At 63.0% G+C, this 56,439-nt stretch carries 52 protein-coding genes, 1 tRNA gene and 4 pseudogenes (2 of these 57 running past the window's edge); 19 read left to right on the plus strand and 38 right to left on the minus strand.

Annotation, left to right across the window (positions count from 1 at the left end; translation table 11 throughout):
- Nucleotides 1-18, minus strand: the 5' portion of a protein-coding gene (gene msrA, locus RSD66_RS12880) for a peptide-methionine (S)-S-oxide reductase MsrA (protein ID WP_415288080.1). Its footprint begins 633 nt before the window's first position; only the first 18 of its 651 coding nucleotides appear in the window; it begins with the start codon at nt 16-18; its stop codon lies off the left edge, out of view.
- 146 nt (nt 19-164) lie between these two features.
- Between msrA and RSD66_RS12885 the strand changes: the two genes are divergently transcribed.
- A tRNA-Ser gene (locus RSD66_RS12885) sits at nt 165-254 on the plus strand.
- Here the strand turns inward: RSD66_RS12885 and RSD66_RS12890 are convergent.
- The 5 genes from RSD66_RS12890 to RSD66_RS12910 all read right to left on the minus strand — a co-directional run bounded on the left by RSD66_RS12890 (nt 222) and on the right by RSD66_RS12910 (nt 3,913).
- Nucleotides 222-1,871: a recombinase family protein gene (locus RSD66_RS12890; protein ID WP_415288081.1), complete on the minus strand. Its 1,650-nt coding sequence runs from the start codon at nt 1,869-1,871 to the stop codon at nt 222-224. The two genes, RSD66_RS12885 and RSD66_RS12890, sit on opposite strands and share 33 nt — an antisense overlap.
- Nucleotides 1,868-2,257 (minus strand): helix-turn-helix domain-containing protein, encoded by a 390-nt coding sequence (locus RSD66_RS12895; protein WP_303705970.1) that lies wholly within the window; start codon nt 2,255-2,257, stop codon nt 1,868-1,870. The genes RSD66_RS12890 and RSD66_RS12895 overlap by 4 nt, the downstream gene beginning before the upstream one ends.
- Nucleotides 2,254-2,607, minus strand: a complete 354-nt coding sequence (locus RSD66_RS12900) for a toxin-antitoxin system TumE family protein (protein WP_303705969.1) — start codon at nt 2,605-2,607, stop codon at nt 2,254-2,256. The genes RSD66_RS12895 and RSD66_RS12900 overlap by 4 nt, the downstream gene beginning before the upstream one ends.
- Complete coding sequence (locus tag RSD66_RS12905; protein WP_415288083.1) at nt 2,604-2,924, minus strand: hypothetical protein; 321 nt, start codon at nt 2,922-2,924, stop codon at nt 2,604-2,606. The genes RSD66_RS12900 and RSD66_RS12905 overlap by 4 nt, the downstream gene beginning before the upstream one ends.
- 197 nt (nt 2,925-3,121) lie before the next feature.
- Complete coding sequence (locus RSD66_RS12910) at nt 3,122-3,913, minus strand: phytanoyl-CoA dioxygenase family protein (protein WP_303705967.1); 792 nt, start codon at nt 3,911-3,913, stop codon at nt 3,122-3,124.
- Between the two features lie 68 nt (nt 3,914-3,981).
- On the opposite strand from RSD66_RS12910, the gene RSD66_RS12915 reads away from it, so the two are divergent.
- Complete coding sequence (locus RSD66_RS12915; protein ID WP_001389365.1) at nt 3,982-4,746, plus strand: IS6-like element IS6100 family transposase; 765 nt, start codon at nt 3,982-3,984, stop codon at nt 4,744-4,746.
- A gap of 61 nt (nt 4,747-4,807) precedes the next feature.
- Here the strand turns inward: RSD66_RS12915 and intI1 are convergent, their stop codons facing one another.
- Nucleotides 4,808-5,821: a class 1 integron integrase IntI1 gene (intI1, locus tag RSD66_RS12920; protein WP_415288090.1), complete on the minus strand. Its 1,014-nt coding sequence runs from the start codon at nt 5,819-5,821 to the stop codon at nt 4,808-4,810.
- 160 nt (nt 5,822-5,981) lie between these two features.
- Here intI1 and RSD66_RS12925 point away from each other — a divergent pair, with 160 nt between their 5' ends.
- The 6 genes and pseudogenes from RSD66_RS12925 (at nt 5,982) to RSD66_RS12950 (ending at nt 10,640) form a co-directional block, all read left to right on the plus strand.
- Nucleotides 5,982-6,536 (plus strand): aminoglycoside N-acetyltransferase AAC(6')-Ib4, encoded by a 555-nt coding sequence (locus tag RSD66_RS12925; RefSeq protein WP_003159191.1) that lies wholly within the window; start codon nt 5,982-5,984, stop codon nt 6,534-6,536.
- Nucleotides 6,537-6,605: 69 nt separating this feature from the next.
- Nucleotides 6,606-7,444, plus strand: a pseudogene (locus RSD66_RS12930) (AadA family aminoglycoside 3''-O-nucleotidyltransferase).
- 116 nt (nt 7,445-7,560) lie between these two features.
- A complete protein-coding gene (locus RSD66_RS12935; protein WP_000679427.1) occupies nt 7,561-7,908 on the plus strand; it encodes a quaternary ammonium compound efflux SMR transporter QacE delta 1 in 348 nt (115 codons plus the stop codon).
- Entirely contained in the window at nt 7,902-8,741 is an 840-nt protein-coding gene (gene sul1 / locus RSD66_RS12940) for a sulfonamide-resistant dihydropteroate synthase Sul1 (RefSeq protein WP_000259031.1), read from the plus strand. Before RSD66_RS12935 ends, sul1 begins: the two co-directional genes overlap by 7 nt.
- 127 nt (nt 8,742-8,868) lie before the next feature.
- Nucleotides 8,869-9,369, plus strand: coding sequence for a GNAT family N-acetyltransferase (locus RSD66_RS12945; protein ID WP_000376623.1), 501 nt, complete (start codon nt 8,869-8,871; stop codon nt 9,367-9,369).
- A gap of 506 nt (nt 9,370-9,875) precedes the next feature.
- Nucleotides 9,876-10,640, plus strand: a complete 765-nt coding sequence (locus RSD66_RS12950) for an IS6-like element IS6100 family transposase (protein ID WP_001389365.1) — start codon at nt 9,876-9,878, stop codon at nt 10,638-10,640.
- Nucleotides 10,641-10,975: 335 nt separating this feature from the next.
- On the opposite strand, the gene RSD66_RS12955 is transcribed toward RSD66_RS12950, so the two are convergent.
- The 11 genes from RSD66_RS12955 to trbB are packed head-to-tail and all read right to left on the minus strand — an operon-like array spanning nt 10,976 to nt 20,548.
- Complete coding sequence (locus RSD66_RS12955) at nt 10,976-11,212, minus strand: DUF2274 domain-containing protein (RefSeq protein ID WP_415288105.1); 237 nt, start codon at nt 11,210-11,212, stop codon at nt 10,976-10,978.
- 2 nt (nt 11,213-11,214) lie between these two features.
- Nucleotides 11,215-12,339, minus strand: a complete 1,125-nt coding sequence (locus RSD66_RS12960; protein WP_415288107.1) for a TrbI/VirB10 family protein — start codon at nt 12,337-12,339, stop codon at nt 11,215-11,217.
- On the minus strand, nt 12,336-13,337 hold the full coding sequence (gene trbG / locus RSD66_RS12965) for a P-type conjugative transfer protein TrbG (RefSeq protein WP_415288108.1): 1,002 nt from the start codon (nt 13,335-13,337) through the stop codon (nt 12,336-12,338). The genes RSD66_RS12960 and trbG overlap by 4 nt, the downstream gene beginning before the upstream one ends.
- Nucleotides 13,334-14,023, minus strand: coding sequence for a conjugal transfer protein TrbF (gene trbF / locus RSD66_RS12970; protein WP_415288110.1), 690 nt, complete (start codon nt 14,021-14,023; stop codon nt 13,334-13,336). Before trbF ends, trbG begins: the two co-directional genes overlap by 4 nt.
- Nucleotides 14,020-15,378 carry a P-type conjugative transfer protein TrbL gene (gene trbL, locus RSD66_RS12975; protein ID WP_415288112.1) on the minus strand — a complete coding sequence of 453 codons (1,359 nt, stop codon included), beginning with the start codon at nt 15,376-15,378 and terminating at the stop codon, nt 14,020-14,022. The genes trbF and trbL overlap by 4 nt, the downstream gene beginning before the upstream one ends.
- A 2-nt stretch (nt 15,379-15,380) precedes the next feature.
- Nucleotides 15,381-15,668, minus strand: coding sequence for a putative entry exclusion protein TrbK-alt (gene trbK-alt / locus RSD66_RS12980; RefSeq protein WP_415288113.1), 288 nt, complete (start codon nt 15,666-15,668; stop codon nt 15,381-15,383).
- A 13-nt stretch (nt 15,669-15,681) separates the two neighbouring features.
- Nucleotides 15,682-16,455, minus strand: a complete 774-nt coding sequence (gene trbJ / locus RSD66_RS12985) for a P-type conjugative transfer protein TrbJ (RefSeq protein ID WP_415288115.1) — start codon at nt 16,453-16,455, stop codon at nt 15,682-15,684.
- Complete coding sequence (gene trbE / locus RSD66_RS12990; RefSeq protein ID WP_415288116.1) at nt 16,452-18,944, minus strand: conjugal transfer protein TrbE; 2,493 nt, start codon at nt 18,942-18,944, stop codon at nt 16,452-16,454. The genes trbJ and trbE overlap by 4 nt, the downstream gene beginning before the upstream one ends.
- A 10-nt stretch (nt 18,945-18,954) precedes the next feature.
- Nucleotides 18,955-19,236, minus strand: coding sequence for a VirB3 family type IV secretion system protein (locus tag RSD66_RS12995; protein WP_174835068.1), 282 nt, complete (start codon nt 19,234-19,236; stop codon nt 18,955-18,957).
- Nucleotides 19,236-19,568, minus strand: coding sequence for a TrbC/VirB2 family protein (locus RSD66_RS13000; RefSeq protein ID WP_137709413.1), 333 nt, complete (start codon nt 19,566-19,568; stop codon nt 19,236-19,238). The genes RSD66_RS12995 and RSD66_RS13000 overlap by 1 nt, the downstream gene beginning before the upstream one ends.
- On the minus strand, nt 19,565-20,548 hold the full coding sequence (trbB, locus tag RSD66_RS13005; protein WP_415288118.1) for a P-type conjugative transfer ATPase TrbB: 984 nt from the start codon (nt 20,546-20,548) through the stop codon (nt 19,565-19,567). The genes RSD66_RS13000 and trbB overlap by 4 nt, the downstream gene beginning before the upstream one ends.
- Nucleotides 20,549-20,770: 222 nt before the next feature.
- Between trbB and trpS the strand changes: the two genes are divergently transcribed.
- Both trpS and RSD66_RS13015 read left to right on the plus strand, forming a co-directional pair.
- Nucleotides 20,771-21,862 (plus strand): tryptophan--tRNA ligase, encoded by a 1,092-nt coding sequence (gene trpS / locus RSD66_RS13010; RefSeq protein WP_415288120.1) that lies wholly within the window; start codon nt 20,771-20,773, stop codon nt 21,860-21,862.
- 27 nt (nt 21,863-21,889) lie between these two features.
- Nucleotides 21,890-22,647 (plus strand): IS5 family transposase gene (locus RSD66_RS13015; protein WP_415288121.1). Its coding sequence is split into 2 segments (ribosomal slippage): nt 21,890-22,211 and nt 22,211-22,647, totalling 759 coding nucleotides; the frame shifts between segments, so codons are not numbered across the junction.
- 188 nt (nt 22,648-22,835) lie between these two features.
- Here RSD66_RS13015 and RSD66_RS13020 read toward each other — a convergent pair.
- The 13 genes and pseudogenes from RSD66_RS13020 to RSD66_RS13080 all read right to left on the minus strand — a co-directional run bounded on the left by RSD66_RS13020 (nt 22,836) and on the right by RSD66_RS13080 (nt 33,835).
- Nucleotides 22,836-23,291 (minus strand): hypothetical protein, encoded by a 456-nt coding sequence (locus RSD66_RS13020; RefSeq protein WP_031285411.1) that lies wholly within the window; start codon nt 23,289-23,291, stop codon nt 22,836-22,838.
- Nucleotides 23,292-23,301: 10 nt separating this feature from the next.
- The gene (locus tag RSD66_RS13025; RefSeq protein WP_415288123.1) at nt 23,302-25,287 is read right to left on the minus strand and encodes a conjugal transfer protein TraG; all 1,986 of its coding nucleotides are present in this window, start codon (nt 25,285-25,287) and stop codon (nt 23,302-23,304) included.
- A gap of 131 nt (nt 25,288-25,418) precedes the next feature.
- Nucleotides 25,419-26,099 (minus strand): LysR family substrate-binding domain-containing protein, encoded by a 681-nt coding sequence (locus RSD66_RS13030; protein WP_109354582.1) that lies wholly within the window; start codon nt 26,097-26,099, stop codon nt 25,419-25,421.
- 3 nt (nt 26,100-26,102) lie between these two features.
- Nucleotides 26,103-26,402 (minus strand): annotated as a pseudogene (locus RSD66_RS13035) (LysR family transcriptional regulator); the annotation flags it as partial.
- 27 nt (nt 26,403-26,429) lie between these two features.
- Nucleotides 26,430-27,644 carry a chloramphenicol/florfenicol efflux MFS transporter FloR gene (gene floR, locus RSD66_RS13040; RefSeq protein WP_132585192.1) on the minus strand — a complete coding sequence of 405 codons (1,215 nt, stop codon included), beginning with the start codon at nt 27,642-27,644 and terminating at the stop codon, nt 26,430-26,432.
- 217 nt (nt 27,645-27,861) lie between these two features.
- Nucleotides 27,862-29,094: a DUF3363 domain-containing protein gene (locus RSD66_RS13045; protein WP_415289596.1), complete on the minus strand. Its 1,233-nt coding sequence runs from the start codon at nt 29,092-29,094 to the stop codon at nt 27,862-27,864.
- 168 nt (nt 29,095-29,262) lie between these two features.
- A pseudogene (locus RSD66_RS13050) lies at nt 29,263-29,769 on the minus strand (relaxase/mobilization nuclease domain-containing protein); the annotation flags it as partial.
- Between the two features lie 460 nt (nt 29,770-30,229).
- Complete coding sequence (locus RSD66_RS13055; RefSeq protein ID WP_415288124.1) at nt 30,230-31,003, minus strand: lytic transglycosylase domain-containing protein; 774 nt, start codon at nt 31,001-31,003, stop codon at nt 30,230-30,232.
- Nucleotides 31,000-31,392, minus strand: a complete 393-nt coding sequence (locus RSD66_RS13060) for a DUF736 domain-containing protein (protein ID WP_415288126.1) — start codon at nt 31,390-31,392, stop codon at nt 31,000-31,002. The genes RSD66_RS13055 and RSD66_RS13060 overlap by 4 nt, the downstream gene beginning before the upstream one ends.
- A complete protein-coding gene (locus tag RSD66_RS13065; protein ID WP_415288128.1) occupies nt 31,371-31,916 on the minus strand; it encodes a S26 family signal peptidase in 546 nt (181 codons plus the stop codon). Before RSD66_RS13065 ends, RSD66_RS13060 begins: the two co-directional genes overlap by 22 nt.
- A complete protein-coding gene (locus tag RSD66_RS13070; RefSeq protein ID WP_415288130.1) occupies nt 31,913-32,431 on the minus strand; it encodes a DUF2840 domain-containing protein in 519 nt (172 codons plus the stop codon). The genes RSD66_RS13065 and RSD66_RS13070 overlap by 4 nt, the downstream gene beginning before the upstream one ends.
- A 301-nt stretch (nt 32,432-32,732) precedes the next feature.
- Nucleotides 32,733-33,566: pseudogene (locus RSD66_RS13075) on the minus strand (replication initiator protein A); the annotation flags it as partial.
- Nucleotides 33,566-33,835, minus strand: a complete 270-nt coding sequence (locus RSD66_RS13080) for a helix-turn-helix transcriptional regulator (protein ID WP_189487969.1) — start codon at nt 33,833-33,835, stop codon at nt 33,566-33,568. The gene RSD66_RS13080 and the pseudogene RSD66_RS13075, both read right to left, overlap by 1 nt.
- 464 nt (nt 33,836-34,299) lie before the next feature.
- Here RSD66_RS13080 and RSD66_RS13085 point away from each other — a divergent pair, with 464 nt between their 5' ends.
- Nucleotides 34,300-34,587 (plus strand): DNA -binding domain-containing protein, encoded by a 288-nt coding sequence (locus tag RSD66_RS13085; RefSeq protein ID WP_415288132.1) that lies wholly within the window; start codon nt 34,300-34,302, stop codon nt 34,585-34,587.
- A gap of 17 nt (nt 34,588-34,604) precedes the next feature.
- Here RSD66_RS13085 and RSD66_RS13090 read toward each other — a convergent pair whose 3' ends face one another.
- From RSD66_RS13090 to RSD66_RS13100, 3 genes are all read right to left on the minus strand, one after another.
- A complete protein-coding gene (locus RSD66_RS13090; protein ID WP_415288133.1) occupies nt 34,605-35,234 on the minus strand; it encodes a DUF2285 domain-containing protein in 630 nt (209 codons plus the stop codon).
- Entirely contained in the window at nt 35,173-35,388 is a 216-nt protein-coding gene (locus RSD66_RS13095; protein WP_415288135.1) for a transcriptional regulator domain-containing protein, read from the minus strand. Before RSD66_RS13095 ends, RSD66_RS13090 begins: the two co-directional genes overlap by 62 nt.
- Nucleotides 35,389-35,582: 194 nt before the next feature.
- On the minus strand, nt 35,583-36,110 hold the full coding sequence (locus RSD66_RS13100; RefSeq protein ID WP_415288137.1) for an antirestriction protein ArdA: 528 nt from the start codon (nt 36,108-36,110) through the stop codon (nt 35,583-35,585).
- A 471-nt stretch (nt 36,111-36,581) separates the two neighbouring features.
- Here RSD66_RS13100 and RSD66_RS13105 point away from each other — a divergent pair, with 471 nt between their 5' ends.
- From RSD66_RS13105 to RSD66_RS13135, 7 genes are all read left to right on the plus strand, one after another.
- The gene (locus tag RSD66_RS13105; RefSeq protein WP_415288139.1) at nt 36,582-39,272 is read left to right on the plus strand and encodes a site-specific DNA-methyltransferase; all 2,691 of its coding nucleotides are present in this window, start codon (nt 36,582-36,584) and stop codon (nt 39,270-39,272) included.
- Entirely contained in the window at nt 39,272-42,421 is a 3,150-nt protein-coding gene (locus tag RSD66_RS13110) for a BPTD_3080 family restriction endonuclease (RefSeq protein WP_415288140.1), read from the plus strand. Before RSD66_RS13105 ends, RSD66_RS13110 begins: the two co-directional genes overlap by 1 nt.
- A gap of 22 nt (nt 42,422-42,443) precedes the next feature.
- The gene (locus RSD66_RS13115; protein WP_415288142.1) at nt 42,444-44,735 is read left to right on the plus strand and encodes an AAA family ATPase; all 2,292 of its coding nucleotides are present in this window, start codon (nt 42,444-42,446) and stop codon (nt 44,733-44,735) included.
- Between the two features lie 773 nt (nt 44,736-45,508).
- Nucleotides 45,509-47,677 (plus strand): TonB-dependent receptor, encoded by a 2,169-nt coding sequence (locus RSD66_RS13120; RefSeq protein WP_415288144.1) that lies wholly within the window; start codon nt 45,509-45,511, stop codon nt 47,675-47,677.
- Between the two features lie 65 nt (nt 47,678-47,742).
- Complete coding sequence (locus tag RSD66_RS13125; protein WP_415288146.1) at nt 47,743-48,891, plus strand: hypothetical protein; 1,149 nt, start codon at nt 47,743-47,745, stop codon at nt 48,889-48,891.
- 16 nt (nt 48,892-48,907) lie between these two features.
- Nucleotides 48,908-49,333: a nuclear transport factor 2 family protein gene (locus RSD66_RS13130; protein WP_415288147.1), complete on the plus strand. Its 426-nt coding sequence runs from the start codon at nt 48,908-48,910 to the stop codon at nt 49,331-49,333.
- Between the two features lie 43 nt (nt 49,334-49,376).
- The gene (locus RSD66_RS13135; RefSeq protein WP_415288149.1) at nt 49,377-50,735 is read left to right on the plus strand and encodes a spinster family MFS transporter; all 1,359 of its coding nucleotides are present in this window, start codon (nt 49,377-49,379) and stop codon (nt 50,733-50,735) included.
- An 81-nt stretch (nt 50,736-50,816) separates the two neighbouring features.
- On the opposite strand, the gene RSD66_RS13140 is transcribed toward RSD66_RS13135, so the two are convergent.
- Genes RSD66_RS13140 through RSD66_RS13155 form a run of 4 tightly spaced genes read right to left on the minus strand, consistent with a single transcriptional unit; the run spans nt 50,817 to nt 55,391 of the window.
- Entirely contained in the window at nt 50,817-51,542 is a 726-nt protein-coding gene (locus RSD66_RS13140) for a glutathione S-transferase C-terminal domain-containing protein (RefSeq protein WP_415288150.1), read from the minus strand.
- A 41-nt stretch (nt 51,543-51,583) separates the two neighbouring features.
- Entirely contained in the window at nt 51,584-53,116 is a 1,533-nt protein-coding gene (locus RSD66_RS13145) for an acyl-CoA synthetase (RefSeq protein ID WP_415288152.1), read from the minus strand.
- An 8-nt stretch (nt 53,117-53,124) separates the two neighbouring features.
- On the minus strand, nt 53,125-54,738 hold the full coding sequence (locus RSD66_RS13150) for a long-chain-fatty-acid--CoA ligase (RefSeq protein ID WP_415288154.1): 1,614 nt from the start codon (nt 54,736-54,738) through the stop codon (nt 53,125-53,127).
- Between the two features lie 35 nt (nt 54,739-54,773).
- On the minus strand, nt 54,774-55,391 hold the full coding sequence (locus RSD66_RS13155) for an FMN-dependent NADH-azoreductase (RefSeq protein ID WP_415288155.1): 618 nt from the start codon (nt 55,389-55,391) through the stop codon (nt 54,774-54,776).
- Between the two features lie 159 nt (nt 55,392-55,550).
- Between RSD66_RS13155 and RSD66_RS13160 the strand changes: the two genes are divergently transcribed.
- Nucleotides 55,551-56,439 carry the 5' portion of a CaiB/BaiF CoA transferase family protein gene (locus tag RSD66_RS13160; protein WP_415288157.1) on the plus strand. The gene runs 269 nt beyond the window's last position, so only the first 889 of its 1,158 coding nucleotides appear in the window; it begins with the start codon at nt 55,551-55,553; its stop codon lies beyond the right edge, outside the window.

Raw genomic sequence — 56,439 nt, forward strand, 5'->3', positions numbered from 1 at the left:
ATTCTTCTTCAACAACATGGCGAGAACTCCGCGAAAACATCGTCTGCGCCTATATGGAGGCTTCAAGAGCGCTTGCCCATGGGGAGATCATGCTCTAATCAGCCCCTCCCGTCGGTCCGCTCCCGGCGGTTCCGCCCCGGACGCATCCGGGCTTCAGGTGGAATGGACAGGTGGCCGAGTGGTTGAAGGCGCACGCCTGGAACGCGTGTATAGGGGCAACTCTATCGAGGGTTCGAATCCCTCTCTGTCCGCCACTTCGGTATAAAACCGGGAACGCCGATTCCCGCCGTTTTCCCTCCTTTGGTGGCTGCCAGCGTCCTCAACAGGACGTTTTTGTTTCCTTTGATGTAGATCGCATCGTCTGCGACCTCGACGTGCTGGGCGAAGGCTCGGACGTGTTCCCGCCGATATCCGCCCTTTCCAAGCCGGAGCCGGGTGCGTGCTTCGCTTGCTAATTCTCGCACGGCCGCTCCTGTGAGACGCTGGTGGGTGGAGCTTGCGAGCATAGCTTCGATCCGCGTGGCGTCGGCCCGCGCCTGATCCCGAAGCGCCGTGAGGCCCGCGATGCGCTCGCCAAGGGAGGATTCGGCCGGGTCGAGCGAACCGGCTTCAATGGCGTCGTAGAGGCGCTTGAGGCGGTTATCGGCTTCGGCCGCGCGATGGTTCAACTCGGCGATATGCTGGCTGCGCCGCTCTACACTCTCCTGACGTCGATCCAGAAGCGAGGCGAGAACGTCTTCGATCCGCTCGGGGTCGAGCAGCCTTTCCTCTATATGGCTGACCACGATACGGTCGAGCTTATCCATGGGGATTGCGCGGCCCTTGCAGCCCGTGTCGCCCTGCCGCGCTCGTGTCGAGCAGGCATAGTAGCGATAGCGACCGTTCTTGCCGGTGCGCAGCGTCATCGCGCCTCCGCAATTGCCGCAATGGCAAATGCCGGTCAGCAGGTTCGGGCCGCTGACGACGCGCGGCGGCGTGACCTTCGGATTGTTGACCTTCAAGCGATGCTGCACGGCCTCGAATATCTCAAGGTCGATCAGCGGCGGCACCGCGACGGTGACGATTTCATCCTCGGGCTTCACTACGCCCTTGTTGGAGCGACGATTGAAGCGATGCTCGCCGATATAGGTGCGCCGGGTCAGGACACGGTGAAGCTGGCCGATGCCCCAACGCCCGCCGTTGCGGGTGAACATGCGGTGCTTGTTCAGATAGTTGACGATGTTCTTTACGCCCATGGGGCCGGACATGCCGTCGCCCTCGGATGCGAGGCGGAAAATCAGCCGCACGGTGTCGGCATGGAGCGGGTCGATCTCCAGCTTCTTCTTCATCTTCGCGCCGCGCTGCTCGGCATCGACGACACGGTAGCCGATGGGCGGCAGCGAGCCGTTCCAGAAGCCCTGCCGGGCGTTCTCCTTCAAGGCCCGCATGACGTGCTTGCCGTTCTCCTTCGACTGGTATTCGTCGAACAGCGCCATGATCTGCCGCATCATGACGTGCATGGGGTCGTCGCCCATTTCCTGCGTGATGGAGACCAGCTTGACGCCGTTCTTGGCGAGCTTCCTGACGTTGAACTCCAGCTCGAAGTGATCGCGGAAGAACCGGCTGAACGAATGGACCACGACAACATCGAACGGTGCGGGCTTGCTGGTGCCTGCCTCGATCATCCGCTGGAACTCGGGGCGGCGGTCATTGGTGGCCGAAGCGCCGGCTTCCACATAGGTTTCGACAAGCTGGTAGCCGCGTGAGGCGCAATAGGCTTCGCCCTGCTTGCGCTGGTCGGGGATCGACACGTCATGCTCGGCCTGCCGTGCCGTCGAAACGCGCAGGTAGAGCGCGGCGCGTAGCGAGACATGGGGACTCTGCATATTCATAGCGCGCCTCCTTTCGCGGCCCGGCGTTCGATCAGCGGCAGCTCCAGCGCCACGCGGTCATGCAGCACCTTGGGAACGACCTTCTGGCCCTCGCCGGGGTCCATGCGGATAAGGCCGTAGTTCGCCATCGTCTTGAGGGTTCGGGACAGGCTGGGCTTCGACCGCCCGGTGATCCGCGACAATTCCTCCAGAGAGCCGGGAGACTGCTCGTCGATGACACGCAGCAACTCGCGGTTCCCGCTGGATAGGATTTGCGCAAAGGATTCTGTGGACGTGAACCACACCTTTGGGTCGCCGGGCGCAGGCTTTTCCTCGCCCTTGGCGATCCGCATGGCGCGGGCCTTCATCTCGTCATAGTCGGCAATCCCGACTTTCAATGTGGTCATGTTACGCCTCGCTCCTTCAACACTGCATCCACCGCCTGCCAGAAGTCGGCCAGCAGCGTGGCCGCATCCTCGTAGGCGTAAGGCTTCACGGTCTGGATGCGGTGCCGATGGTCCATCGGCTCGCCCCTCCTGCCCCGGCTGACCGGATGGGCGTTATCGAAGCCGACCAGCCGTTCGCCCGAAGGCCCGTGCAGCGTGAGCGAGTAATCGAGGCCGTGCGGCTTTTCCGGCGATGCCGGAACGCGGGTGACGATGAACTTCACCCAATGGCCGCCCTCGGGATCGACAACGAGCACCTGTCCGTCGAGGTCCAGAAGCGTGTCGAGGCTCGGGTCACGATCCTCGCTCATGGCTTACTGTTATCATCTGATGTTAATGGCGGCAAGCCCTGATTGTCAGGATCGTCGATTGGGCCGAACAGCCGGTCGAGCACGTCGCCGAAATACCGCTCGAAGATTTCTAGCTCGGCTTCGGTGATCGGCACCTTCTCGGGCCAGTCGTCAAAGACAGGTAACGAGTCCACATCGACGATGCGAAGCGGCGACCTGCGGCGCTCCCGGCCGTCTGGCGTGGGGTCGTCGGCATAGTCGAAAAGATCGTCGGGAAGTGCTTCGGGGACCGGGTGTCGCGGTCGCCCTTTGCGGGCGCGGTGGCGCTCTGCACACATGGAATCCTCCTTGGTTCGATGTGGAATCCGGGGCGCTCAAGGCCCCGGAATCAAGCGAACCATGGAGGGCAGTCGGCGGCCTGTAGCGTGCCGTATTTTCATCCATGCGCTGGCGGCACCCCTGCGCCTGTTGCAGAGACACTAAGGGATAACCAGCAACATCCGGGGCCGCGTTGCGGCCCCGGATGCCTCTTGGCTTAGAACGTCAGCCTACATGCCTGACGGATGGCGATCTGGACCGGCGATGGAGGTAGCGCCGGATCAAACTCGCCCTTCGGCAGCAGCGGCGGCTGTGCCATGAAACGCGGTTGCTCCCCTCGATGAGGTTGCGCCGCATGGACGATGAATGGATGGCATAGGTAGACGGTGCCCGCCGCACCTGTTGCCAACGCAACATCGCAACCTTCCGTAGAGGCGTAGCCATTCTCGGAAAGTTGCCTGAGTGTCGCGCCTGCATCGCCGTAGGGCAGCAACTCACGCGCAATCGACGCATGTGACCCTTTTCGTATTTTCGTAGGCGCGTCATTGGGACCAACATCCGAAAACAGAAACAGCATCAACAAGGCGCGTCCGCTACTCTTAACGTTGGCCCGCCACTCCATGAAATCTGGATTGTCGGTGCCAAAGCTCACGTCCACATGCCAGCCATCGTCACCGGGAGATTCTGGTGACGGAAAGCGGATGGGAAAGGTTCCAACCCCTTTGGGGGCAAGCCATCGGCCTTCCCCAACGAGTTGGTCGTAGGCTTTGTGCAGTTGCGGCGTGTTAGCAGCTTCGATGAAGGGGGGCGACGACTTGAACCCCACTCGAACAACGGGTTGAGTCCAGTTTTCAGGTTCGTCCGGTGACAGACCTATATCCGCCCACAACTCGTCCCTCCCTTGCTTTGCAAGGTTGGCGCTGAAGGCATTTTCGATTTTGACGAACCCATCGTCAATGAAGCTCTGGACCTGACCAGAAGTCAGGCCGACATGCTTAGATTTAGGCATTACAAACGGCTCTGTTGCAAAAATCGTGAAGCTTGAGCATGCTTGGCGGAGATTGGACGGACGGAACGATGACGGATTTCAAGTGGCGCCATTTCCAGGGTGATGTGATCCTGTGGGCGGTGCGCTGGTATTGTCGCTATCCGATCAGCTATCGCGACCTTGAGGAAATGCTGGCGGAACGCGGCATTTCGGTCGACCATACGACGATCTATCGCTGGGTCCAGTGCTACGCCCCGGAGATGGAGAAGCGGCTGCGCTGGTTCTGGCGGCGTGGCTTTGATCCGAGCTGGCGCCTGGATGAAACCTACGTCAAGGTGCGGGGCAAGTGGACCTACCTGTACCGGGCAGTCGACAAGCGGGGCGACACGATCGATTTCTACCTGTCGCCGACCCGCAGCGCCAAGGCAGCGAAGCGGTTCCTGGGCAAGGCCCTGCGAGGCCTGAAGCACTGGGAAAAGCCTGCCACGCTCAATACCGACAAAGCGCCGAGCTATGGTGCAGCGATCACCGAATTGAAGCGCGAAGGAAAGCTGGACCGGGAGACGGCCCACCGGCAGGTGAAGTATCTCAATAACGTGATCGAGGCCGATCACGGAAAGCTCAAGATACTGATCAAGCCGGTGCGCGGTTTCAAATCGATCCCCACGGCCTATGCCACGATCAAGGGATTCGAAGTCATGCGAGCCCTGCGCAAAGGACAGGCTCGCCCCTGGTGCCTGCAGCCCGGCATCAGGGGCGAGGTGCGCCTTGTGGAGAGAGCTTTTGGCATTGGGCCCTCGGCGCTGACGGAGGCCATGGGCATGCTCAACCACCATTTCGCAGCAGCCGCCTGATCGGCGCAGAGCGACAGCCTACCTCTGACTGCCGCCAATCTTTGCAACAGAGCCCGCTGCCCTACCTCTCACTAGTGAGGGGCGGCAGCGCATCAAGCGGTGAGCGCACTCCGGCACCGCCAACTTTCAGCACATGCGTGTAAATCATCGTCGTAGAGACGTCGGAATGGCCGAGCAGATCCTGCACGGTTCGAATGTCGTAACCGCTGCGGAGCAAGGCCGTCGCGAACGAGTGGCGGAGGGTGTGCGGTGTGGCGGGCTTCGTGATGCCTGCTTGTTCTACGGCACGTTTGAAGGCGCGCTGAAAGGTCTGGTCATACATGTGATGGCGACGCACGACACCGCTCCGTGGATCGGTCGAATGCGTGTGCTGCGCAAAAACCCAGAACCACGGCCAGGAATGCCCGGCGCGCGGATACTTCCGCTCAAGGGCGTCGGGAAGCGCAACGCCGCTGCGGCCCTCGGCCTGGTCCTTCAGCCACCATGCCCGTGCACGCGACAGCTGCTCGCGCAGGCTGGGTGCCAAGCTCTCGGGTAACATCAAGGCCCGATCCTTGGAGCCCTTGCCCTCCCGCACGATGATCGTGCCGTGATCGAAATCCAGATCCTTGACCCGCAGTTGCAAACGCTCACTGATCCGCATGCCCGTTCCATACAGAAGCTGGGCGAACAAACGATGCTCGCCTTCCAGAAAACCGAGGATGCGAACCACTTCATCCGGGGTCAGCACCACCGGCAAGCGCCGCGACGGCCGAGGTCTTCCGATCTCCTGAAGCCAGGGCAGATCCGTGCACAGCACCTTGCCGTAGAAGAACAGCAAGGCCGCCAATGCCTGACGATGCGTGGAGACCGAAACCTTGCGCTCGTTCGCCAGCCAGGACAGAAATGCCTCGACTTCGCTGCTGCCCAAGGTTGCCGGGTGACGCACACCGTGGAAACGGATGAAGGCACGAACCCAGTGGACATAAGCCTGTTCGGTTCGTAAGCTGTAATGCAAGTAGCGTATGCGCTCACGCAACTGGTCCAGAACCTTGACCGAACGCAGCGGTGGTAACGGCGCAGTGGCGGTTTTCATGGCTTGTTATGACTGTTTTTTTGTACAGTCTATGCCTCGGGCATCCAAGCAGCAAGCGCGTTACGCCGTGGGTCGATGTTTGATGTTATGGAGCAGCAACGATGTTACGCAGCAGGGCAGTCGCCCTAAAACAAAGTTAGGCATCACAAAGTACAGCATCGTGACCAACAGCAACGATTCCGTCACACTGCGCCTCATGACTGAGCATGACCTTGCGATGCTCTATGAGTGGCTAAATCGATCTCATATCGTCGAGTGGTGGGGCGGAGAAGAAGCACGCCCGACACTTGCTGACGTACAGGAACAGTACTTGCCAAGCGTTTTAGCGCAAGAGTCCGTCACTCCATACATTGCAATGCTGAATGGAGAGCCGATTGGGTATGCCCAGTCGTACGTTGCTCTTGGAAGCGGGGACGGATGGTGGGAAGAAGAAACCGATCCAGGAGTACGCGGAATAGACCAGTCACTGGCGAATGCATCACAACTGGGCAAAGGCTTGGGAACCAAGCTGGTTCGAGCTCTGGTTGAGTTGCTGTTCAATGATCCCGAGGTCACCAAGATCCAAACGGACCCGTCGCCGAGCAACTTGCGAGCGATCCGATGCTACGAGAAAGCGGGGTTTGAGAGGCAAGGTACCGTAACCACCCCAGATGGTCCAGCCGTGTACATGGTTCAAACACGCCAGGCATTCGAGCGAACACGCAGTGATGCCTAACCCTTCCATCGAGGGGGACGTCCAAGGGCTGGCGCCCTTGGCCGCCCCTCATGTCAAACGTTAGACATCATGAGGGAAGCGGTGACCATCGAAATTTCGAACCAACTATCAGAGGTGCTAAGCGTCATTGAGCGCCATCTGGAATCAACGTTGCTGGCCGTGCATTTGTACGGCTCCGCAGTGGATGGCGGCCTGAAGCCATACAGCGATATTGATTTGTTGGTTACTGTGGCCGTAAAGCTTGATGAAACGACGCGGCGAGCATTGCTCAATGATCTTATGGAGGCTTCGGCTTTCCCTGGCGAGAGCGAGACGCTCCGCGCTATAGAAGTCACCCTTGTCGTGCATGACGACATCATCCCGTGGCGTTATCCGGCTAAGCGCGAGCTGCAATTTGGAGAATGGCAGCGCAATGACATTCTTGCGGGTATCTTCGAGCCAGCCATGATCGACATTGATCTAGCTATCCTGCTTACAAAAGCAAGAGAACATAGCGTTGCCTTGGTAGGTCCGGCAGCGGAGGAATTCTTTGACCCGGTTCCTGAACAGGATCTATTCGAGGCGCTGAGGGAAACCTTGAAGCTATGGAACTCGCAGCCCGACTGGGCCGGCGATGAGCGAAATGTAGTGCTTACGTTGTCCCGCATTTGGTACAGCGCAATAACCGGCAAAATCGCGCCGAAGGATGTCGCTGCCGACTGGGCAATAAAACGCCTACCTGCCCAGTATCAGCCCGTCTTACTTGAAGCTAAGCAAGCTTATCTGGGACAAAAAGAAGATCACTTGGCCTCACGCGCAGATCACTTGGAAGAATTTATTCGCTTTGTGAAAGGCGAGATCATCAAGTCAGTTGGTAAATGATGTCTAACAATTCGTTCAAGCCGACCGCGCTACGCGCGGCGGCTTAACTCCGGCGTTAGATGCACTAAGCACATAATTGCTCACAGCCAAACTATCAGGTCAAGTCTGCTTTTATTATTTTTAAGCGTGCATAATAAGCCCTACACAAATTGGGAGATATATCATGAAAGGCTGGCTTTTTCTTGTTATCGCAATAGTTGGCGAAGTAATCGCAACATCCGCATTAAAATCTAGCGAGGGCTTTACTAAGCTTGCCCCTTCCGCCGTTGTCATAATCGGTTATGGCATCGCATTTTATTTTCTTTCTCTGGTTCTGAAATCCATCCCTGTCGGTGTTGCTTATGCAGTCTGGTCGGGACTCGGCGTCGTCATAATTACAGCCATTGCCTGGTTGCTTCATGGGCAAAAGCTTGATGCGTGGGGCTTTGTAGGTATGGGGCTCATAATTGCTGCCTTTTTGCTCGCCCGATCCCCATCGTGGAAGTCGCTGCGGAGGCCGACGCCATGGTGACGGTGTTCGGCATTCTGAATCTCACCGAGGACTCCTTCTTCGATGAGAGCCGGCGGCTAGACCCCGCCGGCGCTGTCACCGCGGCGATCGAAATGCTGCGAGTCGGATCAGACGTCGTGGATGTCGGACCGGCCGCCAGCCATCCGGACGCGAGGCCTGTATCGCCGGCCGATGAGATCAGACGTATTGCGCCGCTCTTAGACGCCCTGTCCGATCAGATGCACCGTGTTTCAATCGACAGCTTCCAACCGGAAACCCAGCGCTATGCGCTCAAGCGCGGCGTGGGCTACCTGAACGATATCCAAGGATTTCCTGACCCTGCGCTCTATCCCGATATTGCTGAGGCGGACTGCAGGCTGGTGGTTATGCACTCAGCGCAGCGGGATGGCATCGCCACCCGCACCGGTCACCTTCGACCCGAAGACGCGCTCGACGAGATTGTGCGGTTCTTCGAGGCGCGGGTTTCCGCCTTGCGACGGAGCGGGGTCGCTGCCGACCGGCTCATCCTCGATCCGGGGATGGGATTTTTCTTGAGCCCCGCACCGGAAACATCGCTGCACGTGCTGTCGAACCTTCAAAAGCTGAAGTCGGCGTTGGGGCTTCCGCTATTGGTCTCGGTGTCGCGGAAATCCTTCTTGGGCGCCACCGTTGGCCTTCCTGTAAAGGATCTGGGTCCAGCGAGCCTTGCGGCGGAACTTCACGCGATCGGCAATGGCGCTGACTACGTCCGCACCCACGCGCCTGGAGATCTGCGAAGCGCAATCACCTTCTCGGAAACCCTCGCGAAATTTCGCAGTCGCGACGCCAGAGACCGAGGGTTAGATCATGCCTAGCATTCACCTTCCGGCCGCCCGCTAGCGGACCCTGGTCAGGTTCCGCGAAGGTGGGCGCAGACATGCTGGGCTCGTCAGGATCAAACTGCACTATGAGGCGGCGGTTCATACCGCGCCAGGGGAGCGAATGGACAGCGAGGAGCCTCCGAACGTTCGGGTCGCCTGCTCGGGTGATATCGACGAGGTTGTGCGGCTGATGCACGACGCTGCGGCGTGGATGTCCGCCAAGGGAACGCCCGCCTGGGACGTCGCGCGGATCGACCGGACATTCGCGGAGACCTTCGTCCTGAGATCCGAGCTCCTAGTCGCGAGTTGCAGCGACGGCATCGTCGGCTGTTGCACCTTGTCGGCCGAGGATCCCGAGTTCTGGCCCGACGCCCTCAAGGGGGAGGCCGCATATCTGCACAAGCTCGCGGTGCGACGGACACATGCGGGCCGGGGTGTCAGCTCCGCGCTGATCGAGGCTTGCCGCCATGCCGCGCGAACGCAGGGGTGCGCCAAGCTGCGGCTCGACTGCCACCCGAACCTGCGTGGCCTATACGAGCGGCTCGGATTCACCCACGTCGACACTTTCAATCCCGGCTGGGATCCAACCTTCATCGCAGAACGCCTAGAACTCGAAATCTAACGTCCGTTCGGGCATCGAGGTCCATGTCGGGGTGGGACGGGCCCGTGGCTTCAAGATCACTTGCAGTCCGACCGCGATGTCTTGGTTGCGCGAGAGGTTGTCGATATCCTCCACTTCCATCATCAACCCTGGATAATGCCGCCGCCGTCATCGCCGCCGACGCCCGTGCCGGGCTTTTCGGGCCTGTCAGGCTTGCTCGGCCTTCAGCCTGCCTGGGCGAGATCTCCGGCGGACGGATTAACGGCGGAGCTTCGCCGCCTTTCGTGCGTGTGAAGGCCGAAGATAGTTCTCTCAAAAACATCCGTTTATGAGAGATACCAAATGTCATTTTCAGAAGACGACTGCACCAGTTGATTGGGCGTAATGGCTGTTGTGCAGCCAGCTCCTGACAGTTCAATATCAGAAGTGATCTGCACCAATCTCGACTATGCTCAATACTCGTGTGGGCTCTGTTGCAAAAATCGTGAAGCTTGAGCATGCTTGGCGGAGATTGGACGGACGGAACGATGACGGATTTCAAGTGGCGCCATTTCCAGGGTGATGTGATCCTGTGGGCGGTGCGCTGGTATTGTCGCTATCCGATCAGCTATCGCGACCTTGAGGAAATGCTGGCGGAACGCGGCATTTCGGTCGACCATACGACGATCTATCGCTGGGTCCAGTGCTACGCCCCGGAGATGGAGAAGCGGCTGCGCTGGTTCTGGCGGCGTGGCTTTGATCCGAGCTGGCGCCTGGATGAAACCTACGTCAAGGTGCGGGGCAAGTGGACCTACCTGTACCGGGCAGTCGACAAGCGGGGCGACACGATCGATTTCTACCTGTCGCCGACCCGCAGCGCCAAGGCAGCGAAGCGGTTCCTGGGCAAGGCCCTGCGAGGCCTGAAGCACTGGGAAAAGCCTGCCACGCTCAATACCGACAAAGCGCCGAGCTATGGTGCAGCGATCACCGAATTGAAGCGCGAAGGAAAGCTGGACCGGGAGACGGCCCACCGGCAGGTGAAGTATCTCAATAACGTGATCGAGGCCGATCACGGAAAGCTCAAGATACTGATCAAGCCGGTGCGCGGTTTCAAATCGATCCCCACGGCCTATGCCACGATCAAGGGATTCGAAGTCATGCGAGCCCTGCGCAAAGGACAGGCTCGCCCCTGGTGCCTGCAGCCCGGCATCAGGGGCGAGGTGCGCCTTGTGGAGAGAGCTTTTGGCATTGGGCCCTCGGCGCTGACGGAGGCCATGGGCATGCTCAACCACCATTTCGCAGCAGCCGCCTGATCGGCGCAGAGCGACAGCCTACCTCTGACTGCCGCCAATCTTTGCAACAGAGCCTTACAAACACATTCTCCGTTCGGCCTCCGCATCAGCAGGGCCGTCTTAATCTGAACGGCGCACGTGCGCCGGCACGACTTTCAGTCGTTCAGATCAGCGGGAAGAATGTGGAAATGAACATCATGGGTGTTACGTATGCTTCGTAGCGGATGGTTTCAAGGACGCATGACGAAGCACATGCCGCGTCGCAGGATGCTTAACGGTTAGCATATCCCCGTCATGGAAAACAGATAGCTGCGTAGAATTTTTTGCTCTTGCCACGCACATATGCCAACTCAAGCTCATGTTTTTATGGTCTGTCCTGCTTCCCGCCGTGCCTTTGCGAAACCGCGATCCGTGGCGATGAAACGCTCCAGCATGGGCACGATCAGCCTGGCGGGATCGGCGGCGGGCCGGCCGCTCTCGCGGGCCAGCACCTCGGCATAGGCGATCAGATCACGGTGAAGCGGCGCGGGCAGCTCCACCGTCACCTTGACGGGCTTGTCGTCAGGCAGCGGGCCGAGTTTCAGCTTGGTCATGGTCAACCTCCTGCCGGCTCGAACACAAGGTCGCGGGTCACGATGATCCTGACCGGGAAGCCGGGCCGGATGGTGAGCGTGCGCGCGACCTGCAACTGGCGCTGGACGATCTGCTGGCCCGCCTGATTGACGGTATCCTGCGCCCCGTCGCGGATGGCGCGTATCAGCCGGTCCTCGTCGCTCGTCGCCAGCTCCGTGCCGACTGCGAGCAGCGTGGACAGCCCTGCGGCCTTCATCAGATCCCACCAATGGTAATCAACTCCGTCTTCCAGCCCAGCGTAGCCCGATGCGTCCGCGCCGGGCAGGCGCTCAAGGACGATGGAACGGCCGCCCGGCAGGATCAGGCGGTTCCACACCAAGAGCACCCTGCGCTGGCCGAAGGTCACGCCATCATCGTATTGACCGATGATGCGCGTGCCCTGCGGGATCAGGAGCAGGCTGCCGGTGGGACTATCATAGACGTTCTCCGTCACCTGCGCGGTGATCTGGCCCGGAAGGTCGGAACGGATGCCGGTGATGAGCGCAGCCGGGATCACGGCCCCAGCCTGCAATATCCAGGGCGATGCCGGCGGCGCGACGCGATCCGGCGCGACGGTCTGCCGGTCCACGGGGCCATTGAGGAAAGCCGCGTGCCGGTCCTGCATCGCGGGCTGTCCACCAAGGCCAAGACCGGCAAGGCCGGGCATGGCCGTCCCTGCCGCTCCCGTGCGCGGGCCGGACTGGAAGAATACGTTGCTCAACCGCGCGGCTTCTTCCTCGGCGCGGCGGCGTTCTTCCTCGGGATCGACGGCGGGCGTCACTATCGCGGGCGGCGCGACCGGCTGTCCCCTGTTCTGCGCGTCGAGGATCGGACGGCCGAGGTCGCCGGGCAGCGCCGGGCCGAGCACCGGCCCCGTATAGTCGCGCGGCAAACCGGCAAGGCCGTCCGCCGTGGGCCGGTTCTCGGTCGAATAGAGTTCTTCGCCTCCCGGCCCTGCATCGCGGGTCTGGAGGGCATAGATCAGCGCGCCGCCGATGCCGAGCAAGGCGACAGCGCCGACGCCTGCCAGCATCTTGCGGGACAGGCGCGTGACACGGGGCGGTTCGGCGCGCAGGCGCATGGGCGCGGCGGTATCAGTATCGCTCATGAGGACGATCCTCCCATGGTCGTGCTGGCCGATTCTGCTGCGGTCTGCGTCGGGTTGGTGCGGACGATCCTGACGACCTGCTGGCGGTTGCCGCTGCCAAGGCGCAGCTCGGCCGCGCCGAACAGGCGGTCCACGATCAGGACGTTCTGGTGGACGCGGCTGTTGACGATCTGCGGCTCGCCGTCCGCGCCAAGCACGAAGATCGGCGGCATCTCGCCCTGCACGATGCCGGCCGGGAAGACGACATAGACGCGCCGTCCATCGTCGAAGACGGAAACGGGCCGCCATGGCGGGCTGTCGCCCTGCACCTGCAAGCCATAGCGGTAGTTCCTCGCAGCCTCGGCCGGGATGACGGGCGCGGCCGGGACGGTCTGGCGCTGGCCGGGCGGCGGCGCGGGATAGGCCCATGCCACGGCGGGCATGTAGAGCGATGCCCGCGCGTGCAGCTCGATCATGTAGATGCGCCGGTCGGTGGTGACGACAAGGTTGGTGGAAATGTCCTCCCGTGTCGGCTTCACGAGGATATGGACACGGCGGTTCGCGCCCGAACCGGATTCCGTGTCGCCGATGATCCAGCGGGCGGTGTCGCCCGCCGCAATCGGCCCCGCGCCGGTCAGGCTCTCGCCCGGCTCCAGCGCGATCGTCGTGATCTGTCCGACTGCGGCATAGACCTGATAGAGCGCGCCTTCGGACCACGGATAAATCTGGATCGCGTTGTAGTAGCCTTCCCGGCGCGGCTCGACGCGGGCGGCGGCATTGGCGTTCTCAACACGGCCGGTCGGCGTGTCGGCGACGGTTCCGCCACGCGCCACGGTCCATGCCGGGGGCACATGCAAAGGCCGGGGCGTGTTGTCGGTTGCTATCGCCTGCACGGTCGGCAGCGGCGGCACGTTGGTATCGTAGCTGAATTGCGGCGTCCGGTTGGTCGCGCAGCCTGCGAGCATGGTGGCCGAAAGCAGCACGGCCGCGATTGTGTGGGTGCGGGTGATCGTCCTCATTGGCTCATCTCCCGCGACCACGAAATTGCGTTGACGTAGATGCCGAGCGGATTGGCGCGCAGCCGTTCGGCGTCGCGCGGCGGCTGGATGACGATGGTGAGGATGGCCGTCCATCGCTCGGTTGTGGAAAGCTGGCCGTTCTCGAAGTGCCTCTCCGTCCACGCCACGCGGAACGAGTTGGGGGATGCCCGGATGACGCTGGACACCTCGACGGCGATCTGTTGCCGCCCCACCTTGCTGAACGGGTCATTGGCGCGGGCATAGTCATTAAGCGCCGCCGCGCCGCGATCCGTGGTCCACTCATAGGCCCGAAGCCAGTTCTGGCGGACAATGATGGCGTCGGCCGGGATCGCGCGCACCTGCTCGATGAACCGGCCGAGATGGAACGCGATCTGCGGATCGGTCGGGCGATAGTCGGCACTCGCGGGCGCGACGATCTGCGCCTGGCCGAGATTATCGACCTGCACCACCCACGGCACCACGGTCCCGCGCACCGATTGCCAGACAAGGGCGGAGGCGAAGCCAGCCGACAGGATCAGCGAGCCGAAGGCCATGCAGCGCCAGTTCTTCGCCTGAACACGGGCCGAGCCGATACGCTCGTCCCATGCCTGCGCGGCCTTCTGATAGGGCGTCTCGGGTTCCGGCGATTTGCCGTAGTGGGTCGATGGTCGTTTGAAGATGCTCATGAGCGGTCACTTTCGGAAAGGTTGACGGAGGAACCGGAGCCGTGGCTGTCGCCGGAGCGCACCGCATGGGCGGCCATGGTCGTGCCGTGGTTGAGGGCCTGCGAACGCTGCATCCGCTGCGCCCACGCGGGCGGGCTGCCGCCCGATGCGGATGGTGCGGCCGGGGCGGCGCTCGCGCCGCCGACCGTGCCCATCGACGATGTGCCGCCGCCAGCGGCGAAGCCTGCGCGCGCGCCATCGGTGAAACTGGACTTGACGGATTCACTGGCGCGCGCGGCGGCGCGTTTGAGGGGCGAGATAGCCGCCGATCCAGCGGCGCGTGCAACACCGCCAAGGCCGGAGGCGACACTTGCCGCGCCGGACTGGCCGAGCGATCCGACGCTATAGGCGGCGGTCGCCGCGCCCGCGGTGGCCGCGCCGCCGCGGACGGCCGCGGCCCCGCCGGACAGGGCAGCAGCACCGCCCTTCGCAGCAAGCATCGTCGCGCCGCCAGCGGCGACGGCTGCACCGCCGACTGCAAGGCCGGTTCCCACGGCCGCGCCCGCGCCGAGCTGCGGGCCGCCTGATACGATGCCGTTGGCGATGCCGGGACCGAAGATGCCGAGGCCGAGCAGCGATAGCGCGGCGAGCACAATCGCCATGGCCTCGTCGATGCTCGGGGTTGCCCCGCCGAAACCGGCCGTGAACTGTGAGAACAGCGTCGAGCCGATGCCGATAATGACGGCGAGGACCAGAACCTTGATGCCGGAGGACACCACGTTGCCAAGCACGCGCTCGGCCATGAAGGCGGTCTTGCCGAACAGGCCGAAGGGGATCAGCACGAAGCCGGCGAGCGTGGTCAGCTTGAATTCGATCAGTGTCACGAAAAGCTGGATGGCGAGGATGAAGAAAGCCAGCACGACCAGCGCCCATGCGAACAGCAGGCACGCGATCTGGATGAAATTTTCAAAAAACGCGATCCAGCCCATCAGGTCGGAAATGGAATCGAGCAGCGGACGGCCGGCGTCGAGGCCGGTCTGCGCGACGCGGCCCGGCCGCATCAGATCGGTGACAGAAAAGCCGGTGCCCGACGCCATGAGGCCAAGGCCGGCGAAGCTCTCGAAGACGATCCGGGCCAGGTTGTTCCAGTTTGAAATGATGTAGGCGAAGACGCCGACGAACAGCGTCTTTTTCACCAAGCGCGCGATGATGTCGTCATCTGCGCCCCATGCCCAAAAGAGCGCGGCGAGCGTCACGTCGATCACGATCAGGGTGGTCGCAATAAACGCCACCTCGCCGCCGAGCAGGCCGAACCCGCTGTCGATGTAGGAGGTGAATACGCCTAGAAACGAGTCGATGACGCCCGTGTTGCCCATGGTCAGCGCCCTTCGCTGGATTGCGGTGCGGCAGGCGCTGGCGTGCGACCGAGGAAGCGGTCGCGGGATTCAGCCCATGCGGCGAGGCAGTCGGCATCGCTGGCGGCTGCCTCGCCGAGCTGCTGGCAGCGGCGCAGGCGTTCGCGCAGGGGATCGGCCGGGGGCTGGAGGGCCGATGCGGGCCGTGGCGCGGGAGGTTCGTCCTTCCGCGCCATGTCGATTGCGGTCGCCGTAACGGCGATGGCGACGAACACCACGGCCCCGAGGCGGGCCAGCATCTTGCCGTCCATGGCGAGCCTCCCGTCAGTTGTTGCCGTTGAACATCTGCGCGTTGCCCGGCTGATAGCCGCTGCCCGGCGTCAGGAAGCGGCGGCGCTGCTCGCGGCCCTGTTCGGCGGCGGCGGCGCGTTCCGCTTCGGTCAGCGCGTCGGCCCGGCCGTTCGCCGAGATGACGGCGATCAGGTCGGAAAGCTGTTGCGACTGGAGGGCAAGGAGCTGGTTGCCGGCCTGCGTGGCTTGCAGCGCGCCGGTCGCGCCCTGACTCTGGCCGACCAGCGCGGCCATTTCGGCACGGTTGCCGTCGATATTGCCGACCGCGCCCGCCTGAACGCGCATCGCGTCCTGCAAGCCGCCGACCGTGTTCTCCCAGCGGCTACGTGCATCGGCGACAAGCTGGGCGTCGGTCGTCGAAAGCGAGACGTTGCCATATTGCTGCTGGAACGCTTGGTCGATCTGGCCGACCTCGAAAGCGATGTTCTGCGCTTGGCCGAGAAGCTGCTGCGTGCGCCGGACGTTCTGCTGGAGCTGCTGGAGCGAGGAATACGGCAGGCTCGCAAGGTTGCGGGCCTGATTGATGAGCATCTGCGCCTCGTTCTGGAGGCTGGTGATCTGGTTATTGATCTGTTCGAGCGTGCGCGCTGCCGTAAGCACGTTCTGCGCATAGTTGCTCGGGTCATAGACGATGCGACCGAAGCCGAATTGCGCATGGGCCGGACTTGCCAGCATGGGCGAAAGCGCGACGGGCACGGCGAGCGCCAGCGCGAGGGCCGACGCCCCGACGATCTTGGGATAGGTCATGGAAGAATCTCCTGTGTGGGTTGGGTATCGAGCCGAGCCGGCGCGGCGGATTCCGGTCGGTCGGCAAGATTGGTGAGGTTGGGGATCAACTCGGCCGCCCACTCGACGCCGCGCTCACGCAGCCAAGCAGCAAGGAAGCCGTCGCGGCCGGCCTCAGTGACGATCTGCGCAATGAGCGTCTGGTCGGATTTGGCGGATGCGGCGCAGAGCGCGAGGCCGACTTCGGACAGGCCAAGCTCGAACAGGCGATTGCCCCTGCGGCTTTGGCAGTAGTAATCCCGTTTGGGCGTGGCCTTTGCGAGGATTTCGATCTGGCGGTCATTGAGGCCGAAGCGGCGATAAATGGCCGTGATCTGCGGTTCGATGGCCCGCTCGTTCGGCAGCAAGAGCCGCGTCGGGCAGCTCTCGATAATCGCGGGCGCGATGTTGCTGCCGTCAATGTCGGACAGGCTTTGCGTGGCGAAGATGACGCTGGCGTTTTTCTTGCGCAGCGTTTTCAGCCACTCGCGGAGCTGGCCGGCGAAACCCTCGTCGTCCAGCGCAAGCCAGCCTTCATCTATGATGAGCAGCGTCGGCCGCCCGTCGAGCCGCTCGCCGATGCGGTGGAACAGGTAGGACAGGACGGCCGGGGCCGCGCCGGTCCCGACAAGGCCCTCGATCTCGAACGCCTGCACGTCCGCCGAGCCGATATGTTCGGCTTCGGCGTCGAGCAGCCGGCCATAGGCACCGCCGACGCAGAACGGCCTGAGCGCCTGTTTCAGATCGTTGGATTGCAACAGCACCGCAAGGCCGGTGATCGTGCGTTCCTCGACCGGGGCCGAGGCCAGCGAAGTCAGCGCCGTCCAAAGATATTCCTTCACCTCGGGCGTGATGGCGATGCCTTCGCGCATGAGGATGGCGGCGATCCAGTCCGCTGCCCATGCGCGTTCATAGGTATCGTGGATGCGGGCGAGCGGCTGGAGCGAGACGGACGCCTCGGCCCCATCGGTCAATCCGCCGCCAAGGTCGTGCCAGTCGCCGCCCATGGCGAGCGCGGCCGCCCTGATGCTGCCGCCGAAGTCGAAGGCGAAAACCTGCGATCCCGCATAGCGCCGGAACTGCAAGGCCATGAGCGCCAGCAGCACGGATTTGCCCGCGCCGGTCGGGCCGACGACAAGGGTGTGGCCTACGTCGCCGACATGGAGACTTAGCCGGAACGGGGTTGAGCCTTCGGTCTTTCCAAAGAGCAAAGGGGGCGCACCGAAATGCTCGTCCCGTTCCGGCCCCGCCCACACCGCTGAAAGCGGGATCATGTGGGCGAGATTCAAAGTGCTGATAGGCGGCTGGCGGACATTCGCGTAGGCGTGTCCGGGCAGGCTGCCGAGCCATGCGTCAACCGCGTTGACGCTCTCGGGCATGGCGGTGAAGTCGCGGCCCTGAACGATCTTCTCGACCAGGCGCAGCTTCTCGTCGGCAAGGCGCGGGTCGGCATCCCAAACGGTGACGGTCGCCGTGACGTAGGCCATGCCCGCCACGTCCGCCCCAAGCTCCTGCAACGCCATGTCGGCGTCGAGCGCCTTGTTCGCGGCGTCGGTGTCCACAAGGGCGGACGCCTCGTTCGTCATGACCTCTTTCAGAATCGCGGCGACGCTCTTGCGCTTGGCGAACCATTGGCGACGGATGCGGGTCAGCAGCCGCGTCGCATCGGTCTTGTCGAGCAGGATCGCGCGCGTGCTCCACCTGTAGGGGAACGGCAGCCGGTTCATGTCGTCCAGCAGGCCCGGCGTCGTCGCGGTCGGGAATCCCACGATGGTCAGCACGCGCAGATGCGCGTCGCCAAGGCGCGGCTCCAGCCCGCCGGTCAACGGCTGGTCGGCGAGCAGCGCGTCGAGGTGCATGGGCACCTCGGGCACGCGCACGCGATGGCGGTTGGTCGAGATGGTGGAATGGAGATAGGTCAGCGTCGCGCCGTCATCCATCCAACGGCACTCGGGCATGAAGCCGTCGAGCAGCGCCAGCACGCGGTCGGTGCGGTCGATGAAGCCGCGCAGCAGCTCCCACGGGTCCACGCCTGTTTTCTCGCGGCCCTCGTAGAGCCATGTTTCGGCGCGGGCGGCTTCCTCGGCCGGGGGCAGCCAGAGGAAGGTGAGGAAGTAGCCGGACACGAAATGCGTGCCCGCTTCCTCGAAACCGGCCTTCCGCTCGGCATCAACCAGCGCCGATGCGGCATCGGGAAAGGTGCTGTCGGGATAGGTCGCGGCGTCGCTGCGCTGCGCTTCGACGAAGATGCTCCAGCCGGAGCCGAGGCGGCGCACGGCATTGTTGATGCGGCCGGCGACGGCGACCAGCTCGGGCGCGACGGCGGAATCCAGATCGGGACCGCGAAACTTCGCGGTGCGCTGGAACGAGCCGTCCTTGTTCAAGACGACGCCGGAGCCGACCAGTGCGGCCCACGGCAGATAGTCGGCGAGCCAGGTGGCGGTGCGGCGGTATTCGGCAAGGTTCATCATAGCTGTGTCCTCACACCGCCAGATGGCCGGGGATGCGCAGATGCCGCCGCCCGACCTCGACGAATTGGGGATCACGCTTCGCCGCCCACACGGCCGCGAAATGGCCGATTGCCCAAATGGCGATGCCGACCAGCCAGAGGCGCAAGCCGAGGCCCACGGCCCCGGCAAGCGTCCCGTTCATGATGGCAATGCTTCTCGGTGCGCCGCCGAGCAGGATATGCTCGGTCAACGCCCGGTGGACCGGAATCGAGAATCCCGGCACCGCGTCGAGTTGTTCGAGTCCGCCCGCCATCAAACGAGCGCCCCGCCGCCGAAGGAGAAGAAAGACAGGAAGAAGCTCGATGCGGCGAACGCGATGGAAAGGCCGAACACGATCTGGATCAGGCGACGGAAACCGCCGCTGGTATCGCCAAAGGCGAGCGTCAAGCCGGTCACGATGATGATGATGACGGCGATGATCTTGGCGACCGGCCCCTCAATGGACTGGAGGATTTGCTGCAAAGGCTGTTCCCAAGGCATCGACGAACCGGACGCATGGGCGGCCGGGGCGAGCATGAGACTGATGGCGAGGGCGGATGCGGCGGTCGCCATGCGGCGATAGCCGCGCGAAAGCGTGCGGATCATTGCGGTTCTCCTGTGCTGGTTTGGATGGCGGGGGTGAGGCGGTAGTCGCCGTCCGGCCCCAGCCCTTCGACGCGGGCAAGCTCGGCAAGCCGGCGCGCGGAACCGCGCCCGGAAAGGACGGCAACAAGGTCGATGGTTTCCGCGATCAGGGCGCGCGGGACCGTGATGACAGCCTCCTGGATGAGTTGTTCAAGGCGACGCAGCGCACCGATGCCGGTGCCTGCATGGATGGTGCCGATCCCGCCCGGATGGCCGGTGCCCCACGCTTTCAGAAGGTCGAGGGCTTCCGACCCGCGCACCTCGCCGATGGGGATGCGGTCGGGGCGCAGGCGCAGCGAGGAACGCACCAGATCGGAAAGCGTCGCCACGCCGTCTTTCGTCCGCATGGCGACAAGGTTGGGCGCGGCGCATTGCAGCTCGCGCGTGTCCTCGATGATGACGACGCGATCCGCCGTCTTCGCTACCTCGGCGAGCAGAGCGTTGGTCAGCGTGGTCTTGCCGGTGCTGGTGCCGCCCGCCACGAGGATGTTGGCGCGGGAAGAAACGGCCGCGCGTAGCGTCGCAGCCTGATCGGCGGACATGATGCCCGCCGCCACATAATCGTCGAGGCTGAACACGGCGACGGCGGGCTTGCGGATGGCGAAGGTCGGGGCGGCGACCACGGGCGGCAGCAGGCCCTCGAATCTTTCGCCCGACTCCGGCAGTTCGGCCGAGACGCGGGGGCTGCGGGCGTGAACCTCCGCGCCGACATGATGCGCGACCAGCCGCACGATGCGTTCGCCATCGGCGGCGGACAGGCGCTCGCCCGTGTCGGAAAGCCCTTCGGACAGGCGGTCGATCCACAACCGCCCGTCCGGGTTCAGCATCACCTCGACCACGGCCGGGTCTTCGAGCAGCCGGGCAATGGCGGGGCCGAGCGCGGTACGCAACATGCGCGCGCCGCGCGCAATGGCTTCCGGTCTTTGGTGGTTGGTGGTCATGTCGGCCCCGGCTTCTTGCGGGGACGCGACAGGCGATCCCCGGATCGGGGTCGATTAAGAGAGGCCGAAATCTGGCCGGTTCAACAAGTATCTAGCTGCGTGCGGTGATCGGCGGCGAACGGCGGCAAATAGGATGGGTAAGCTGCTCGGCTCCTACCATCCCTGAACCGATTTGGACTCGGAACAGCAACCGCCAGAAGGCCGATCCCGCGCAATCGGAGCTTGGCAGACCGTAGACCACGCTATATTGGTAGCGGTTATGACGAACCGGCCTACAGTTCTCTCGCAACGCTGGTGGCGCGCTTTCTAAGCGCGGCCCCGTCATATCATCTTGACCTTGGCCGCTGCTTTGGCGGCTTGGTCTATCCGATCACTTTCCATCCGACCGAGGCAGCGGCTCTTTACGAAAGAGCTTCGACAATGCCCTCGGAAACTGACCTCCGCTCTGTAATCTTGACTGGCGACCGCACTACCGGCCCCTTGCATTTGGGGCACTATGTGGGATCGCTCCGCAATCGAGTCGCGCTCCAGTATCAGCACAAGCAATATCTTCTGCTCGCTGATACCCAAGCACTGACTGATAATGCCCATGATCCCGAGAAGGTGCGGCGCAACGTCATGGAAGTGACGTTGGACTATTTGGGCGTTGGCATAGACCCGACGATTTCAACAATCTGCGTCCAGTCGGCGTTGCCCGCGCTGGCTGAATTGACGATGCTCTACCTAAATTTTGTCACGGTAGCCCGGCTCGAACGGAATCCAACGATTAAGGATGAAATTCAGGCTCGCGGTTTCGGCCGCGACATACCTGCCGGCTTCCTGTGCTATCCAGTTGGGCAGGCCGCCGATATTACGGGGTTTAAGGCAACCATTGTCCCGGTCGGCGAAGATCAGGCACCGTTGATCGAACAGACAAACGAGATCGTGCGCCGTCTTAATCGTCAAACAAGTAAATCGGTTCTTCCAGAGGCTCGCGCGCTTATTCCCGCTATCGGGCGATTGCCCGGTGTGGATGGCAAAGCCAAAATGAGTAAGTCTCAAGGCAATGCAATTCTGCTGTCGGCGAGTGATGAAGAAATCAAGGAAGCCGTCAACCAGATGTATACTGACCCCGATCATCTGCGGATTTCCGATCCCGGCCGCGTCGAGGGAAATGTCGTCTTCACCTATCTCGACGCATTCGACGAAGACCGCGAGGCTATCGCGGAGCTGAAAGCCCACTATCGTCGGGGTGGTCTTGGGGACATGGTGTTGAAGCGCCGCCTGATTTCCGTGCTAGGGTCAGGACCCATTGATTATCGGCTTGTTCGGTGATTCAGGAGGCGCCAGGAGGCCCTTCTGATGAGCAATCTATTCTGGCTGACTGACGCGCAGATGGCGCGGCTTGAGCCCTTCTTTCCCAAGAGCCATGGCAAGCCGCGTGTCGATGATCGCCGGGTGCTGAGCGGCATAATCTTCATCAATCGCAATGGCTTGCGCTGGTGTGACGCGCCCCGGGAATACGGGCCGCCCAAGACCCTCTACAACCGATGGAAGCGCTGGAGCCGGATGGGTGTGTTCACCCGCATCATGACCGGCCTGGCCGCCGAGACGGCTGACGAGAAGACGATCATGATTGATGCAACCTATCTGAAAGCCCATCGCACGGCCTCCAGCCTGCGGGTGAAAAAGGGGGGCGTGGCAGGCTGATCGGTCGCACGAAGGGTGGGATGAACACGAAGCTTCACGCAGTTGCCGATGCCCAGGGCCGTCCGATCCGCATGTTTGTCACGGCTGGTCCTGTCAGCGATTACACCGGCGCTGCCGCCATGCTGAGCAGCCTGCCGCAGGCAGAATGGATGCTGGCCGACCGGGGCTATGATGCCGACTGGTTCAGAGATGCGTTGAAAGACAAGGGGATAAGGGCATGCATCCCCGGTCGGAAGGGCAGGAAGAAAGTCATCAGGCACGACAAACGCCGCTACAAGCGCCGCAACCGTATTGAGATCATGTTCGGCAGGCTCAAAGACTGGCGGCGGGTTGCGACCAGATACGACAGGTGCCCCATCGTCTTCCTCTCGGCCATAGCACTCGCCGCAACCGTCCTCTTCTGGCTCTAAAGTTAATGAGTCTGGAGCCTACAGACGTTGCTTGCTCCAATTCGAGAGCGTCGATTGACGCTCGCTCAAGACCGGGACTATCTGATGGATGTCCTTCAAACGGGTGCGCGAATTGGCAGAGAGATTACCGAGGCAACGAAAGAGGAAGTGATGGACGCGCTTGGGACATTCCGTCTCGATCTCCGAAGTTAGCTTTTTTCGGATGTTGTATCGGCGGCGGCGTCAATATCGCGCGACAGTTCCTTTAGGAATCTGTCGCCCGTCGCCAGCCGCTTGCCGAGGGTCTGCATGAAGCCCTCGAACCGTTCCGCGCCTTTGGCGCGGGCAGCGGATTGTGCGGCTCCCGTAAGCGGCGGCGTGATGGTCATCCAGAAATGAATGAATTGCGCGACCGTCTCGCCGAGGGCGGCGAGATCTAGGTCGAGCGTGTCGATCTGGCGGCCGAGTTTATCCAAGCGGCGCGACATGGCGGCTTCAAGCTGGTCGTCGGCATCGCCGGACAGGTAGGACATGACAGCCGCTTCCACGATGGCGGATTTCGAGACATTGCGGCGCAGCGCCACCGAGCGGCGTAGCGCCATCGCCTCGATCTGCGGGATGAGCGCGGGGTCGAAATAGATGTTCATGCGGGTGCGCGTGGTCATGGGCGTGTCCTCAAAGGTCGATTCCATCATCGGGGTGCATCGCTACCTGCCGCGCCACCATCCTCATGCGCTGGCGCATGGCGCGGGCCTTGGCCGCGTCAACGTCCGGCTCGTCGTCCAGAAACTCGAACTCCTGTTCGGGCGACGGCGGCGGGGCGACGATTTCCTCATGCTCCGGCAATTCCGGCTCACGGCGGATGCCTGCATTGGCCGGATCGCCATCGGCCGCGTTTCCGCTCGGAGCGGAACGGCTTTCCGCCGCGACCACGCGGCCGGACCAATCATCGGCGGATGGGCTGGGCGCCAGCGGAACGGCGACCAGATCGGGCGGGGTCAGGATGCGTTCCTGAAACCGCGCATCCTCGAAATAGCGGGCCTTGGTCGCGCGGATCGGCGGCGTTCCCGCGACCATGACAATTTCATCGGTGGGCGGGAGCTGCATGATCTCGCCCGGCGTGAGCAGCGGCCGGGCAGTCTCCTGCCGGGAAACCATCAAATGCCCCAGCCATGGCGCGAGGCGATGGCCGGCGTAATTGGTGGAATCGCGCAGCTCGGTCGCGGTGCCAAGTGCGTCGCTCACCCGCTTGGCGGTGCGCTCGTCGTTGGTGGCGAAGCTGACGCGGACATGGCAGTTGTCGAGGATCGCGTTGTTCGGCCCATAGGCGCGCTCGATCTGATTGAGGCTCTGCGCGATCAGGAAGCCTTTGAGGCCGTAGCCCGCCATGAAGGCCAACGCGGACTCAAAAAAATCGAGGCGGCCGAGTGCTGGAAACTCGTCCAGCATCAACAGCAGCCGATGCCGCTTGCCAGAGGTGGTCAGTTCCTCGGTCAACCGCCTGCCGATCTGGTTGAGGATCAGGCGGATGAGCGGCTTGGTGCGGTTTATGTCGGACGGCGGCACGACCAGATAGAGCGTGACGGGCTGGCGGCTGCCGACAAGATCGGCAATGCGCCAGTCGCAACGCGCCGTCACGCGCGCCACCACGGGATCGCGGTAGAGGCCGAGAAACGACATGGCGGTGGAGAGCACCCCGCTTCGTTCGTTCTCGCTCTTGTTCAACAGCTCGCGCGCCGACGACGCGATGACGGGATGAACGCCAGCCTCGCCGAGATGCGGCGTGTCCATCATGGCGCGCAAGGTCGCCTCGACCGGGCGGCGGGGATCGGACAGGAAATTGGCGACGCCCGCCAGCGTCTTGTCCTTCTCCGCATAGAGAACATGCAGGATCGCGCCGACCAGCAGGCTATGGCTGGTCTTTTCCCAATGATTACGCTTGTCGAAGCTGCCTTCGGGATCGACCAGAATATCCGCGATGTTCTGCACGTCGCGGACTTCCCACTCCCCCTGCCGCACCTCCAGCAACGGATTGTAGGCCGACGATCTGGCGTTCGTGGGATCGAACAGCAGGACGCGGCCGTGCTTCGCGCGAAAGCCGGCCGTCAGCGTCCAGTTCTCGCCCTTGATGTCGTGGACGATGCAGCTTCCCGGCCATGTCAGCAGCGTCGGCACCACCAACCCGACGCCCTTACCGCTGCGGGTCGGCGCGAAGCATAAGACATGCTCGGGACCGTCATGGCGCAGATAGTCTTGCGTATGCCGGCCGAGCACTACGCCATCGGGGCCGAGCAATCCGGCCGCACGGATTTCCTTGTCTTCCGCCCATCGCGCCGATCCGTAGGTGGCGATGTTGCGGGCTTCCCGCGCTCGAATGATCGACATGAGGATGGCGGCGGCGATGGCGATGAAGCCGCCCGATACCGCGATGGTGCCGCCCTCGACGAAGATAGCGGGCGCGTAGGCGTCGAAGGAAAACCACCACCAGAAGAAGGCCGGCGGATAATAGACCGGCAGGCCCGCCAGATCGAACCATGGCGCTCCAAGCTGGGGCTGGAAGCCGAGGCGAAAGGCAACCCATTGCGTCGCCGCCCACGTCATCACCAGAACGATGGTGATGACTACGGCGATCTGACCCCAAAGGATTCGGCCTCCGCGCAATGCAGGCTCCAGTCGGCAAAAGAGACGGAGCCGATCAGAGAGTAGGCAAAATCGGGACGGGCAACAGGAAAGAGGATGCCGGAGGGCTGCCGGATACTATCGGCGGCAAATAGGATGGATCGCCTGTGCCGTTATCGTGCCGGTCGAGTGCCATCCAGGAAACGATTGGGCGAATCGCCGTCACGCTTCATTTTGCCTGCGAGGTTGAGTAGATTTTTCAGTGCGGAGTTGCGATTGAACGGCGACCAGACGGCTGTAAAGGCAACCGGCTCCGGTTCATCGAGGAAGGGCAGGAAGACGATGCCGGTCGTCGGCAACAATGACGTTGCCTCGCCGACGATAGTGATGCCGAAGCCTTGTCCGACCATAGATAGCAGCGTGTCGCGCCCCACATCAAAGCGCCGGATCGACGGTGCGGGCCAACGCCCGGCAAGGCGCAGCACGATATGGTCATGGACCTGCGGGCCGGTGCCACCATAGCGAACAATGAAAGTCTCGCCGACCAGATCGGACCAAGTGATTGCGGACTGCCCGGCGAGGCGATGCCCATCCGATAGCACGGCCACCAGCGGTTCGGTCCAGATCGGTCGGGTATGGCAGTCGGGCATCTCGGGCTTGCCCGCGACGAACACCACGTCGAGCTGGTCAGCACGAAGCTGCATCACCGCATCGCGGGCTGTGCCTTCGGTGATCTCAACCTCAATGCCCGTATGTTCTTCCCGATAATGACGGATCAGCTCCGTGAGAAAGCTGCGTGGGATTAAGGCATGGATGCCGATGCGAAGCCGGCCGTATTCTCCTTGAGCTGTCATGCCTGCGGTCTTCACTGCGTGATCGAGTTGATCGACACCCGCCGTGACACGCTCCATGAAGTGCCTGCCTGCGTCTGTTAGCCGAACGCCCCGCGCATGGCGCTCAAATAGCAGGACACCAAGGTTATCCTCCAGCGCTTTCACACGCGCGCTGACGCTCGACTGGCTGATACCAAGTGCCTTGGCCGCATGCCGAAAATTCAGATGCTCGGCGACGGCGATGAACTGAACAAGGGAAATGAGCGGTATCCTGCCAGACAGGATACCGACATTCACGAGGTTTCGATGGTTAGTGCGCCGCATCGGAGCGGGCCTGCTACCAGTCGTCGGTTAGACGACTGGCGACTTCTCGGTGGCAGCCCCACGGAGCCGAAGGAGCACCAGCCCCAACGAAACCAGTACCGCCATCGCCGTGGCGTAACAGATCACGGGCCACGCTGTGTCACCGTTTAAAAGTGCCACCGCCAATGTCCCGACAATGCTGACTATCAGGCTTTGAACGCAGAAGTAGAACGCGACCGCTGATCCCGCGATGTCGTCGAACTCTGCCAAAGCGCCGTTCGCGGTAACGGACACCGTGAAGACAATACCGACCGCGACAACCCACATCGGTAGGATGAAGGTGAGGAATGACGGCGAGCCGTAAAGTTCGCCGATCCCCAACAGGACCGCTCCGCAAACAAGCAACGCCATCCCACGCGCCACGCATCCTGCGATGCCCCATCTGGCGACAAAGGACTTCGCGAAACGGGTTGTCACGATCATTACAAGCGCGACAGTGGCGAAGGCAAAGCTGAATCCGATCTCGGAATATTCCGCTTGGCCTATGAGCACACGGGGAGCCGTCGAGAAGAAGACGAAGAAGGTGCCCATACCGGCGCTAAAGCCGACAGTGTAAACCCAAAAAGCCGGACTCGCGAAGATCGGCAAGACAGATCGGCGCGTCTTGACTTGATCCAGAGGGCGGGTTTCGTGCCACCTGAAACCCGCATTTAGGAGTGCGAGCATCGCCAGTATAGCCAAAGTAATGAATATCGCCTGCCATCCCAAGAACTCGCCGATCAATGCTCCGGCGATAGGGCCGAGCGCAGGCACGAACGCCAGCATCGAACTGAAAAGGCCGTAGATGACGACACCCTCAGGACGGTTGGCATAAACGTCGCGAACCGTCGCGAACGTCGCCACCAGCATGGCCGACGCGCCCACTGCTTGAAGTAGACGGAAAGCGACAAAGGCCGGTGCAGTTGAAGACCAAGCTGCTCCCAGAGACGCAATGACGAAAGCCGTTGCGCCCGCAAGTAGAATTGGCCGTCGCCCGATTCTGTCTGAGAGCGGACCAAAAATCACCTGGCCCACGCCGAGCATCACCATATAGAGGCTCAACGTGAGTTGGATCATAGCGGGCGTCGTGTTCAGGATGCCGGGCATCGCTAGAACGACAGGGAGATAAATATCCATCGCCAGTGAAGCGAGGATGTCGAAAGGAGCCATCAGCAGCAGTGCTGCCGGCAGCGTATAGGCCCACGCGGGGCGTGTGGTGGTCATGACGAATCAACCGCTCGATTAAGGAATACCGGGCGACGTCTGCTCGTCAGCAATCAGATGAGACTAGCCTTACAGAGCGCCGCAACAACAATACTGGTTGTTGCGGCTTACTTGTCTGCTGACTTGGAATTTCCCATCTGATTACTCCACGCTTACGAATATGAATTGCTACCTTTTATCCGATTATCTTTTGCTTCGCAATGCGGCATGGGCGCACTCAGCGTTCCAGCCCCCTCTGCCGCCCTAACTGCCACGACACCGACCCGCCCTGCACGATGCCCATAACCTCGCGGCCGAGTTGGCGGTCGATGATCGGCCGCCACGGGACAAGGGTGAACTCATGGGATTTCTCGACCACGGCGAACTTGCCGCTCGATAGATGCACGGTTCCGGTAAACTTGCCGCTGACGCTCTCGCCGTCCGTGGCGGCGCGGAACGGCAGGCCCTTACTCAAAGCCATATCCGATCCGACGCCGGCTACCTCGCGCTCCCGCAGGATGGCGAGAAGGTTGCGCCGGTAGAAGACGCGGCTGTCCCGGCTGCGGGTGGCGTCGCCCTGCTCGATATGATGCTCGCGGCGCCGGTCCATGGCCTCGCGCACCTGCTGGCCGAAGCCGGTCGGGGCAAGGTCGGCCGTTTCGCCATGGACCAATCGCCGGTCCAGCCATGTCGCGCCGTCCGATCCGATCTGCTTGCCTAGATCGACCGGGGACAGGACGCGAACGCTGGCCTGCCGGTCACGGCCGGCGTCATAGGCGGCGGCGCGGCTGACCAGATCATCGGGGATGCGCCATTGGTCGGCGTCGATCCTCTCGACGATCCCGGCGCGGCGCAATGCCTCCAGTCGCCGGACATGGGCATCGACATAGCCCTCATAGTCGCCGCCCGGAACGCGACCCTCGAATTTCGCCTGCTCCAGATGACGGCTCGGCCGGTAGATGCCGTTCTCGGCGATGGATGTGATGGTGCGGTCGGACGGCCGGGGTGCCGCCTCGGCCAGGCCGATCTGGATGACGCTGCCGATGCGGGCGTCCTCCAGCCGCTCTGGGGCGATACCGGCGATGTGGTGCGTCCTGCCGTCGATCCCGTCCACCACGATTGTCAGGTTCTCCCCCAACTCGTCGGACAGATGCTTGTCCACGACGCGGCCGAAAATGGGCGTCTCGGGCGCTCCGTCATGGATTTGAAAGCTCATGGGATCGCGTTCGCCTCCCTGCGGGCCGAGCGCCTTCTGCATGGTGCGGATAATGTCGCCACGCTCGCCTAGCTCGCGCAGGGCCGGTTCCATGTCCTTGCTCAATTCCCAAACGGCGGGCGCGTGCTCGGTCGCAAGCCCCATCTTCTCCAGCTTGGCTAGACGGCGCAGGCGTAGGGTGCGCTCGAACTGCCGCCTCGGCGCTGCCGGTTCATGGCGCAAGTCGAGGAAACGGGCATCGGCTTCTTCGGACATGGCGCGGTCGATCCGGGTCAAGCGGTCTTGGTCGATTTCGGCAGACAGCTTGCGGGTCTGCTCGATCTCGGTCACGGGGCCGAGTTCAAGACTGGCAAGCTCGCTGGCGCGCTCGCGCAGGCCGGCGGAAAGATAGTCGCCGTTGATGACTAGATCCCCGCCCGTGTCGTCGCGGCCGTTGACGATGATATGCACATGGGGATGGCCGGTGTTGTAGTGGTTCACCGCAACCCAATCGAGTTTGGTGCCGAGGTCGGCTTCCACCTGCTTCATGAAATCGCGGGTGTAGGCCGTGAGGTCCGACAACTCCGCGCCATCCTCGGGCGAGACGATGAATCTGAATTGGTGGCGGTCGTCCTTGCCGCGATCAAGGAAGGCGTCGCCATCGGCGCGGTCCTCGGTCGCCGAATAGAGCCGGCCCCGCTCGCCGTCGCGTGAGGTTCCGTCACGCTGGACATAGCGCAGATGCGCGCGGGCACGGCCGCCCTTCCATGCGGCCCTGACGCTGCGCTGCTTGACGATGACGCGGCGGCTGCCGGGCTGGCGATGATGCCAATGGCCGGAGATATTGCGGGCGCGCACGAAGCTCGCGCCCCGGCCGCGCTTCACGCCCTTGCCGCTGGCGACCACGGCACGGGACCGGCCCGGCGATGACGGGCGGGCCGATGATGGCATGGAAGGATCGCGGGAGGCCGCTGCCCGATGCTGCCGGGTGATCTTCTTGACCTGCGTGAAAAAGCTCTTGGTCTTGCCAGCCTTCGGCGTGTCGGATCGGATGCGGCCGGGCTTCGGACGGAAGCGGTTTTCGTCGTCGGCGCTCAAGGGCGCGACTCCAGCCCAAACCACCGGAAAACGGCCGATCTGCGCCTATGGTGCCGCTCGAAATCCTGCAAAGCCAAGGCTTTGCGAAAAATCGCGGCACGCGACCCCTCAAAACCATGGTGCCGGAACCGGCCACCTAACCAGTGTGCAGACAACAATAATTTCCAGAAGCGGCCCGATATAGTGCCGTCTTCTTTAATCTTGCCCTCCGCCCTTTCTGTCTTTTCTGCCCCTCCCGCCGGGAATCCTGCCGGGCGCAAACCTGCCCGACCGGATGCCGAAACCAAAGCCGCCGAGCGCGGGAACGCCGCCCTCATGGCATTCTCCCATCGCTGGCGCTCGCCACGAAAATGCTGCCGTCCTGCGGCTCCGCACGGGCGGGGTCGCGCGCCGGAACGGCAGCGCGGCCGTCGCCTGTTTGCACCACGGACGGCGGTGCGGCGGCAGCTCGCGTGTCGTCCGGGCGCATGACGAACAGCGGAGCCTCGCGCCAATCTGGCAGGGGTGCCGGTGGTTGCAACGGCGCACCCGATGGAGCCGCGCCGCCAAGGATCGGGGCGAGAGCGGCGACATAGGCGCGTGTCTCGGCGGGAAGCTGGCGGCCGGTCGCGCGGTGCTCGTCATAGCGGCCGGGACCGGCATTGTAGGCCGCCAGCATCGCCGCGACATTGCCGTAGCGGTCGAACATTTCGCGCAGATAGGCCGTGCCCGCCATGATGTTGTCGCGCGGGTCGTAGGGATCGCGGTCGAGGCCGTAGCGGACGCGCAGACCCGCCCATGTGTCGGGCATCACCTGCATCAATCCCATCGCCCCGGCCGACGATACGGCGCGCATGTCGCCCGCGCTTTCGGCGCGCAGCACCGCGCGAATCCAGTGCTCTGGGATGCCGAAACGCTGCGACGCCTCGGCGATGTGGGCCGCATAGGGATGGGCTGCGGCCGGACGCTCGACGGGCGCTGATTGCGCGACAGCTACGCCCGATCCGATGCAGACGGAAAGCGCGCCGGCCAGCAGCAGGACGGCATAATGCCATGCCGGCCTGTCTCCGCAACGACGCCAGCCTGCCAGCGTGCGCGCGGCCGTCATTCGTCGTCCTCGATCTTCCGGGGGTGCTTCCAACGCAGGGTCCAGACCGATGGATCGTCGTTCGACTGGAACAGTTTGGCGCGGATCGGGAACGGGAAGATCGGTCCCTCCAATCGCATCGACACGAACTCGCCAGCGTTTTCGCTGGAGTCTTTCCATGCGGGGCCGGTGTCCGGGCCGTCCTCGCTATTGAGGCGCACGCGATAGTCGGGTGCGTTTTTTACGTCGCTCGGCTTGGCCGGGACGATGAACAGCTTTTCGTGGAGGCCGAACGAATGAAGCTCTCCCGCATAGCCGGTTTCGGTGCGGGTGAAGGTGCCTAGCTCTGCCATGGAAATCTCCTGCGGTTGGTTTTCGGGGGGTGGTTTCAGTGCGTCGGCGCGCGCCACTCGTAGCGGCCGACGCCTTCCTCATCGGTCCAGAGCGGAACCGCTCGGCCGATGACGGAATCTGCGGGGATGGGTCCGAAATAACGGCCGTCGAGGCTGTCGCGGACTTCCCAATTCATGAGAAAAAGCTGGTCGCCGCCGATAACGCGGCAGCCCTGCCAGATGGGCAGATCGTGGCCGAGGCTGTCGCGCTCCAGCGCCTCGCCCATCTCGATCCCGTCAACCGTGATCGTGCGGCCGGCTCGGCAAACCCGCTGTCCGGGCAGGCCCAAGACGCGCTTCAAGAGCGGGACGCCTCGCGCGATATAGCCGCGCTCGATCATGAAGGCGGCGAGCGGTTCGGGCGGCATGATGGCGACCAGCTCGGGCACCTCGATCCGCTCGGCCGGCTCGACGGTGTAGAAGCCGATGGGTGCGCTGGCCGTCGCGTTCCAGATGAGTTTCGCGGGCCAATCGACGGCGCTGGCAGCGGCGATGCCGATGATGGCGAGCGCCGTCACCGTGAGGGTGCGGCGGCGCGTCATGGGTCGATCCTCCGGCGATGAAGCCATGCGGCATGTCGCTCGGGCGTGTAGGCGTGCGGCTCCAGATTGGCGGTCAAACGGTTGTGGACGTGCCGCCAGTGCTCCGGCGAGGCGTCGGCCGGATCGAGGCCGAGGGATTCCACGGCGTCGATGGCGGCAAGCGCGCGCTGCACCTTGGGCCAGCCGTCGAGGCGCAACAGGATTTCGCCACCGGGGCGCACGAAGGGCAATGTCTGGAACGGCTCGCCCCGACCGATGGCCCGCACAATGTCGATGCGCGAAACGACAGTGCCGTGCTCGCCAGATGCCCAACGGACGAAGGCGAAGACGCTGCCCGGCGCGAAGCCGACGACGCTGCGGCGGCGGTCGATGATCTGCTCGTAGCTCTTGCGGCCGAAGCGTATCCAGTGCTCGACCTTGCGTTTCTCGAAGGTCAGCTCGACCAATGTGGTGAAGGGCGCAGGCCCGTCCGGCAGCGGACGGCCGTGCGCGCTGCGGTGGGCGCGACGGGTCATTGTTCGTCTCCGGGGATGTGCTGGGGGCTGCGCGGGCGCAGCGTGTCAAGCGCGGCCGTCATGGCTCGCCCCTTCGGGCAGAACCGGCACCGCGCTTCGCCTGCGCGCGCGTCAAAGAAAAAGAGTTAGATTCTCTATTAGATAAGTTAGCGGTGGGATTCCGCGTTTCAGGCCAAAGCGTTAGCTGTGGTTCGTGCGCCTGATCTGCCGATAGTGGTGCGCCTGATGTGCCGATACCCCGTGCGCCTGATCTGCCGATGGCATTAACAGGGTTATCAACAGTGCCTGTTGACAGGTTTTCGGGGCGGATGCGCAGCAGCTCGCGGCCGTCTTCCCGCTCGATCTGGAGCAGGTAGCCGGGGAGCTGCTGGCGGGCTGCTATCCGGCGCAGGTCGAGCGCGAAGTCGGACGGCCGCGCGAGGCTGCCGGATTTCTGGTGAAGGTGCGCGACCTCGAAAATCCAGCCGTGGCGCTGGTGCCCGGCGTGCTTTCTGGCGACGCGGTAAAGCCATCGCTCGATGCCGCCAGTCAGCCGGAAGTAGGCCGGGTCGATGGTCAGGACCAGCGAACGGTCGATGACGCTGTTGTAGAACCATTCGGGCAGGACGAACTCCATGCCCTCGACGCGGCCGGCGCGCGTCGTCATTTCCTCCCACTCGTTGATCCATGAGAATTGCCGGCGACGCCAATGCGGGCCGTTGCGGATCGTGGTGGCGATGACGGTCGATTGCAGCCGCGCCAGCGCGGCTTTCAGAAGCCGGTATTGGTGATTGCCGGTGGGCCGCCCGATGGCGCGCAACAGGTGGTAGGGTGTGAACCGGACAAAGCGCGATGTAGCGAGGCCGTCATTCTCGGCCGCGACGATCTGCGAGGCCGCCCATATGAGCACATCGGCGTCCCATATGGTCGCCATGCCGTGTTCGGGCATCCCGAACACCTGCACCTCTATGTCGGCGGCTTTGTAGAGTATCGGCTTCGTGCGCGGGGTCTTCGCCAGCGAGAAAAACGGCCGTTCCATCAAGTCGCGCTGGTCGCGCGGCGGCGCGTCGCCCGTTGCAACCACGAAGGGGTCTAGGCGGCTGCGCTCGCTATCCTCGGTCGGCTGCGCGGGCGTGTGATCGTCCTCGCGCAGCATTAGCAGTCGCCCCGTTCTTCGGGGGTGAGTGGACGCGCGGGAAAAACAGTGCCGGCGGTCTTGTCGCGGGTGGATTTGCGCTCGCCGGTCGCGCTCCAGTCTTCCAGATCGCGGACGGTGTAGAGGACGCGCCCGCCGACCTTGCGATAGGTCGGCCCGGTGCCATAGGTGCGATGCTTCTCAAGGGTTCTGATGGATATGCCGAGGAAGCGCGCGGCTTCCTTGGTGCGCAACAGACGCGGCGGCAGGCCCGCAAGCGGGTTGGGCATGGATCACCTCCAGTCGGGAATGGGCTGCCGGGGGCGGCAGCGGACTGTGGCGAACCATGGCGAGTGATCGGCGGCGCGTAGCGTGCCGCATTTGCGCCTGTGCGCTGGCGGCACCCCCCTTCGTGGCATCAAACGGCCAATAGGTGAGGGTTTTCAGCGGCTCATCGCCTGCCGCGCTGAATAGGCGAAGACATTCGCACGCGGTTCGGCTAAGAATGTGGATGGAGCAGACGCGCTGCTCTGGGGCGTCGAAACCCCTCTGTTACCGGTTGGTGCCGGCCGTGACGGTACCAAACTCCTTGACCTTATGGTCGGGGAGCCTGTGGCGTATACAACAGGCTTTCCGAGCTAAAGGCCATGGGGCCGTGTAACAGCGGTTTCGAACTCCCCGATCACCAAGAGTCAGAGAGAATCGTTTGCGGGGGCGCACCGCAGACAAGCTCTCCCGGATACGGGGAATGACTATGCGGGTTCCCGTCGAACTCGATCCCGATGTGGATGATGAAGCGCCGACCGGCGACACCATAACCATCTATGACGAACAGCATTTTGTGACCTACCTGCGCTTGCTGGACGCGAAGGCCGAGGGCGCGGACTGGAAGGAAGTCGCGCGGATCGTGCTGCACCGCGATCCGGCTGCCGAGGAACTTCGGACTTATCGTTGCTGGCAAAACCATCTCGAACGCGCGCAATGGCTATCGCGTGAAGGCTATCGCAAGATTCTGGAGCAGGCGGCAGCCAACAAGGCGTGAGGACCACGCTCGCACGATCAACGCTTGTCGGGCTTGATCGGGTAGTGAAGCAGCAGGCGATAGCCGCCCCGCATCATCTTGATACCGTGCGCGACCAGGCGGCGGGCTTTGTTCTTGCGGGGGTCGGTCTCGAAATCCTCCTTGGTGCCGCGAAAGCCGAGCAGGACTTCGGCGATGGTGCGATAGCTCTCGCCGCGCAGCCGGGCGTCGAGCGCGCGCAGCGACAGGATATGCCATTGCCGGAGTTGGGCGGGAACGGCCCGGAAATCAGGACCGGGCGCGCGACCGTTGAGGGATCGCCAGAAACGGCGGACAGCGTGAGCGCGTAGCTCTAGAAAAGCATCCATCGGCAACGTGACGGCGTAAAACGCGGCTGCGTCCGGCACCGCCTCGGGCAGCCAGAATTGATGCGCGACGCCATCGACCAGCCAGATACCGTGCCAGCCATCGGCAGCGCGGCGCAGGTCAAGGCAGTCGAGATGCGCCAATGTCACTATCGGTTCGGTGTCGTCATCCTTGCGATCGACCGGCGACAACATCACGGCTTGCGGTTGAAGGCGCGGACACCAGATCGGCGATTGCCCGTCATGCGGCGCGTCGGGATCGCACGGGAAATCGCAACCCCCAGCGATGCGCGAACGCTTCAAGCTCGCGGCTGCCCGGCTGTCCGGTTAATGCGATTGTCTGGCAGTCCTGACGATATTCGTCGTTGCGGCGCAAATATTCCCAAGCGAAGCCAGCGGCAGGGATGTGCTTTGTGTGCCCGTATGCCGCCGGAGATCGCCAATCGATGCTGAGCATGGCGTCACCTCCCCAAGCCGGGATGCTGGGCAGCGCCCGGCAAAAAGAGGTTCAAGGATCACCGAAAATATAGAAGCCGCTCTAACCAGATACCTTGAGCGGCTAACCCGATCATTCTTTGGTGTTTTTAGCTTGGTGACAGCCGGTGCTTTCGAGATGCCTGCCCGTATGAGCACGGACAGGCATTCATGTTTTCATCTGTTGGAAAACACATGCACTTCGCCGTAAGCGGTTTCGATGGTGAACAGGTCGCCGCCCATCTCGGCGTCGCGCGCCATCCCCTCCCAATCGACATAATAGCGCAGCGCCTCGGGGATCGTGACGCTCTCGGTCGTCAATTCCTCCATGTAGTCTGCGAGGCTGGCGAACTGACCATGATAGCAATCCTCCAACGTAGATTCCGCTTGGTCCATGTCGCCGCTGAACTGCTTCAGCAGGCCCGCGCCAAGTGCGCCATGCTCTGAGATGAAAGCGGCCATCCGCGCCACGCTGTCGATGCTGGCATATTCACTGATCGTGACGCCCTCGAAGCCCCCATAGTCGTGAATGGCGTATTCCTCCGCATCCTCGACGGGAGAACGGGCAAGCATCGCCGCAATCTCGTCCCTGATCTGGTCGGCGTCCTGATCCGCGTCGATCCAATCGCCATGCAGATAGCCGTTGTTGTAGGCAGCAAGGCAGGCAACATAGATGCGGGGGGTGTTGTCGGATACGTTAGACATGTCTCTGATCCTCGGGTCTGAAGGTCAGCGAAGCGGAACGCCGCGCCTGACCTTCTGGCCGTCGCCGAGACTGGGGTAGCAACGAGCAAGGGCGGCCGGGGTGGAGGGGGATCACCCGGCCTGCACAAGCGAAGCGCGGAAGACTGGGGATACCGCCCCGGACGGTTCCACTTACCTTGCTGGCGCGAGGGCAAGGCCCTTAGCATCCTGTCGCGTAGCTATCTGATGAGACGCGGCCGTGCCGACCCGGAACGGATCGAGCCTCCACATTGCGCCGGCAAGCTGCTGCATTGATGTCCTGCCGCAGCACCTCACAATCATTCAGTACGCATGATCTGTCGAAGTAATGCCAAGTCTCTATGTGGCATGCCGGAAAAGAATATTTCCGAATTGCTCTGGCCTACCGAACCTTCGCTTCAGATGCTACGCTACCACCAGTGGAATGAATCGCGACCTACCGGGGGGGAATGCATGGCGGCTGAAGGCTCAGGGACGGCGTCCGTTTACAAACATGAAACCGAGGCTGTTCAGCGTCCCGATGTCGGTGTCGAAGCGCAGTTCGCGAACAAGAAAACCCCGAAAACCTACCGTTACGATTCCAGCCTCGCCCCTGAACTGGCATGGGATGAGAATGGCGAGCGTGACTTTGCGGAGTGGTTGCTGGCGCTGATCGCCGACGCCGCCGACAAGGGCGAAGCCACCGTATTCGCCCAGCCGCAGGTATGGCAGGGAACGGAGGAACGCTTTACGTCCCTGTCGCAATGCGCGGCGCGGCTCCGCAGTTTGACCAAGCCCTTCTTAAATTGGGCGGGCAAGGCCGAGCGCCAGCAGATCACAGTGCCGACGCTCCCGCTCTTCGTTCACGAGCGCCATTCCACTCAAGCCATTCTCGATACCCTCCAATCCCACAAGGCGACCGGCACTAATCTCGATCTGTTCGGCGACACGGGCTTGGACGTTGCCGACAAACTAGATGCCTACGAGCATAAGGGGCCGTGGACCAACCGCCTTGTCCTCGGAGATTCTTTGCAGGTGATGAACTCCCTGCTCGAATACGAAGGGTTGGGCGGTCAGGTGCAGATGCTCTATTTCGATCCGCCCTACGGCGTGAAATATGGATCGAACTTTCAGCCCTTCGTTCGCAAGAACCGGGTCAATCACGGCTCCGACGACGAAATGATCCGTGAACCGGAAATGGTGAAAGCCTACCGCGACACATGGGAACTAGGGCTTCATTCCTATCTGACTTATCTACGCGACCGACTGACGTTGGCGCGCGAACTACTGACCCCTTCCGGTTCTATCTTCGTTCAGATTTCCGATGACAATGTGCATCATGTCCGGGAGGTGCTGGACGAGGTTTTCCCCGGCGGATTTGTCTCGCAGATTAGTTTTCAGACGACTTCCGGGTTTGAATCTTCCACGCTGCCAACGGTAGGTGACTTCCTGCTCTGGTATTCCAAGGATAAAAACACCGTTCGCTACAATAAGATTTTTCAGCCTCAGCCCATTGAACTTGGCTCTGGCAATGCTCGTTGGGTTTTGCTTCCCGATGGAACGTATCGCGGAGTGACGGCGGCAGAAGCGCGTGGCGAAGTGCCGCTCCCTGCCGATGTGAAGTTGTATAATCCGGGTGATCTGCAATCGCAGGGAGCCGCATCCGAACCACAGCCCTTCGAGTTTGAAGGCAAAACATATCTGCCCGGCGGCAATTCCCACTGGAAAGCCAACTACCCCGAGGGAATGAATAGACTGGCTAAGGCTGGGCGCATCCATATCGCCAAGAACAGTATCCGCTATCGCCGTTACGCAGACGATTTTCCCTTCCAGCAGTTGGGCAATATCTGGACCGACACCATCACCGGCAATTTCACCGATGATAAGGTGTATGTCGTCCAGACCGGTGTAAAGGTAGTCGAGCGGTGCATTCACATGACGACCGAACCGGGCGACCTTGTGCTGGACATCACTTGCGGCTCCGGGACCACCGCCTACACCGCCGAACAATGGGGGCGCCGTTGGATCACCGTCGATACGTCGCGTGTGCCGATTGCGCTGGCGCGGCAGCGGCTCCTGACCAGCACTTTCCCGTGGTATAGGCTCAAGAACCCGGCACAAGGCCCATTAGGGGGCTTCATCTACGAGCGTAAGCGGAACAACAACGGCGAGGAAGTCGGCGGCCTTGTTCCTCGTATCACGCTCAAATCCATCGCCAACGATGAAGACCCGAAGCTGGAAACGATCATCGACCGCGCCGTGGTGAACGACAAGATCACCCGCGTTTGCGGTCCCTTCACGGTCGAATCCACCATTCAGGCGGCGATGAATATGGAGGAAGATTCCCCGTCGCCGCAACCGACAACCAGCAGCCCACGCGCCTACCTTGATCGCATGATCGAGGTATTGCGCCAGAGCAAAACGCTCAACTTGCCCGGCAATATCTCAGTAGAACTGGAAACCGTCAGTCCGCTTGCCGACCGTGAATACCTCCACGCCGAAGGAGTCGCCCGTAACGGCACTGAGAAGCGCATCGCTATCGTGTTCGGCCCCGAGGATGGCGCTATCGGTTCCGAATATGTGTTCAACGCCCATACCGAAGCGTTGCAGCAGGGATATAGCCAGCTTTTTCTGTTCGGCTTTGCAATCGACGCAAAGGCGCGGGAGATGTTGGAAAAGCTGAAACTGCCCACCGCCTACGTTGCCGTCACGCCGGATGTGGTGATGTCCGACTTGCTCAAAACCAGCAAATCGAGCGAGATTTTCTCGATCACCGGCCTGCCGGACGTGAAGCTAGAGGAAGTCGGCAAGGGCAAGGACGGCATACCGCTCCACCGCGTAGTCATCAAAGGTTTGGACATCTTCAGGCCCGATACGATGGAAACCGACGAAATTCGAGCTGAGAACCTGCCATGCTGGATGCTCGACACCAACTACAACGGTATGGCGTTTTTCGCCTCACAGGTGTTTTTCCCTAAGACAAGCGCGTGGGATAACCTGCAAAAATCCTTGAAAGGCCAATTCGCCGACAGCGTATGGGAGCATCTTGCCGGGACCGCCAGCGAACCTTTCGCCTTGGGCGACAAGAAGCGCATCGCGGTGAAGGCCATAGACGAGCGCGGCAACGAGCTGATGGTCGTCAAATCTGCGGGGAGCGGTAACTAATGCCAGCCGCACAACAGCAGGAGCCACCGATCACCGTTGCGGAGGTTGAATCCCCGATCATCAATTCGCCCTTCATCGAGCCACAATGCCATTGGCAGATCGAGCGCGGCAAGGTGCCGGTGAAAGCCGAAGGGCGGCGGCGGGCCAGTTACTTCTACCGCGTTCCCGAACATTCGGGCCGGGGCCGACGCAATCGTGCACAAGCCGAAATGTTCGAGAGCGAGCGCGGCGAAGAAGTCGAGCTTGAGATCGTCAACCTCATTCGGGAGCGCGTAAAGGAATGGCGCGAAGGCGCGCGCTCCGGCGGCGTCGCCTATGACGGCGCATCGCCGGTGACGAAGGAATTGCTGGACCTCTGGCGCAGCGACGAGCGGATGCAGCGCCTGTTCTTCGCGCAGATCGAAGCCGCCGAGACGATCATCTTTCTGGTCGAAGCCGCCGACAGCTACCGCAAGGGCATCCCGGAAATCCCGAAGGACGAACCGGGCTTGGCGGCGAAGGCGGAAGGCTTGCGTACCTTCCTCCGCTACGCCTGCAAGATGGCAACCGGCTCCGGCAAAACGACCGTCATGGGGATGCTGGCGTCATGGTCCATCCTCAATCGCATCGCAGCACCAAGGGATGATCGCTTTTCCGATACCATCCTGATCGTCTGCCCCAACGTCACCATTCGGGAGCGCCTTCAGGAACTGGACCCGGCCCTTGGCGACCTTAGCCTCTACCGGACCCGTCAGCTTGTGCCGCCGCATCGCATGGAGGAATTGCGGCGAGGCGAGGTGATGATTGCGAACTGGCACCGCCTAGCCAAGAAGGAAACCAACACCGTCAACGGCGATTCCGCCAAGGTGGTGAAGGCGGGCGAGCCGGTCGAAGTGGTGAAGAACGCTGGCAAGGCCAACGAAACTGTCGAAACCAAGTATTTTGAATCCGACGCGGCATGGTTCAAGCGCATCCGCCGCGAGCTTGGCAGCGGCAAGGGCCGCAGTCCGCATTGGCTGATTTTCAACGACGAAGCCCACCACGCTTACCGGCGCGGCGATGTCGCCGAAGGCGACGAACAGACGCTCGACGAGGATAAGGACCTCGCCAAGAAGAACGCTCGCGAGGCTACCATTTGGATCGAGGGACTCGACCGCATCCACAAGCTGGCGGGCGGCAGCCGCCGGCGCGGCATCAACCTTTGCGTGGATTTGTCCGCCACGCCTTTCTACATCCAAGGTTCGGGAAACGAGGTAGGGAAACCCTTCCCGTGGGTCGTGTCCGACTTCGGATTGCTAGATGCCATCGAGTCCGGGCTTGTGAAGATTCCTCAACTACCCTCCCGTGACGTAAGCGGCGCGGAGGAAGCCGCATACTTCAATATCTGGCGTTGGGTGCAAGCCAAAGCGAAGGAAGACGGTTTCGGCACCAACGTCACGCCGCAGATTGTCATGAATTACGCCAGCGCGCCCATCAATCTTCTGGCGACCGAATGGCACCAAAGGTTTCTCGAATGGGAGCAGTTTGCCAAGACCCAGCACAAACATCCGGTTCCGCCGGTATTCATTGTCGTCTGCCGCGATACTGCCGTTGCGCGGGAAGTGCATGGCTGGCTCGCAACAGGCGAAGGCGGGTATGGCGAAGCTCCCGCATGGTTCCGCAATGCACCTGGCCAAGAAGTGACGGTGCGAATTGACTCCAAGGTGATCGAGGACATCGAGGAAGGCGGCACGAAGGATGAAACGCGTCGCCTCCGCTTCATTCTCGACACCATCGGTAAGGCCGAATGGCCGGGCCGCAAGGTGCCCGACGAATGGGCAGAGCTTGTCCGCAAGCACAATGACAAGGCGGCGAGCGAAGACAATGATGGTTCGCTCAAATGGATCGACGAGCGAATTCCGCCGGGCCGTGATGTGCGGTGCATTGTCTCAGTCGCCATGCTGGCTGAAGGCTGGGATGCCAATACAGTCACGCATATTGTTGGTTTGCGACCGTTCGGTTCGCAGCTTCTTTGCGAGCAGGTGGTCGGGCGTGCGTTGCGGCGTAAGAGCTATGCACTCAACGAGGAAACGCAGATGTTCGCCGAGGAAACCGCCAAGGTTTTTGGCGTGCCGTTCGAGCTGATTCCATTCAAGGTCTCACCATCCGGCGAGACGCCGCCGCAGACTGATCCCAACCATATCTATTCCGTGCCGGAAAAGGCCGAGTTCGAGATCACGTTCCCGGTTGTCACCGGCTATCACCAATCCGGCCAGTTCGATGTTTTCGTGGATTGGGAACAGGTGGCGAAAGTCACCATCGACCCGATGAAGATTCCGCAGACCGTGGAGTTAACCCCGCTCACCACTCCAGACGGCACACTTGCCGCCTACGGCCCCGGCGAAAAGCCCATCCTGTCCTTAAAGGACTGGCGGGCGATGTTCCGCGAGCAGCAGGTCGCTTTTCGGCTAGCGAAGGAAATTTGCACCCGCTGGGCCGCCGATAACGGAGCTGCGGCAGTGCCGATGCAGGTCTTGTTTCCCAGGGTCGCCTTCGCCGCCAAACGCTTTCTCTCAGAAAAGCTGGACCGCAAGGGCGACAGCCAGCCATGCGACGTGCTGCTGGTCGGCGAATACATGCAAGCCGCCGTTGGTGCGCTGTTGGAAGCGATCAAGAAAGGAGCATCGACATCGGACGCGGAAGTGGCTGTCATCCCACAGGGCGCAGCCGGACGCGGTAGCACGCTTTACGTGGACTTCCATACCACCAAGCCGATTTACCCGGTAACGCGGTGCCATCTCAATGCTATGGTCGCGGATACCAAGAAATGGGAGCAGAGTGCCGCCTTCTTGCTCGACAGCCATCCCGGCGTTCGCCGCTGGGTCAAGAACGACCGCCTCGGCTTCTTCATCCCCTATCGCAATCGCGGCGTTTCAGCCCGCTACATCCCCGATTTCATCGTTGTTACCGACAAGGGCTTGAACGTCATTGTTGAAATCAAGGGGCAGGTTACGGACAGCGCCGACGCCAAAGCGAAAGCGGCTATCCGCTGGGTCGGCGGTGTGAACCGGCTCGGGGACTATGGCGAATGGGCCTACTTGTTTGTAACCGATCCGGGCCGTGTCGCTGAGGAGTTAAATGCCTACACCGTTGCGAAAAGCACGGACGGGCCGTTCGAGCTAACGGCTTAGCAAGGGCGATTTGGGGGGCGCTATGATCGAACATTTTCAACTACTGCGAAATGTCGGACAGTTCGACAATATTAGCCCTCCGGCGCAGTCTGCTCTCACGCCTTTCACTCTGATTTATGCTGAAAATGCTCGCGGAAAGACAACACTGGCGGCAGTGCTGCGTTCTTTAGCGACCAACAACCCACAGCTTGTCGTCGACCGCCACCGGCTCGGTGCACAGCATCCGCCCCATGTTGTTGTTCGCCACGCTGGAGGGGCCGCCGTTTTTCAGAACGGCTCGTGGTCACAATCGCTGCCGGATGCTGCAATCTTCGATGATGCATTTGTCTCAGCGAATGTATGTTCGGGTATCGAAGTGCAAACAGCCCACCGTCAAAAACTGCATGAGCTGATCCTTGGTGCACAGGGCGTTGCACTCAGCGGGGCACTTCAGGGGCATGTTGCCCGTATTGAAGAACACAACACGGCGTTGCGCCAGCTGGCTGAAGCAATACCTGGGGGAGCCCTTGGACCCTACAAGGTTGACGCGTTTTGCGATCTCGAATCGGATGCGGACATCGACCGGAAAATCCAGGAAGCGGAGAGACGGCTGGCAGCCGCGAGGTCGGCCGATGCGATACGGCAAAGACCCGGATTTCTACCGCTTAACCTCCCAGATTTCGACATAGATGAGATTGATGGTGTCCTCACCCGCACTCTTGCCGATCTTGAAGCCGCTGCCGCCGAGCGTGTGCGGAGCCACATCGCCAAACTGGGTCGCGGCGGTGAAAACTGGATATCCGAGGGCATGGCACTCATCTCGCCTGCCTCTGAGGGGAACGATGGAGAAATTTGCCCGTTCTGCGCGCAAGGCCTCGCGGGCTCCGACTTAATTGCCCACTACCGTGCATATTTCAGCCAAGCATATGAAGATCTAAAAGCTGCCATACGGCAGACCGGGATCGGGGTGCGCGATACTCATGCCGGTGACATACCTTCCGCCTTCGAGCGCGACGTTCGCACGGCCGCGCAGGCTCATGAGTTCTGGAAAGACTTCGCGGAGCTGCCGGCGATCGACCTCGATACTGCGGCCGTAGCCCGGCAATGGAACTCCGCACGTGAGTTCGTCCTGCAACAGCTTCGCGCAAAGGCCGCTTCGCCATTGGAAGCGATGGCGCTAACACAGGAGACAAGACTATCGATCCAAGACTATCGCGCGCGTGTAGCCGAAGTGGCGGCACTTTCCGAGCGCCTAGTTGGTACTAATGCCCGGCTGGAAGTCGTTAAAGAGCAAGCTGCCGCAGATGACCTTTCCGCTTTGCGCACCGACCTAGCCAAACTGAATGCGCAGAAAGCGCGATACGAGCCGGAAGTCTTGCCTCACTGCGCGAACTACATAGCAGAGAAGGCAGCTAAAACGGCAACGGAGGCGCTTCGAACACAGGCCCGTTCGGACCTTGACCAATATCGCCAGCAGATTTTTCCTGTGTTTGAGGCAGCAATCAATGACTATCTGCGCCGCTTTGGCGCATCGTTTCGCCTTGGGGAAGTGCAATCGGTCAACAATAGATCAGGGTCGTCAGCATCGTACGTCGTTGTGATAAATCAGCAAAACGTGGATGTCGCAGCTGATGCTGGCCCATCCTTCAGAAATACCCTTAGCGCAGGAGATCGAAATACACTCGCCCTCGCTTTCTTTTTCGCATCGCTTGAACAAGACCCGAATCTGGCAAACAAGATAGTCGTAATCGACGATCCAATGACAAGCCTTGACGATCATCGCACGCTGCGAACCCGCGAGGAAATCATGGCGTTAGCCGCAAAGGTTCGTCAGGTAATCGTACTCTCACACTCCAAGCCATTCTTGTGCAGCCTTTGGGAGCAGGCTGATAGGAACGCTTCAGTTGCCCTGAGAATCAACAGGGCGGCAGTCGGATCAGAAATTACGGTCTGGGATGTACGTAGCGACAGCATTTCTGAGCACGACAAGCGGCATGAGCTTGTCAGAGCCTATATGCAGGTTGCCAATCCCGCTAGGGAACGGGAGGTCGCGCAGGCTTTAAGGCCGATACTAGAGTCATTTATGCGTGTAGCTTACCCCGAGCACTTTCCGCCGGGAACGCTCCTTGGGCCTTTCATTGGGCTGTGCGACCAACGCGTTGGTGGCCCGGCAGAAATACTCTCCGCAGCTGATATCACCGAACTCAGATTGCTGCTTAACTACGCCAATAGATTTCACCACGACACCAATCCAGCGTGGCAGACGGCTGCGATCAACGATGCTGAACTGACGGACTTCTCTCAGCGGGCCCTGATCTTCGCATCACGGCGCTAGCGTTGTTGTTGGACAGATACAGCCGACGAAAGCCCGCTTACACGGCTTTTGGTGAGCCGCGATGCCGCTTCCCACTCCCAACTTTGCCATTCGCTAGCGCCTCAATTTAGAGGGCTATAGCGTAGGTGTAGTTCTCCGTTTCTTCGTCTTCGGCCCGCCACCACCATCACAATTTTCTTTACTTTCAATCAGTTACGCGTTGATTTGGCTATTTTCCCGTTCGGGTTAGCCAAGTTTTGTTCGCCTTGTGTACCGCCGATCATGGCGAAAGCCGCTGTCGCCAGCAGACCCAGGCACAGTGCGGGAGGCGCCGATCTCGGCCTTGGTCGTCACGCCGTTCGCCGCCGCCTCATACTCCGCGGCGAACTGCGCGGAGCCCAGCAAGCCGTGAAGATAGACCGGGCGCCGACCGGCCTTGCGATATCATATCTGAGAGTACCCATGCCGGTCGCGAAAGGCGCTCTCATGCGGAAAGCCGATTACCTTATTCGCCTGCCGCCTTTGTCCACGTTTGCGCCTTAGGCGCCATTTCCAGAAGCGCCTCGGGGGTTCCAATGCCTCCTCCTCACAGAAAGGCAACGACCGCGCACATACGGGACAGGTTGATGATTATCAATCAAACGAACGGCCTCGGACGAGGCTAGCCTCAATGTAGGCCGTCGCTGAGAACGTCAAATTAACTACCCTATCTCGTCAGATAGTTTGACAAAATATCCAACTACTGCGCCAATCCCCTCATCTCGCATTCAGAACGAGAACAACGGAGGGATAGGATGAAATTCTCACACTGGCTCAAGTGCGGCGCGGCCCTGGCCATCGTCGGCGCATCGCCCGTCATGGCGCAGGAGGCCCCGGCCTTCGAACCCCAGGCCGCCGCCGTCGCCGACATCGTCGTCACGGCTCAGCGCCGGGAACAGCGGCTGCAGGACGTGCCCCTGGCGGTCAGCGCCTTCAGCATGGAATCGCTTGAGGACGGCAAGGTCGAGAGCCTGCTGAACCTGGACGGCAAGGTGCCCAACGTGGTCCTGGCCCCGGTCGGCGCCTATCCCTTCGCCAGCGCCTTCTACATCCGCGGCCTCGGCTACGCCGACGTCGAATCCAGCTTCGAGCCGTCGGTCGGCGTGGAGTTGGATGGCGTCTATCTGTCGCGCAACGTCGGCGCGGTGCAGGACTTCTTCGACATCGGCGGCGTGACCATCCTGCGCGGGCCGCAGGGAACCCTGTACGGCCGCAACACCATCGGCGGCGTGGTCAGCGTCCAGTCGCGACGCCCCTCCTTCGACTTCGGCGCCCGCGCCCAGGCGACGTTCGGCTCCAACGGCCGCCAGGAACTGCGCGCCGGCGTGGAAGGCGCCCTGGTCGAGGACAGGCTGGCCGGGAAATTCTCGTTCCTGACCAAGACCTACGACGGCTACATCAAGAATTACGACGGCCGCGACATGGGCGCCCAGGACGTCACCTCGATGCGCGGCGCCCTCTTGTGGACCCCGACGGCGAGTTTCGACGCCACCCTGATTGTCGACTACACCAAGGACAAGGGCACCGGCACGGCGTTCGAGAACGCCAGTCTGCCGTCCATGGTCCTGCCGGGGTTCGGCGAGCCGGCCGATACGGACGGCGATCCCTTCCTCAGCCACGTCGGCGACGACATCTTCTCGGACCTGGAGGCCCTGGGCGTCACCCTGAACGCCAATTGGGATCTCGGCCCGGTCAAGCTGACCTCCATCACCGGCTACCGCAAGACCGACACCGAGGTGCTGAGCGACTTCGACGGCACGCCTACGCCGTTCATGACCGTCCACCGTGACGAGACGCACGACCAGTTCAGCCAGGAACTGCGCCTCGCGTCCAACACCGACGGTCCCCTGACCTATGTGGTCGGCGCCTATTACATGACCCAGGAATACGACATCGCCACGGGTCAGTTCGGCACGGTGTTCGGTTCGCCGACCGCCGGATCGACCATCTACACCCAGCAGAAGGCCGATTCCTGGGCCGTGTTCGGCCAGGCCGACTATGAGGTGCTGCCCGGCCTGACCGTGACGGCCGGCGGCCGCTACAGCAAGGAAGAGAAGACCTTCACCACCCAGCCGCTGTTCTATCCGAACGCGGAGACGTTCGAGGCCAGCTTCGACGATTTCTCGCCCAAGGTCGGGGTCAGCTACAAGTGGTCGGACACCCTGATGACCTACGCCCAGTACTCGCGCGGCTTCCGCGCAGGGGGCTTCAACGGTCGCGCCGGGTCCTTCCTGGCGGTCGGTCCCTATGACTCCGAAACGGTCGACTCCTACGAAGTCGGCGTGAAGAGCGACCTGTTCGACCGCCGTCTGCGCCTGAACGCCGCCGTCTTCACCAGCGACTATCAGGACATGCAGCAAAGCGTGCAGCAGTTGATCCCCGGCACGCTGATCAACCAGACGCTGGTCTCCAACGTGGGCGCGGCCACCATCTCGGGCTTCGAGGCCGAGGCCACGGCGCTGCTGACCGACGTCTTCACCATCTCGGCCAGCGTCGGCTATCTGGACGCCAGCTATGATGAGTTCATGGCCGATCTGGGCGACGGTCTGGGCGTCATCGACCGCACCTATCTGCCGATGCCCTACGCTCCCAAATGGAGCAACAGCGTCACCTTCAACTACAAGGACGACTTCGACTTCGGCCGGGTCACGGCTCAGGCCAGCGTGCGGCACATGACCGACATGTACACCAGCTTCAGCACCCTGAACGCCACCACTGACCTGACCATGCGTCAGTCGAACACCGTGGTGGACGGCAGCCTGTCGCTGGAACTGCCGGACGGCCGCTGGCGCGTCAGCCTGTGGGGCAAGAACCTGACGGACGAACTGGTGATCAACAACACCTTCGGCGTCGGCAACCTGCTGGCCTCGCGAGTCTATCAGCCGCCGCGCGAGATCGGCGTCGATCTCAGCCTGACGTTCTGATCATCGGGGGCCGACGTCGCCAAGGCGTCGGCCCCTTCGACCTCAACTTCGTCCTTCGAGCCGCCATGACTTCCTCCTCCGAACTGATCGGACGGGCGCACGATCTGCTGCCCACGCTCAAGGCCCGCGCGGCCGAGACCGAGGTCCTGCGCCGTCCGCACGACGACACCATTCGCGACCTAATCGATGCAGGCATCGTGCAGATGCTGGTCCCCAAGCGTTGGGGCGGCGCCGAATCCGATCTGAAGACGGTCTATGAAGTCGTCGACGTCCTGGCGCAGGGCTGCATCTCGACCGCCTGGATCGCCTCCTTCTACATCGGCCACAACCTTTACGCCGCCAAGCTGACGCCCCAGGCGCAGGATGAGTTGTTCGGTCCGCGCGGCTTCGTCCTGCTGCCGGCCGCCACCGCTCCGACCATGAAGGCCGAACCCGTCAAGGGCGGTTGGATCATCTCCGGCCGCGCGCCCTGGGGCTCGGGCGTGATGCACGCCGACTGGGTCATGGTCTCGGGCATGACGCACGAGAAGACGCCGCGCAGCTTCGTCATGCCGGTCGCGGACGTCACCGTCGTGGACACCTGGCGCTTCACGGGCATGGCCGGGACGGGCTCCAACGACATCGTCGCCGAAAATGTCTTCGTGCCCGACCACCGCTCCATCGACGGCGTCGCCCTGCGCAAGGGGGCGACGGACGGCACGGCGCTTTACGACAATCCGCTGTACGCCATCCCCCTGGTGCCCATGTCCTACACGACGATCGTTCCGGTGCTGACCGGCGGGCTGAAAGGCGCCCTGAGCGCCTTTGAAGCCATCGTCGACCGGCGCGTGCGCAACTTCTCTGGCGACGTGGTCAAGGATCAGCAGCACGCCCACATCGTCATGGGCGAGATGCAGATCGCAACGCGCGCCGTCGATGTTCTGGGCCGCGCCCACATCGACCGCACCGAGGCCCTGGTGCAGACCGGATTCACCACCGAGGACCGCATCGCCCTCAAGGGATCGGCCGCCTATCTGGCGCGTACGGGTCGGGAGGTCATGCAGGCGATGATGGCCGCCGCCGGCTCGTCCAACTATCACCACGACCAGCCGATCCAGCGCTTCTGGAGAGATCTCGCGACCGTCACGTCCCACGCCTTCTGGGACTGGGACATCTCCCGCGAACAGGTCGGCCGACGCCATTTCGGCCTGCCCATCAACAACCCCATCGTCTGACCCGGAGCCGCCCCCGATGACCGCACCCGACGATGACCGCATCTTCGCCCTGGCCGATCGTTTCATCGCGGCCATCCAGGCTGGCGATATCGAGGCGGTGAAGGCCTGCTATCATTCCGAAGCCGAAGTCTGGCTGAACACCGCAGGCGTCGCTGTGAACCGCGAGGCCAATCTGGCCGTCCTCGCCGCCTTCTCCGCCAAGACTTCAGAGCGTCGTTATGAGGACCGCCGCATCCGCATCCTGCCCGGCGGCCCGAACCGCCCAGGCGGTTATGTGCAGCAGCACGTGCTGCACGCCACGCACAAGGCTGGACCGGTTCTCATCCTGCCCGCCGTTCTGGTCTGCCAGATTCAAGACGACCGCATCATCCGGCTGGAGGAGTATTTCGACTCAGCCCCGCTTATCGCCTGGCGCGCCCAGGCCGACGCGGCCGCCGCCTGATGCGCCCGCCCCCCTTCCCGCCCCAGTATCCAGGAGTTCGCGGATGACCACCGTCCCGCCCCCTTCCGCCGCGTCGCCCGCCGTGCCCGCGCGTCCGCGTTACGCCATCTATGTCGTCCTCGTGCTGATGGTCGCCTACATGCTGTCCTTCATGGACCGGGTGCTGATCAGCCTGATGATCGACCCGATCCGCAGCGAACTGGGCCTGGGCGACACCCAGGTCGGCCTGCTGGTCGGTTTCGGCTTCGTGCTGCTGTATTCGATCATGGGCGTGCCGTTCGGCTCGATCGCCGACAACGGCAACCGTCGCAACCTGATGGTCGGCGGCGTCCTGGGCTGGAGCGCGGCCACCGCCCTCAGCGGCTTCGCCGGCGGCTTTCTCAGCCTTCTGGCCGCCCGCGCCATGGTCGGCATCGGCGAAGCCACCCTGTCTCCCGCCGCCTATTCCACCATCGCCGACCGTTTCGAGAAGCGAAAGCTGGGCTTCGCCGTCAGCCTCTACAACATGGGGGTCTCGCTGGGCGGAGGCGCGGCCATGCTGTTCGGGGGCGTGCTGGTCGCCTGGGCGATGGCCACGGTCATCCCCATGCCCTGGGGCGAACTGACAGGCTGGCGCCTGGCCTTCGTCGCCGTGGGCCTGCTGGGCGTTCCCCTCGCCGTCGTCATGCTGCTGACCGTGCGGGAGGCGCCGCGCCGTCAGGGCGCCGCCAAGGCTCCGCCGCTGAGCGCCCTGTGGGCCCTGGCGATGAGGCACAAGGCCGCTTTCGGCGCGGTGGTCATCGGCTACTCCATCATCGTCATCGCAGCCTATGGCGCCATGCTGTGGGCGCCCGTCCACTTCGCCCGCGCCCATGGCATGAGCCCGGCCCAACTCGGCCTGGCCTTCGGCGTCATCATCGGCCTGTTCGGCACCATCGGCCTGGCGGTGGGCGGCCTTCTGTCCGACCGCCTAGCCAAGCGCGGCCACGTCGACGCCCCGGTGCGGGTGGTCCTAGCGGCGGCCGTGATCCAGTTCCCGTTGATGATGGGGGCCTATCTGGTCGGCGACACGACCGTCGCCCTGATCCTGGCCGCGGCCGGCATGGCCACGGTCTCGACCATCGGCGGGCTGCAGGCCGGCACGCTGCAGATCCTGACGCCCGCCACCATGCGCGGGCGAATGACCGCCATCTATCTGCTGGCGGCCAACATGGCCGGCATGGGTCTAGGCCCGCTGCTCACCGGCTTCGTCAGCGAGCACCTGTTCGACGGCCCGACCAGCCTGGGCAAGGCCCTGGCCTTGGTGACGGCCCTGTCGCTGACGATCGGGATCTGCCTGCTGCTGCTGGCCCGCAAGGCCATCATCGCCGCCGTGCAGGACAACGACCGCGCCGAGGCCGAGGCGGCTCAGGCCCCCGCCTGATCCGATACGCTCCGCGCCGACAGAAAAACCCCCGCCGGGTCGTCCCGGCAGGGGTTTCGTCTTCAAGCGCCGGGAACCGGCTCAAGGCCGATCGTTGCCTTGGCGCACCGCCGACAGCATCCTGTCTCCGAACAACACGGACCACTGCTCGGCCGTCAGCGTCATGTGACGCGCCGCAGCGGGATGATCGGCGGCGACCGCGCCTGCGGTCTTCACGGCGTCACGGGCGCCGACCCGGTCGAACCAGGCCTTGAGACGGGGCCATTCGGCGATGTCCATGTCGATGGCGCGGCTGGCGCGCACCCAGGGCCAGCAGGCCATGTCGGCGATCGAATATTCCTCGGCCAGATAGTCCGCCTGCGACAGCCGCGTCTCCAGCACGTCGAACAGGCGTCGCGCCTCGCGCGTGTACCGCTGGACCGGATAGGCGTCCGGCTCGGGGCAATAGCGCAGGAAGTGGTGCGCCTGGCCATGCTGCGGCCCCAGGCTGGCCATCTGCCACATCAACCATGTGACCGCCGTATGCCGCAGACGCGGCGCGTCAGGCAGAAACCGCCCGGCCTTCTCGGCGAGATACAGCAGGATGGCGCCCGACTCGAACAGCGCCAGCGGCTCTCCGCCTCCGATCGGCATGTGATCCACTAGGGCCGGCAGGCGACGGTTGGGGTTGATGGCGCCGAACTCGGAAGTCAGGTGCCGTCCTTCGAACAGATTGTATTGTACGACGCGGTGCTCAAGCCCCGTCTCGGCGAGCATGATCGCCACCTTGTGCCCATTGGGCGTGTCGCAGCCGTGCAGATCGATCAAGACCAGCCTCCGTGAGTTTAGGGAGAGGACGGCGCCGCCCGTCAGCCTGACGTCGCGCCCTTCCAGTATTCGTCCCGGATCAAGCGTTTGTAGAGCTTGCCCGTGTCATGACGGGGCAGTTCGCGCATGAAGTCGAACTGACGCGGCAGCTTGATGCCCGACAGCGACTGGCGCGCCCAGGCCGACAGCTCGGCGGCGAACTCAGGCGTGGCGTCCGCCCAGTCGGCGGGCTGGATCACCGCCACCACTCGTTCGCCCATCTCGGGACAAGGCGCGCCGATGACGGCGGCGTCGGCCACCCTAGGATGCTGGATCAGCAGGTTCTCAATCTCCTGCGGATAGATATTCACCCCGCCCGAGATGATCATGAAGCTCTTGCGGTCGGTCAGGAACAGATAGCCGTCCTCGTCCAGCCGCCCGACATCGCCCAGGGTCGTCCAGCCGCGCGCGTCATAGGCGGTCGCCGTCTTGTCCGGGTCGTTGTGGTATTCGAACGGGTGGTCGCCCTGGAAATAGATGTTGCCGACCTCGCCCGGCGGCAGCTCATTCCCTTCATCGTCGCAGATATGGACCACGCAGAAATTGGCCTTGCCTACCGAGCCGGGCTTCTGCAGCCACTCGTGCGAGTTGATGATGGTCATGCCGTTGCCCTCGGTCCCGGCGTAGTATTCGACCAGGATCGGCCCCCACCAGTCGATCATCGCCTGCTTGACCGGCACGGGGCACGGGGCCGAGGCGTGGATGGCCAGCTTCAGCGTCGAGACGTCATATTTCGCGCGCACCTCATCCGGCAGTTTCAGAATACGGATGAAGTGGGTCGGCACCCATTGGCTATGGGTCACGCCGTAGCGATCGATGGCCGCCAGGGCCAGTTCAGCGTCGAACCTATCCATCAGCACCACCGTGCCGCCCAGGTGCTGCACTCCCATCGACCAACGCAGCGGCGCGGCGTGATACAGGGGCGCCGGGCACAGATAGACGCTGGCCTCGTCCACACCGAACCGGGTCCTGGCCACCACGGTCGTCATGGGCATGGCGGTGATGTCGCCGTCGGCGGGCAGTTCCGGCCGGATGCCCTTGGGCCGTCCCGTCGTGCCCGAGGAATAGAGCATCTCGCCGCCCGCCACCTCATCGGCGATGCGGGTCGCGGGGTGATCCGCGACCGCGTCCTCCCAGACGCGATAACCGGGCACGACGCCGCCCAGCGAGAACAGCATCAGATCCGACAGCCCCGCCGGCAGCGCCGCCGTGTGGGGCAGATCCGCGCCGGCGATCAGCACCTTGGCCCCGCAGTCTCGGGCAATGTAGTCGACCTCGGCCAGCGTCAGCCGCGACGACAGGGCGACGAAGTACAGCCCCGACCGCTGCGCCGCCCAGGCCAGGGTGAAATAGTCCGGCGTATTGTTCAGGCACACGGCGACGGCGTCGCCAGGCTTCAGGCCGAGGGACCGCAGCAGGTGGGCCGCCCGGTTGGACGCCTCTTCCAGTTCGCGGAAGGTCGTGACCGCGCCCGTCCGGGCCATGATCAGGGCGGGCTTGTCCGGGGTGACGGCGGCGAAGTGGCTGGGATGCATGGAACTGCTCAGTTGACGTTGCGCGCGCGCCCGACCCAGTAGGGCTGGCGCAGGATGTGTTTCAGGACCTTGCCCGTGGCGTTGCGCGGCAGGGTCGCGACGACCTCGACCGAGCGCGGGACCTTGAAGCCGGCGAGGGTTTGGCGGCAGGCGTCGCGCAAGGCGTCTTCGCTGGTCGTCTGGCCGGGGCGCAGCACCACCAGCGCCTTGACCGCCTCGCCCCAGCGGTCGTCGGGCACGCCGATCACGGCGGCCTCGGCCACGGCCGGATGCTCGAGCAAGGCGCGCTCGACCTCAGCGGCATAGACGTTCTCGCCGCCGGTCACGATCATGTCCTTGATGCGGTCGCGAATATAGAGATAGCCCTCGGCGTCCAGGCAGCCTGCGTCGCCGCTGCGGAACCAGCCGTCGGCGTCCAGCGCCGCCCGCGTTTCGTCCTCGGCGCGCCAATAGCCCAGCATGGTCCCCGCCGCGCGAATGGCGATCTCGCCCGTCTCGCCGGGCGCCAGACGCTCGCCCTCCGGCGACAGGATGGCCAGTTCGACGCCAGGAAAGGCCCGCCCAGTGGAGGCCAGGCGCGGATGGTCAGGATCGGCGTGGTCCGCCGGCGTCAGGCCGACCACGGCGCCCGTCGTCTCGGTCAATCCATAGACCTGCATGAAGTCGCAGCCGATGACGCGGGCGGCCTCGCGCAACAGCGGCGCGGGGATGGGCGAGGCGCCGTAGATGATCTGGCGCACGCGCGAGAAGTCGACCTCGTGCACGCGCGGATCGTTCAGCAGGATCTGCAGGGCGGCGGGCACGACGAACAAGATCGTCGCCTGCTGCTGCTCGATGTCACGCAGCAGGGCGGCGGGATCGAACTCTTTCAGGATGGCGTTGCGCGCGCCCCAAACCATGGCGTTCAGCGGGCCAACCGCCCCGCCGACATGGCCCACCGGCATGGCCGCCAGGTTGACATCGTCGGGGGTGAAGATGTCCCAGGCCGCGCCCGCCTCGGCGTTGATCCGGCGCTGGGCCAGGATGTTGCGATGGCTGACCAGCACGCCCTTGGGCCGCCCGGTCGTGCCCGAGGTATAGACCTGAAGCACCGCCGCCGTCGCATCGACCGCTTCCCCGCAGGTCAGATCGCCCGCCCCGTCGCGCCACAGGTCATAGGCCAGACGGCCCGGCGCGCCGCCCTCGACGGCGACGACATGGCGGACGTCGGGCGACGCGGCCAGCGCCGCGGCCAGCAGCGCCGCCTCCTCCGGCCCGACGAAGACCGCTTGCACTCCTGCGTGGTTCAGGATGAAGCCGACTTCGTCAGGGCTGAGCCGCCAACCGATCGGCGTCATGACCACGCCCAGCCGCGCCGCGCCCAGCAAAATCTCGTAGAAGCGATCGCTGTTGCGGCCCAGCCAGGCGATGCGGTCGCCGGCCTTCAACCCCCAGGCGAACAGGCCCGCCGCAACCGCGCCGGCGCGGTGCTCCAGTTCGGCAAAGGTCTGGTCCCGCCCCTCGAAGCTCAGGGCGATGCGGTCGGGACGCGCCGCCGCGTGATGCGTCAGCATCTGGTCCAGGGTGTCGAAATGGGGCGGCGCTCGCCGCTGAACTGTCTCGGTCTGGATCGTCTCGATCATGCGGCTCCCTCCCCAGGGCTGCGCGATGGCGGCGGTCAGAAAATCCGGGCCGCCGCGTCCGCCTGGGCGTCGAAGCTGCGAACGTAGGCTTCGCGCGCCTCGGCGCCCGGCCGGGTCGTCGCGGGAACGACCAGGGCGCGGATGTCGCGGATGCCGATGGTCTCGAAGATGTGCTTCAGATAGGGCAGCTGGAAATCGACATAGTCGCCGGCCATCGTCGACGATCGCGTCAGGATCATCTGCATGGGCCGGTTACGCAGCAGGCCGACGTGGCGCATCTCCTCGACGTTGTAGCCAAAGGTCACGCGCGGCTGGACGATGATGTCGAGGTAAAGCTTCAACGCCCAGGGGATGCTGTAATTCCACATGGGGCAGGACAGCAGGATGCGGTCGGCGCGATCCAGCCGCGCCACGGAATCGGTGACGATGCGCCAGGCGTCTTCGGCCTCGGACGAGACCTCCTCGCCGAAGATGGGCGCGAATTTGCGGAAGGCGTGCTCGGCCTCGAAGCGCGGCAGGTCCTCTTCGAACAGGGCCAGGGTGTCGATCTCCTCATCCGGGTTCTGTTCCCGCCAGGTCGCGATGAAGCGATCCGCCAGCGAACGCGACGCCGACCTTTCCCCCTTCGGGCTGGCCACGATATGAAGCAGCATGATGTCTCCCGATGCGTCGGCTGCAGCTGATCTCTCGCTGATCTGGCGAAGAGTTTTGTCAATTTATTTGGCGATCACAAGCCCTGAAGCCGCCGTTGACTTTCGACCGTCACCTCGCCAGTGATTGTAAGATTAATTGACGTTATGGAGAATGCCCTCGTGACCAGCCAACCGGTGAACGGCCCTCTGCACGGGCTGAAGGTCGTCGAGATGGGCCAACTGATCGCCGGTCCCTTCTGCGGCCAGTTGCTGGGCGACATGGGCGCCGAGGTGATCAAGCTGGAAGCGCCGGGCGTCGGCGACCCGATGCGGCACTGGGGCCAGGGGGAGACGCCGACCTGGTGGCGCGTCATCGCTCGCAACAAATACTCCGTTGCGGTCGACCTGCGTGCGGCCGAGGGCCAGCAGACGGCGCGCGACCTGATCGCCCAGGCCGATATCCTGATCGAGAACTTCCGTCCCGGCACGCTGGAGAAATGGGGCCTGGCCCCGGCCGATCTGATGGAGGCCAACCCGCGTCTGATCGTGGTGCGGGTCTCCGGCTATGGCCAGTCTGGTCCCTATTCCTCGCGCGCCGGCTTCGGCGGCATCGGCGAGGCCATGGGCGGCTGGCGCGGCATCGTCGGCGAACCAGATCGCGCCCCGTCGCGCATGGGGGTGTCGATCGGCGACACTCTGGCCGCCACCTACGGCTGCATGGGCGCCCTGGCGGCGCTGCAACACCGCGAGCGCACCGGCCAGGGTCAGGTGGTCGACAGTTCCCTGTATGAAAGCGTGCTGCAGGTCATGGAAAGCCTGATCCCCGAATATGCGATCAACGGCCACAAGCGCGGCCGCACCGGCTCGGTCCTGCCCAAGATCGCGCCGTCGAACGTCTATCCCTGCGCCGACGGCGAATATCTGATCGGCGCCAATCAGGACGCGGTCTTCGCCCGGCTGTGCACCGCCATGGGCCGCCCCGAACTGGCGACCGATGCGCGCTACGCCACCCATCTGGCGCGCGGCGAGCATCAGAGCGAGTTGGACGCGCTGATCGGCGAATGGACCG

Source organism: Brevundimonas sp. S1H14 (genome assembly GCF_047716865.1).
Lineage (GTDB): Bacteria > Pseudomonadota > Alphaproteobacteria > Caulobacterales > Caulobacteraceae > Brevundimonas > Brevundimonas naejangsanensis.

Excerpts from the sequence above, each read along its gene's own strand:
- RSD66_RS12890 (WP_415288081.1), bottom strand. The coding sequence starts at position 1,871 with ATGAATATGCAGAGTCCCCATGTCTCGCTACGCGCCGCGCTCTACCTG.
- RSD66_RS12895 (WP_303705970.1), bottom strand. The coding sequence starts at position 2,257 with ATGACCACATTGAAAGTCGGGATTGCCGACTATGACGAGATGAAGGCC.
- RSD66_RS12900 (WP_303705969.1), bottom strand. The coding sequence starts at position 2,607 with ATGAGCGAGGATCGTGACCCGAGCCTCGACACGCTTCTGGACCTCGAC.
- RSD66_RS12905 (WP_415288083.1), bottom strand. The coding sequence starts at position 2,924 with ATGTGTGCAGAGCGCCACCGCGCCCGCAAAGGGCGACCGCGACACCCG.
- RSD66_RS12910 (WP_303705967.1), bottom strand. The coding sequence starts at position 3,913 with ATGCCTAAATCTAAGCATGTCGGCCTGACTTCTGGTCAGGTCCAGAGC.
- RSD66_RS12915 (WP_001389365.1), top strand. The coding sequence starts at position 3,982 with ATGACGGATTTCAAGTGGCGCCATTTCCAGGGTGATGTGATCCTGTGG.
- intI1 (WP_415288090.1), bottom strand. The coding sequence starts at position 5,821 with ATGAAAACCGCCACTGCGCCGTTACCACCGCTGCGTTCGGTCAAGGTT.
- RSD66_RS12935 (WP_000679427.1), top strand. The coding sequence starts at position 7,561 with ATGAAAGGCTGGCTTTTTCTTGTTATCGCAATAGTTGGCGAAGTAATC.
- sul1 (WP_000259031.1), top strand. The coding sequence starts at position 7,902 with ATGGTGACGGTGTTCGGCATTCTGAATCTCACCGAGGACTCCTTCTTC.
- RSD66_RS12945 (WP_000376623.1), top strand. The coding sequence starts at position 8,869 with ATGGACAGCGAGGAGCCTCCGAACGTTCGGGTCGCCTGCTCGGGTGAT.
- RSD66_RS12950 (WP_001389365.1), top strand. The coding sequence starts at position 9,876 with ATGACGGATTTCAAGTGGCGCCATTTCCAGGGTGATGTGATCCTGTGG.
- RSD66_RS12955 (WP_415288105.1), bottom strand. The coding sequence starts at position 11,212 with ATGACCAAGCTGAAACTCGGCCCGCTGCCTGACGACAAGCCCGTCAAG.
- RSD66_RS12960 (WP_415288107.1), bottom strand. The coding sequence starts at position 12,339 with ATGAGCGATACTGATACCGCCGCGCCCATGCGCCTGCGCGCCGAACCG.
- trbG (WP_415288108.1), bottom strand. The coding sequence starts at position 13,337 with ATGAGGACGATCACCCGCACCCACACAATCGCGGCCGTGCTGCTTTCG.
- trbF (WP_415288110.1), bottom strand. The coding sequence starts at position 14,023 with ATGAGCATCTTCAAACGACCATCGACCCACTACGGCAAATCGCCGGAA.
- trbL (WP_415288112.1), bottom strand. The coding sequence starts at position 15,378 with ATGGGCAACACGGGCGTCATCGACTCGTTTCTAGGCGTATTCACCTCC.
- trbK-alt (WP_415288113.1), bottom strand. The coding sequence starts at position 15,668 with ATGGACGGCAAGATGCTGGCCCGCCTCGGGGCCGTGGTGTTCGTCGCC.
- trbJ (WP_415288115.1), bottom strand. The coding sequence starts at position 16,455 with ATGACCTATCCCAAGATCGTCGGGGCGTCGGCCCTCGCGCTGGCGCTC.
- trbE (WP_415288116.1), bottom strand. The coding sequence starts at position 18,944 with ATGATGAACCTTGCCGAATACCGCCGCACCGCCACCTGGCTCGCCGAC.
- RSD66_RS12995 (WP_174835068.1), bottom strand. The coding sequence starts at position 19,236 with ATGGCGGGCGGACTCGAACAACTCGACGCGGTGCCGGGATTCTCGATT.
- RSD66_RS13000 (WP_137709413.1), bottom strand. The coding sequence starts at position 19,568 with ATGATCCGCACGCTTTCGCGCGGCTATCGCCGCATGGCGACCGCCGCA.
- trbB (WP_415288118.1), bottom strand. The coding sequence starts at position 20,548 with ATGACCACCAACCACCAAAGACCGGAAGCCATTGCGCGCGGCGCGCGC.
- RSD66_RS13020 (WP_031285411.1), bottom strand. The coding sequence starts at position 23,291 with ATGACCACGCGCACCCGCATGAACATCTATTTCGACCCCGCGCTCATC.
- RSD66_RS13030 (WP_109354582.1), bottom strand. The coding sequence starts at position 26,099 with ATGACAGCTCAAGGAGAATACGGCCGGCTTCGCATCGGCATCCATGCC.
- floR (WP_132585192.1), bottom strand. The coding sequence starts at position 27,644 with ATGACCACCACACGCCCCGCGTGGGCCTATACGCTGCCGGCAGCACTG.
- RSD66_RS13045 (WP_415289596.1), bottom strand. The coding sequence starts at position 29,094 with ATGTCCGAAGAAGCCGATGCCCGTTTCCTCGACTTGCGCCATGAACCG.
- RSD66_RS13055 (WP_415288124.1), bottom strand. The coding sequence starts at position 31,003 with ATGACGGCCGCGCGCACGCTGGCAGGCTGGCGTCGTTGCGGAGACAGG.
- RSD66_RS13065 (WP_415288128.1), bottom strand. The coding sequence starts at position 31,916 with ATGACGCGCCGCCGCACCCTCACGGTGACGGCGCTCGCCATCATCGGC.
- RSD66_RS13070 (WP_415288130.1), bottom strand. The coding sequence starts at position 32,431 with ATGACCCGTCGCGCCCACCGCAGCGCGCACGGCCGTCCGCTGCCGGAC.
- RSD66_RS13080 (WP_189487969.1), bottom strand. The coding sequence starts at position 33,835 with ATGCCCAACCCGCTTGCGGGCCTGCCGCCGCGTCTGTTGCGCACCAAG.
- RSD66_RS13085 (WP_415288132.1), top strand. The coding sequence starts at position 34,300 with ATGCGGGTTCCCGTCGAACTCGATCCCGATGTGGATGATGAAGCGCCG.
- RSD66_RS13095 (WP_415288135.1), bottom strand. The coding sequence starts at position 35,388 with ATGCTCAGCATCGATTGGCGATCTCCGGCGGCATACGGGCACACAAAG.
- RSD66_RS13100 (WP_415288137.1), bottom strand. The coding sequence starts at position 36,110 with ATGTCTAACGTATCCGACAACACCCCCCGCATCTATGTTGCCTGCCTT.
- RSD66_RS13105 (WP_415288139.1), top strand. The coding sequence starts at position 36,582 with ATGGCGGCTGAAGGCTCAGGGACGGCGTCCGTTTACAAACATGAAACC.
- RSD66_RS13110 (WP_415288140.1), top strand. The coding sequence starts at position 39,272 with ATGCCAGCCGCACAACAGCAGGAGCCACCGATCACCGTTGCGGAGGTT.
- RSD66_RS13115 (WP_415288142.1), top strand. The coding sequence starts at position 42,444 with ATGATCGAACATTTTCAACTACTGCGAAATGTCGGACAGTTCGACAAT.
- RSD66_RS13120 (WP_415288144.1), top strand. The coding sequence starts at position 45,509 with ATGAAATTCTCACACTGGCTCAAGTGCGGCGCGGCCCTGGCCATCGTC.
- RSD66_RS13125 (WP_415288146.1), top strand. The coding sequence starts at position 47,743 with ATGACTTCCTCCTCCGAACTGATCGGACGGGCGCACGATCTGCTGCCC.
- RSD66_RS13130 (WP_415288147.1), top strand. The coding sequence starts at position 48,908 with ATGACCGCACCCGACGATGACCGCATCTTCGCCCTGGCCGATCGTTTC.
- RSD66_RS13135 (WP_415288149.1), top strand. The coding sequence starts at position 49,377 with ATGACCACCGTCCCGCCCCCTTCCGCCGCGTCGCCCGCCGTGCCCGCG.
- RSD66_RS13145 (WP_415288152.1), bottom strand. The coding sequence starts at position 53,116 with ATGCATCCCAGCCACTTCGCCGCCGTCACCCCGGACAAGCCCGCCCTG.
- RSD66_RS13150 (WP_415288154.1), bottom strand. The coding sequence starts at position 54,738 with ATGATCGAGACGATCCAGACCGAGACAGTTCAGCGGCGAGCGCCGCCC.
- RSD66_RS13155 (WP_415288155.1), bottom strand. The coding sequence starts at position 55,391 with ATGCTGCTTCATATCGTGGCCAGCCCGAAGGGGGAAAGGTCGGCGTCG.